The organism is Xenorhabdus stockiae (assembly GCF_002632825.1).
Taxonomy (GTDB): Bacteria; Pseudomonadota; Gammaproteobacteria; order Enterobacterales; family Enterobacteriaceae; genus Xenorhabdus; species Xenorhabdus stockiae.
Window position 1 is genome coordinate 115344 of record NZ_NJAJ01000001.1, and the last position, 57671, is coordinate 173014.

Consider the following 57671-nt stretch of genomic DNA (forward strand, 5'->3'; position numbering starts at 1 on the left):
TTTAGCCAGCCTGTCCAGCAAGTCATAGCTATTTTCAGGAAATGGCAGGTAAAACTCATGATCGGTCAGAGTATTCTGGTTGAGATAGCGAGCAGGAAAACGCGCATAAGGATATCCCTTCAGATGCTGCCGCCAGAAAGCCAAATCTTGCTGACCATGTTGATGATGGGTTTCCCGCTCATAACAGACCCATTCATCAATTTGCATTTGATCAGGTAAATTTAACTGGCTTTTTTTCCCGTGACATCCCTGTTCATAAAGCCGCCAGAGCTGTTGCTCAAACAAGTGGATGGCTCCGCCATCCGCCACAATGTGAGGAAAGCATAAAAACAATACATGTTTTGATTCTGCCAACCGGAAAATCTGTGCCCGCAGATGGGGAGGCGATTTGAGGTTAAATGGCGTATGCAGGAATTTTTGGCTATTTTCAGTCACCTGTTGTTCCTGCTTATCGGCATCATAAGCTGACAGATCCAACAGCGGCAGATCAAACTCCCGCATCTGGCAAAGCCGCTGCATTGGTGCGTAATCCAGTATTTCCGTGCGCAGGGAAATATGCGACTGGATTAGCGTATTGATAGCCTGTTCCAGCACCGCTATCCGCAGTTCTCCTTCAATCAGAATACCAACCTGATTGTTAGCTGTATCCCCCAGTGCAGTAGATACAAACCAGAAACAGTGCTGGGCATATCCCAACGGGAACCAGTTTCCCTGCTTGTTATTCCCGGTGCCGTGCGAGTTCCTGGCGGCCTTGACTCTGTGCATTTTGGCTATCATCGCCTTTCCTCCGAACTGCCTGTCAGGTTGTCCGGCTGCACCTTGTTACGCAGATTGACCTGCTCAGCCAATTGTTCAATCGTGGAGTGCTCGTAAATAAACCCGACAGGAAATACCACCTGTAACCGTTGTTTAATTTTTGCGATGATCTGCACTGCCATCAGTGAGTGACCATTCAGTTCGAAGAAATCATCAAACACCCCTAATGGGCCTATACCCATTTTTTCCTGCCAGATATCAGCAATAATTTCTTCCGTCTGATTGCGGGGAGCCTGATAAGCGACACTTAATATCGGGCGGGGATACAGATTCTGCTCGCCCGTGTTTGCCGTATTTTGGTCCTGTTCCGCTGGGATATTGTTTTCCACCGTGTGGTCAGTATCCGGTAACGGTAAGCCGCGGGTAGAAACAGCATAAACACTGTCCCCATGTGACAGTAATAATTCCAGTAACCGGCAACCCTCTGCCGGCAGAATACCGTGCCTGATACTTTCTTGTTCTTCATTATCCTGATACCACTGACGCAGGCTATCCACAGCCATTCCTACCTCACGCCATGCATCCCAGCCAATAGCAAGATAGCGGGTCGTTTTTTTCCTGCCTGAATGTGACTTACTGAAATTTTTCTCATCTAAAACAAGTTGATGACGTGATAAAGCGTAAGCATCTTCAAAAGCATTGGCTGCACAATAAGCGACCTGCCCGATTGTACCTATGTGGGATGCCAGTGATGAACTTAAAACGAAAAAATCCAGTGGGCGACGTTTAAACCAGTTATCCAGAACCTGTGTTCCCAGTACTTTTGACCGGAATACCTGAAGTGAGTCTTCGAATCTGCGATTCTGGATCAGCCCGCCATCGGCAATACCTGCACAATGAAAGATCCCGTGGATTTGCCCATACTGGAGAACAACATCGGTCAGTGCTTTGTTGACTCTTGAAGCATCCGCCAGATCGGCAGAAATGACTGAAACAGACGCGCCCATCTGCTTTAACTGTTGTAACAAACGGATATGGCGTGAGCGCTTATTGTCTGCATCATGAGTTTCCAGCCAGTCTGACCATTCATTACTGGGCGGTAATTCACTGCGGCTGATGAAAATCAAATGGGATTGATAATGCTTCGCCAGATAGAGTGCTATTGTGGCTCCAATACCGCCAAATCCGCCCGTAATCAGGTAGTTTCCCCCATGTCTTAATAGCGGGGACGCCGTCGCGGGTAAAACTGCGGTTTCAGTCAACGGAACATAACGATGCCTTCCGCGAAGCGCGACGATATTATCCTGATCCTCCTGTTCTTCCGGCTGTCTGAGGATCTCTGTCAGTAATGCTGATATTACGGCATCAGACGGCTTAGGATTCAGTAAAGGCAGTGACCAGCGAGCAGGCAGGGCAATATCAATACTCCTGCACTGCACCTGTTCAAACTCTTTTGGAATGACACGACATGGGCCAAGCAGCAGCGCTTTAGCCGGATCGTTTCTGTCCTGTTCTGTAATCGAATGCAGTCGGTTGGAGAGGATATCTATTTTTAGTGAAACCGTTTTCAGTTGATCCTCATCTATTCCATCTGTTGCTAATCGGTCTACCGCAAATTGCCGGGCGATATGCAACAGAGATTCATAATTGGTAAAGGCCGTGTTCAATGCAATGGAAGCTGAACGCGTTATTGACCAGGCATGAATGATGTGAGCGACCTTCACTTTCCGGCTGTTAAATAAATCCGCCAATGTCTGATAGTCTTCGCTGCTCTGCGGATTGATGATGACCTGACGTGTGTTTGTATCTGCTTTAAAACGTCCGCCCTGTATCACCTGCCAGACTTCACCACCTAATTGTGTCAGTTCAGCCGTTAGCTGTTTGCCTACTCCTGAACCGTCCATAAAAATCAGGAAAACCTGCCCGTTTAACCGGGCATAATCTGCCACCGGTATGGGCATCTGTTTCCAGCGGATCTGGTGACTCCACTGCTCCAGTGGCAACCGCCCGTTATCTGAAGCCGTCTGTCGGGTATGAGAAGCCTTTTTATGCGAGGTATCACTAATCCATGAATCCAGACTGTAACGCTGACGCTGGAATGTATATCCGGGCAGAGGAAGGCGGTGGCGTTTCTGTGGCTGATAAAATGCAGACCAGTCGACAGATACCCCCTGTTGCCATAGCTGCCCTAATAGATTCAGTAAATGTTGTCTGTCCGGGATAGTTTGTTTGATACTTCGGGTACTGTTGAACACCCGCTGATGTGCCGCTGAACCTGTAAGCTGTATTTTTGCCAGTCCGGTCAGAGCACTGCCCGGCCCCATTTCCAGTAAAACTGGCGCTTTTGAAGGTGAGGTTTTTTGTGATTGAGATTGCTGTATATGGGAGACTGAAGTAACTTCCTGTTGAGACAATAAGCACGCCACTCCCTGACTGAACGCAACCGGTTCACGCAATTGACGTACCCAGTAATCCGGCGACATAGCCTGTTCAGCAGTGATCCATGTTCCCGTTACACAAGAAATAAAGGGTAATTCTGGCGCTGATAGTGTTATGCCATCAAATGCCTGTCTGAACGGCTCCAGACACGCATCCATCATCGCACTGTGAAAAGCATGGGAAGTATGCAGCGTACCGGATTCGATATTATCCTCCGACAGACGCGCTTCAAGCATCAGTATGGCTTCTGTTTCGCCGGATACCACACAAAGTTCAGGCGCATTATAAGCAGCCAGTGTAACACCCTCAGTGAGATAGCCCTGTAATGTTCTTTCATTAAGTTCTACCGCCAGCATTTTTCCGGCAGGCATCTGATTCATTAAGTTAGCCCGCCTGATCACAATCTTCACTGCATCTTCCAGAGTGAAAACACCCGCAATACAGGCGGCAACATATTCTCCGATGCTGTGACCGATGCAAGCCGTAGGACGTATCCCCCATGCCATCAGCAACTGACTCAACGCATATTCGACAACAAACAGAGCTGGCTGGGTATAACGTGTCTGATATAACGCCGGGGTTTTATTCGCTTCAGCCGTATCGAAGATTAACGGACGGATATCACGCTCCAGCAAAGGCAGCATTATCTCCGCACATCTATCCACTGCGGCCCTGAATACTGGCTCCTGATCGTAGTACCCCTTCATCATTCCGGGGTATTGTGCGCCCTGCCCGCTGAACATAAAAATGACCGACGAAGCAACGGTACGTAACGTATTTTCCTGTGCTGTCCGGGATAAATAATTATCCAGCGCCGCAATTGCGCTGATGTGATCATGGCATACCAGACTATGCCGATAATCCATTTCATGACGGCCGACATGCAGGGTATAAGCGATATCAGCTAATGGCAGTCGGGGAGATTTTTCCAGCCAATCACGGAAGTTAAGTAACTTTGCCTGTAATGCTTGCGGTGATTTGGCTGAAAAAGAGAGCAACTGTTGCGGGTGAGACGGGCCTGACGGGGAAGTATAAGGTGTTTCCTGCAAAATCATATGGGCATTGGTTCCTCCAATACCAAAGGAACTGACACCCGCCCGGCGTACGCCCTGACACTGCCACGCTTCACCTTTTGTCGGTATATAGAATCTTGAACCGGTCAGATTAATTTCAGGATTGAGGCGGGTAAAGTTGACCGCCGGTGGCAGATAACGGTGCATCATCATCTGTGCAACTTTCATTACGCCCGTCACGCCTGCCGCCGAGTCTACGTGCCCCAGATTCGCTTTGACAGAAGCCACCGCACAGCGCGTCTGCCCTGTTTCCGGCTGCTCATAAGCACTGAGCAGGGCTTTCATTTCCATCGGATCGCCAAGGTGCGTGGCTGTACCATGAGCTTCGATATAACTGATACTTTCTGGTGCCACGTCTGCCACCAGCAATGCGCGCTGAAGAACCGCTGTCTGACCAGTTACCGAAGGCGCAGTGAAACCGATTTTCTCGGCCCCATCGTTATTGACCGCAGAACCTTTAATAATTGCATAAATATGGTCGCCACTATCCAGTGCATCCTGTAACCGTTTCAGCACCACAACACCAACGCCATCACCGCTCAGAGTACCGGATGCCTCAGCATCGAAAGTTCGACAATGCCCGTCATGGGAAAGAATGCCGCTGCCCTCGAAGTGATAGCCACTGTGGGAGGGAAAACCAACGTGAACACCTCCGCCCAGTGCAATGTCACATTCTCCGGCTAATAGAGACTGGCAGGCATAGTGTATCGCCACCATTGAACTGGAGCAGGCCGACCCGATAGTGAAACTCGGCCCCCGCAGATTGAGCTTGTAGGATACCCGTGTCGAAAGCAGATCGTTATTATTGCCAAATAGCAGCATGTCCGATAAATACGGCCCTTCGGCAGTGTGATGATTCAATAGATAATTCATAAAATAGCTGCTGCTGGAGCTGCTGGCATACACGCCGATTGGTCCCTGAAACTTTTCCGCTGCATAACCGGCATTTTCCAATGCCAGCCATGACGTTTCCAGAAACAAGCGCTGCTGTGGATCTATCGCCTGAGCTTCCCGCGGAGAGTAACCAAAAAACTCAGCATCAAAATCTTCAGGATGCTCCAGCACGGAAACATTGCGGATAAAATCGGCCCGCGAACGGGCCTCCACTGATATTCCTTCTGCATCCAGTTCGGCATCAGTCAATGGCCTGACAGACTCAACTCCCGCCGCGATATTTTGCCAGAATTGTTCAACATCACTCGCGCCGGAAAATTGTCCCGCCATACCGATAATGGCGATTTCAAAACCGTGCATTTCCAAATCAGACACTGATTCCACTGCCTGTTCCCTCTGAACGTTATTACCATCGGTGTTATTCATGATCCGTTATTCCTCATTCCCACTATTCATCTTCCGGCTACCTTTTCTGCTGCATTTTTTTCTGCATTTCCGCCAGACGCTGACGACCATCAGTGATGTTGTTCAGACTGGTTTCTTTAGCACCCTGCATCCTCTTCATGGCCGATGAAGTTCCTGCGTTTTCACTCTGTCCGTGCCCTCCGTTGATAAAGCGGGCAAGCTGGTGAATGGTGGAATAATTCAGTAAATCAATAATGGAAAGTCGGGTATAACCCAGCGCATGCAGTTTCAGATGAACACGGGCCAGCAGCAGTGAATCTCCCCCCAGATCGAAGAAGTTTTGATTACAACCGGGAGATTCCATGTCCAGCACTTCGGCCCAGACCTGCTGAATGGCAAGCACGACAGGATCGGTCAGTACATTGGTTTTTTCCTCAGCGACAGCGGGAACCGTCTCCGCTAATGGGGAAACGTTACTCAGTTCATGATAAGCAGCCTGCTGTGGGATATCCTGTGGCAATCGGGCAATATCAAGTTTGCCGTTTGCATTCAGTGGCAGAGAAGAGAGAGCCTGAAAATAGGCCGGTATCATGTAACGTGGCAGCCTTTCCGCCAGATAATTACGCAGCTCCATCGTATTCAGAGCCTGTCCGACATGCAGAACGATATAAGCCGCGATCCGTTTACCCCGGTTTTCCTCAATCACCCGAACCGCTGCACGTTCCACATCCGGATGTTTGCACAGGACGGCTTCAATTTCCCCGGTTTCCACTCGATAACCTCTGATCTTGTTTTGGTCATCAATACGCCCCAAGTATTCAATGTTGCCATCAGGCAGAAAACGCCCGCGATCACCGGTTTTATACAGCCGGTCTGAGAGGGATTTATCAAATGGATTTTCAATAAACAGGGTTTGGTAGATGTTTTCCTGATTAAGATAAGCTATCGCCAGCCCCTCACCTCCAATGTATAGCTCCCCCGCAGTACCAACAGGAACAGGATGGAGGAAGCTATCAAGGATATAAACCTGATTGCCCTCATTCGGTCTGCCGATTGGCACACTATGACCTTCGGTTCCCCGATAACGATAGCTGGTGGTAAACGTGGTATTTTCCGTTGGGCCATAACCGTTGATCAGGATCAGTTCAGGATAACGCTCCTTAATGCGGGCTGCGTGCCATGATGACATCGCCTCACCACCGGAAATCAATTGTTTTACCGGTTGCAATAGCTGGGGGCGTTCATCAACGATGAGATTAAGCAAGGATGCCGTCAGGAACAGGCTTTCTATCTGCGATTCCTTAATGATTTTTTCCAGCAGAAGGACAGAAACCACACCTTGCGGGAAGATCACTATTGAACCGCCATTCAGTAACGGTCCCCAGATTTCCCATGTTGAAGCATCAAAACTGACGGAAGCCAGTTGCAGATAACGCTTAAAGGCGTGGAAATCAATATAGCTGACATTTTTAACCAGACGAATAATACCTTTTTGCCCGATCAATACCCCTTTCGGTTTACCGGTAGAGCCAGAAGTGTACATGATATAAGCAGGCAGACCGCCCTGATGTTCTGCGTGAGAATTCAGGTAATCCGGCAGATCACTCACCGGCATTTGTGCCAGTGCAGACTGTTCTTCATCCAGCCATAAAACAGGCGGAAGATCTGGCATAGTGTCAGGCAGCCACCGGTCTGTTACCCGCCTATCAATGATTAACAAATCACACTGAGCATCTTCTATCTGCTCGATCAACCGGATATCCGGGTCGTCGGTATTAAGTGGCAGGTAAACCGCGCCGAGTTTTACCAGTGCCAGCATCGAAACGATCAATTCAACACTGCGCCCCAGCAATAGCGCCACATACTGTCCTTGTTTCACCCCTTTTTCTGCCAGCAGATGTGCTAACTGGTTGGACTGTTGGTGTAACTCCAGATAACTGAGCTGCCGCTCCCCGAATTCAACCGCGAGCACAGACGGTGTTTGGGCTACCTGTTCAGCAAATAATCCAGCCAGTGTTTCTGGCCCCTGATAGCCAGCATCTCCCTGACTGAAATTTTCCAGTTTCTGTTGCTGTACCATTGGCAGGAAATGATTGGCGCAATGCAATGCCTGTGGATCTGCCACCATCGCCGTAAATACCGCGATATAGCATTCCGCCATCGTTGATACCAATCCACGGCTGATTTTATTTTCGTCGTAATCAAGTTGGATGGAGATTTGATCACTGGCCAGCGCCGAAGAGAGCGTAAGATGCTGAAAATGGACATCCAGTGTAAAATGGGTGCCTTCGTAAACGTCCTGCGTATGCAGCCTGTCCACCACTTCCAGCCCCACTTCCGCTGCCATCTGGCCGTAAACATGGAAATCAATATAGTTAAACAGCACCTCATCCAGTAATGGCTGCTGACCGAACTGGCGCTGAATTTCGGCTAATGGATAACGACGATGCGGAATTGCTTCAATTTCGTTAGCAAAGACCTGCCGGATTAACTCGTTCCAGGAGACAGATGTCAGGATTTGACGGAATGGAAGAATATTCAGGAACAGGCCGTACAGATGCTCTCCTCCCTGCGCTTCAGGGCGTCCGTTTGCGCTGATCCCGGTAAGAATATCATTCTCCCCGCTGAAAATACTGATGACCTTGACGTGCCCTGCCAGCAAAACGCTTTTCAGCGGGACGCCAAGTTGCAGCATCAAATGACGTAATCCCTGATAAACAGTACTATCCAGCGTCAGGGAAACAGATTTCAGTTTCGGGCTGGTTGCAGGGGGATGAGCACTTTGAATACCCTCCGTATGTTGTTTACGTGGCAATTCAAGGATGGTGCAGTCATCCAGTTTCTGGGCCCAGTAATTTTTTTGTTGTTCATCGGCAATGGCAGCCCGCTCCAGTGCAATAAAATCACGATACTCCAGCGATTTTTTATCCGGTGCCTGCCAGCTTGTCTGTCCTGTCAGCGTGGCATAACGATTGAAGACTTCCACAATCATGGTGTTATAACTCCAGCCATCAAAGACCGGATGACATTCGGTCATCGTAAACTGGAAGGAGTTATCAGTGCGCAGTTGAATGAAGAAACGCAGCAGGGTCGGATTCAGCAGATCAAACGGATTCACCCGTTCTGCTTCCAGCAATGCTTTTGCCCGCACATCCTGCTCTTGTTCCGATAAATGACGCAAGTCTTCTACAACAATCGGTAATTCAGCAAAGTCATAGACCAATTGCAACGGCTCACTGTAATTCTCCATATCAAACGCCGTGCGTAGTACATCATGGGCTGCCACGGTCTGAGCGGTTGCTTCCCTGAATGCCTGCTCATTAAACGCCCCGTTAATACGCAGATGAGACGTTCCGGTACAATGATATACGTTGGCATCCGGTGACATATTCATATGGTAGAACATACCCGCCTGCATCCGGCTGAGCGGGTAGGCATCAACGATTTTTTGCGATCTTTCCTGTGCCTGCGCCTGTAAATGCAAGCGATCTTTCTCTGATATCAGGCTGAATGGTGCAATACTTTGCGCTGACAGTTGATGTTCTTTGCGACGTTCATCAATCAGGGTTGCCAGTTCTGCCACTGTCTGGTGCTGGAACAGATCAGCCAGCGTCAGCAGCCAGCCCTGCTCCTGTGCTTTACCCGTCAGTTGGACACCTCGCAGGGAATCGCCTCCCAGCGCAAAGAAGTTATCATGAATGCCAATCCGCGATACCGGCAATGTTTCCCGCCATAACTTCAGCAATTCACGTTCGGTTTCATTGCGAGCTTCCCGATATTCACTGGCGAGTTGCGGACGTACCTGTTGTGGCGCGGGCAGGGCTTTGCGATCAATTTTTCCATTACTGGTCAGTGGCAGGGCATCAAGGAAAATAAAGGCAGATGGCAGCATGTAGTCCGGCAGAGTACGCTTCAGTTCAGCCCTGAGCATATCGACAGACAATGCTTCAGCCGAACCTGTTCCCGCCGGCACAATATACGCCACCAGATGCGAAGTATGCTCAGCTTCGTTCTGGTAAGCCATCACGACCACCTGTTCTATTTCATCAATACGTTTCAGGGCTGTTTCAATCTCGCCCAACTCAATGCGAAAGCCCCGGATTTTCACCTGATGGTCAGCACGTCCGAGATATTCCAGTGCCCCATCCCGCCGCAAACGTGCTAAATCCCCGCTCCGGTATAACCGCTGCCCTGCTTCTGCCTGCGGGAAAAACTGCCGTTTATCGACAAAACGCTGGGCCGTCAGTTCAGGTCGATTCAAATAGCCGCGAGCCACACCGGCACCACCAACGTATATCTCTCCTACAGCTCCCAGCGGTGACAACCTGCCCTGTCCATCCAGTAAAAAAATCTCCAGATCGTCCAGCGCTTCACCAATCGGGCTTTTTCCTCCCTGCAAGGCATCTGCCTGCCTGATCCTGCGATAGGTCACATGTACTGTCGTTTCAGTAATGCCATACATATTGATGATTTCAGTCTGCTCATCGCCATGTTTTTTAAACCAGCCCAACAAATTAGCCGGCTCCAGCGCTTCTCCTCCCAGAATCACATAACGCAGCGACAGAGGTGAATTTATTCCGTTTTTATCCTCTTTATTTAATTGTTCATCAGCCGCCATAAATAGCTGGAAAGCAGAAGGCGTCTGGTTCAGCACGGTCACTTTTTCCTGTTGTACCCACTGATAAAAATGGCCCGGTGTCCGGCTGGTCCAATAAGGCACAATGCTCAGACGTCCGCCGTGCAGTAATGCCCCCCATATTTCCCATACCGAGAAATCAAACGCGCAGGAGTGAAAGAGTGTCCAGACATCATTTTCACTAAAGGTAAAATGACGTTGACTGGCACTGAATAACCGCATGACATTGGCGTGCGGGATTTCCACGCCTTTCGGTACACCGGTAGAGCCGGAGGTATAAATCACATAAGCCAGTGCATCAGGCTGACAGGCCATATCAGGGTTATCCAGCGGCATAGTCTGAATAAAGGTTTTTTCAGTATCGATGCAGAGATAATCCACTTTTTCGTGATCAAACAGAGTGCGGTATACAGGAGTGCCGATAACCAGCTGAATACCCGCATCTTCAACGTAGAAACGAACCCGTTCCGGTGCATGGCTGCCATCGATGGGTACATAAGCCAGCCCTGCTTTTAATACGGCCAGAATAGCAACCAGCATCTCCTCATCACGTTCCAGACAAAGGCCGATCAATGGCGTTGATTCTACCGTTCCCTCCGTTTGCTGCCTGATTTTCAAAATATGGTGTGCCAGTTGATTGGCCCGCTGATTAAGCTGTTCATAAGTGAGCGTCTTGCCATTGTCAGTGCTCAGAGCAATAGCCTGCGGACGACGCATTACCTGTTGCTCAAATGCCTGATGTAAGGTTTGTGTCACCGGATGAGTGTTCAGGCTGCGTGGCCATTCTTGCAGTAGCCACTGTTTTTCCGCTTCATTGATACATTGATACTCAGTCAGCGCAGCATGGGCGTTCCGGGCTATTTCCTGCAACAAAAAGCAGAAATTAGCCTCAACCTGTTTAATCGTTGCTTCATCAAACAGGTCAGTACTGTATTCAAATGTGCCCTGCAATTGTTCTCTGCCATCGGCCTGTAAGATTTTTTCCATCGAGAGCGTCAGATCGAATTTAGCGTAATCCCCCACAACCGTGAATGGCGTGGTTTTGATTCCATCTAACTGCCATCCGGCAGAGTCTGAGCTATCAAAGGCAAACATGACCTGAAACAGCGGAGCATAGCTCAGATCCCGTCTGGGGTTGATAGCTTCCACCAGTTGTTCAAAACTCACCCGCTGGTGGGATAAACCATCAAGTACAGTATTAAAAACCTGCGTCTGTAATTGAGTGAAATTAGCATGAGGATCCAGCTCAATCCGGTAAACCAGTGTATTGACAAAGAATCCGACAATACCTTCCAGCTCCAACTGCCCACGCCCGGAGACCGGCGAACCGATAACCAGATCAGTCTGACCACTGTAGCGATAAAGCAGCAGGTAAAATGCACTTAATAGCGTGGAAAACAGGGTTTTATTTTGCTGACGTGCCTGTCGATCCAGTGCCTGTGTCAGTTCAGGCGATAATGCGAAACAGTGCGTTTTACCGCGCAGGCTCAGACGGCTGGGGCGTGGATAATCAAAAGGCAGTGCGATAGGCTCAATACCGGACAGTTTTTCTTTCCACCATACCAACGATTCAGCTAATGCAGGATTTTCATGCTGCTCGTGCTGCCATTCTGAATAATCAATGTACTGTATGGGTAACTCCGGCAATTCGGGGAATCTGCCCTGTCGCCGTGCGTTATAACATGCTGTCAGTTCACGGCTGATAATACCGGCAGACCAGCCATCTGAAATAATGTGGTGCAGCACCATTACCAGATAATGACGCTCCTCCCCGTGTTCAGTTCCACACTGATACAGAGTAAAACGCAATAACGGAGCCTGCTGTAAATCAAACGGTTGCTGACTGTCGTGCTGTAAACGCTGCTTTTGTTCTTCTTCACTCAGCATAGACAAATCAACCGTGACCAGCGGTAAAGATACGGATTCATGGCAACACTGATAAAGTGAGCCATTCTGATACACAAAACCTGTGCGAAAAGACTCGTGTCTTTCCACCATATCGCTGGTAGCCTGTGTGAGTGCCGGTATATCCAAATGTCCCTCAAGCACCAGCGCAGTTGTGATGTGATAAATGGCGGATTTTTGTTCGAGTTGTTCATGCAACCATAAACGTTTTTGCGCAAGGGATGCTTTAAACTGAAATATATTTTCCTGCATAAAACCTCCGGCTAAATACCCGTAACTTTGCGGGTTTCGGGTATATTCCATTGTTATTGTGTTTTTTATTTCCGTCCGCGTACGACACGTTTTATCGTGTTGTACTGTGTATTCTTGTCGATCACCTTTCCGGTCATACGAGAATCCAGAAAATGAGCAAGTTGCTTAATTGTCTGGTGTTGCAAAAGTTCAGCCAGAGAGAGCCTGACTGCCAGTTGCTGTTCAATACGGGCTGCAATACGTAAGGCATGTAGTGAGTGCCCTCCCAGAGCAAAGAAACTCTGATCACACCCAATCTGTTGTTGTCGTAGCACTTCACACCAGATATCCCGCAGATGGTTTTCCAGTGCCGTTTGCGGAGAATACGACGCGTTTTCTTCTTGCGGTTGACGGGAGAGATGTTTCAATCCGGACAGGTGTTCCGGCAAACGCCCCAGCAAAGCCCGATAATCAATCTTGCCATTGATGGTCTGCGGCATTTCATCCATTGGTACAATGACATGCGGCAACATATGAGTTGGCAGATACCGGCTGAGGAAACCGAGTATTTGTCCTGATATTTCTGATAGAGAGTCGGAAGGTATACCGTCATTTACGGTTGGCTTTAGTGAATCCGGTTTCAGAAACTCAGGTTTAAGAGACACACAAGCCACCAGCTGCATGTCTTCCTGTTTACCAGAATATACTTTATCGGAATAGGTAAGCAGTGCACTTTGCTGTACATATGGATGCTGCATCAGTTGTGCTTCAATCTCCCCCGGTTCTATCCGGTAACCCCGAAGCTTGATTTGCCGATCACGGCGACCAAGATAGAGCAGTTTCCCATCCGGTAGAGCACAAACCCGATCCCCCGTGCGATAAACCCGTATGCTTTCCTGTGTTCCACCTTCCAACGGAACGGACAATGTGATGAATTTTTCTGCTGTTAATTCAGGGCGATCCCAGTAACCGCGCGCCACTCCCAATCCACCGATATACAACTCACCGACCATGCCAAAGGGAGTCGGTGACAAATCATCATTCAGGACAAACAGACGCGTGTTGGCGATAGGTAAACCAATCGGCATCATGCCCTGTAAATCCTGTTGTTTGTCCGCACGATGGACACAGCAGCCGACGACGGTCTCCGTCGGGCCATATTCGTTGAATACACCGATATCTCCTCCGTCCGGCAGCCATCCCTGTACGGTTTCACAACTGAGCGCATCACCTCCGATCACCAATGAATGCACATGGGATCTCGCGGTAGCATCCAGATATTCCGATAACACGCCCAGATGAGCCGGCGTGATTTTCAATAAATGGCGATCTTTGGATGACGGTTGCTGTAATGCCGTTGCTATCGCGGCAATATCCGCGTCATCCTTAATCACGGTGATGGTGCCGCCATGTAACAACGGCAGGTAAAGACTGGTCAGGGTAGCATCAAAGCTGACGGAAGAATGGAACAGGCTCTGAGTTCCGGTCGTCACCTGATAACGCAAAGCGGCATCTGTCAGATAGTTAATCAGGCTGTGATGTTCAATCATGACGCCTTTCGGTGCGCCTGTGGAGCCGGAGGTATAAATCAGATAGGCCAATGCACTGGCGTCATCAATGACCGGAGGTAACGCGCTCGATGGTAACTGCTCTGTCTTCTGATCCAGAGCCAAAACAGCGATATCATATGTAAGATTGGCAGCCAGAGCCTGATAAGTCAGCACCAGACAGCTTTGGCTGTCTGACAATAAATAAGTGACCCGCTCCGTGGGATAAGACGTATCAATCGGCACATAACAAGCGCCGATCCTGCTGACAGCCAGCATCGCAGCGATATAATCCAGACTACGGGGTAAATAAAGCGCAACTCTGTCTCCCGCTTTAACCCGATTGTGGTGCAAACGCAGGCTAATCTGTTCAGCCTGCTGCGCTAATTCGGCATAACTGACCTGCTGATACCCATCAATCACAGCAGTCTGACGGGGAGAATTCTGAACCTGACGGGCAAACAGGCTATACACATTCCCGACAAAAACAGGCAATGCTTCCCCTTGCCATTGTGTCAGTAGCTGCTGCTTTTCCCGTTCGTCCAGCAGGGCAATATCGTCCGGTCTTCCCGTCATATTATTGATTAACTGCTCTAACAGGCGGATAAAATGCCCTGTCAGACGGGCCACGGTAGCGGCATCATACAAACCTGTGTCGTACACCAACGTACCATGCAGGCCGTCAGAAAATGATGCCACCAGCACCAGTGGATAATTCGTGCTTTCCGTTGCCTGAGTAAATTGGAACAGATTTTTCCGGGCATCGCCCTGTTTGGGTTGCGGGTAGTTTTCAAACACCAGTAACGTTTCAAACTCCGGCAGTTCACAGGCTGATTTCAGATCAGCCAGCGAGATATCACTGAATCTTTCATGTTCCCGCTGCTGCTGTTGAATAGCGTTCAGCCAGTCTGTGGTCGTCTGATAATGGTGAGTAACAATATGGATTGGCAGTGTGCTGATTAACAGCCCAACCATTTTATCAATGCCGGCTAATTCTGCTTGTCGGCCGGATACCGTCATACCGAACAGACACTTATCCTGCTGGCTGTAACGCTGTAACAATAAAGCCCATGCGCCCTGTACCAACGTATTGATGGTTAAGCGGTAACGGCGGCCTGTTTCAGCCAGCCGCTCCGAAAGTACGGAGGGCAACCGGAAGGTATGACGTTGTTTTAACTGACTGGCCGCCCTGAGCGGATGAGCAGCGGGCAAGGATGTGGCTGCGCCAACATCAGCTAATTGCGCCTGCCAGTATTCCTGACACGCTCTGCGGTTATTTTGTTGCCAGCGAATAAATGATCGGAATGCCGGCGCGGGTGGCAGGATACTATTCAGAGGCTGAGAAGCCTGCTGGTAAAGAGATTCAACGGCTGTCAGTAACAGCCTGACTGACCAGCCATCAAGAATGGCATGATGATGGCTGAACAGAAGCCGTATCGCCTCATCCGGCAATTGCAGCACGGTGATGCGGAACAGCGTTCCTTGTTCTGGTGTAAATTCTTCTGCCTGATCCGCTGCCAACAGGTTCTGATAATGTTGCTCAGCTTCCGGTCGGCTATAAGACCTTAAATCATGTTGACGCCAGTCCACTTCCTGATTGGGCGTGACAATCTGCAACGGCTGACTGGCAAGTCTCATTTCAAAACGGCTGCGCAGAACAGGATAGTGGTCAGTTACTTGCTGCCATGCTCTCTTTAAGCGGGAAATATCTATTTCATGCTGACTGAGGGTAAAGCAGAGTTGTTCGTGATACAGCCCGTGGCCCTGCTCTGCCATTGAATGGAATAGCATCCCTTCCTGCGTGTAAGTCAGCGGGTAGATATCTTCCATTACGCCATACCGTTGCTGCAACTGGTGCAGGGTTTCCGCATTCAGGCTGGCAAGCGGGAAATCAGATGGCGTATATGTTGTCAGGGTCTGAGCCACGCAGTGATCTGTCAGCAGGAGAAGCTGCTCTTTCATCACCATCGCCAGTTTATTGATAGTTTCATCCCGATAACACTGACGGTTATACGTCCACTCTATCTGTAATTGCCCCTCATCAATGTAGCAATCTACTGCCAACGCATATGAAGCGGTATTATCCGCGGCATAACGATCATCCAGCACCATATCTGCAACACCCTGTAATGGTGTCTGATGGAAGGTACGGGTAAATTGGCCCAGATAATTGAAGCAGATATCAGCCTTCGGAATTGCGGGCAGTTGATGATTGGCATTTGTCTGGGAATAGCGTAATGCACCATATCCGGTGCCGCTATAAGGAACCTGACGCACGGCTTCTTTCACTCGTTGAATCAATTTATCCGGTGAACAGAACGCTGGCAGTTCCAGTAACAGAGGATAAATGGCGGTAAACCAGCCAACTGTACGGCTGACGTCCACATTTTCATGCAGACTTTCCCGCCCGTGCCCTTCCATATCCACATGCAGCAATCCGGAACCACTCCACTGTTGCAGTGTTGCCGCCAGCGCTGCCAGTAATAAATCGCCTACATGGGTGCGATAGGCATGTCCGGTGTGCTGCACCAGATTCGTGGTAACAGAAGGCGCTAATGCCAGCCGGTATTTAGCCGATTCTCTGACTAAGCCGGGGAACGGTTTTTCTCCCTGATCGCAGGGCAGAGCAGGCACGGCCTGATTCAGTTTTTGTTGCCAGAATCGATATTCTTCCTGAGCCTGCTCAGACTGGGCGTAATCGATAAGATGGGATGACCAATTAATCAAAGAGGCCGTTTTTGTCATCAGGGTCGGTTTTCCCCCTGCCAGCATTGCCCGGTAATAGTGGCTTAAATCTTCGGTCAGAATACGCCATGAAACACCATCTATGACCAGATGGTGAACGGTCAGCAACAAATAATCTCCTTCAGTGGTCATGAAATGAGTTGCTGTCAGTAACGGGCCATGCTCTATATTCAGTTGGGCCTGCCGTTCAGCCACGGCTTGCAGCAGGGCTTTTCTCGCCGGAATTGCTGTGATCCGACACCGCTCTATCGGCAATATTGTGACCGCTTCACCTATTCTTCCATAACTCCGGCCCTGCTCACCTGTCAGCGGGAAACGTGAACGCAGTCCATCATGTTGATTAACTACCAGTGCCAATGCCTGCTCCAGCCGCGAAATATCTGTTTCCGGCTCCAGAGCATACAGGTAGGACTGATTATAATGGTGCGGATTAGCATGGTGATGGGCAAAGAACCAGCGCTGAATTGGCAACAGGGCATACTCTCCCTGTACGGATTGAGCATTGTTTTCGGCTTTACCATCAGCATTATTTGCCTGTGCCATTTTACTGTTAGGGTCTTGTGTCACGACAGCGGCTAATCCTGCAATAGTTGGATAATCAAACAGCATTTTTGGCGTGATCCGCAGGCCAATTTCCCGCCCTCTGAACACAATTTGCAGGCTAAGAATAGAATCTCCGCCCAGCACAAAGAAATCATCATCAATGCCCAAGTTTTGCTGATCCAATACTTGTTGCCAGATTTCTGTCAGCTGTTTTTCCAGTGTTGTCATCGGCATCCGACGATGCGGGTAATCAGGTTGTTCGGGTAACGTAATCTGTGCCAGACTTCTGCGGTCAATTTTGCCATTAGCCGTCAGTGGCAGTACTTCCTGTATGATCCATTGAGTCGGGCACATATATGCTGGCAAGCGCTGGCTCAGTTCTTGCCTCACATTTTCTATCTCTGTTACAGTCTGGCCTGCCACCGGTTTGTTCATGACCAGATAAGCAACCAGATGCTGACGACCATGAACGTCTCTCATCCCTACCGCTGCCTGAGCCACACCCTGACAGGCTGAAAGTTGAGCCTCTATTTCTTCCAGTTCAATTCGGTAACCGTGCAGTTTGATTTGTTGATCTTTGCGTCCCAAAAATAACAAATTGCCGTCCGGCAGATAACGGGCCAGATCACCTGTCCGATAGAGTTTTTTCTGTGATGATGAAGAGAAAGGAGAGGTGATAAAGCGGCTTTCAGTCAGCTCCGGACGATTAAAATACCCTAGCCCTACGCCCTCTCCGCCAATATACAGTTCCCCCACGGAGCCAAACGGCACCAACTGCTGGCATTCATCCAGCAGGTAAAGCTGTGTATTGGCTATCGGACGGCCGATCGGCAATGCGCCATCACCTTTTATCTCTCCGGCTAATATGTCGTAGATACAGCAGCCTACAGTGGCTTCCGTCGGGCCATATTCATTGATAATTCTGACTTGTGGTGCATGTTGTCGCCAGAAGCGCAGGGAACTGGCAGACAAACTTTCTCCGCCAATGACCAGCAGAGGTATTCGCCCTGCCTGTTCCGGTGATAACTGCTGGCTCAGCAGTTCCAGATGGGCCGGAGTGATCTTCGCCATTGTTAAATCCGGCAACTGCTGCCACGCCTGAATTAATGCCGGAATATCATCTCTTTCCGGCAGAATAAACAGGGTTTGCCCCTGTAATAACGGCAGGAACAGGCTGGTAATAGTGGCATCAAAAGAGATAGAAGCATGGAGAGTATTTCCCTGTCTGCTCCTGTCTCCATAATATTCGCAGGCATGTTGGAGATAGTTTTGCAGCCCACGATGCGGAATGATCGTACCTTTTGGCCTGCCGGTCGAGCCGGATGTATAGAGAATATAGGCGGGCTGCTCCGGTGAAATCACAATATCAGGATTAGCAATATTCCCCTGATAATCGGTAACGGCTTCTGAAATAAACGGTTCAGGATTCAACAGAATACTTTGCTGCGCTGGCAGAGCTAATCTGGCCGACTGCTCATGGTTGGTGATCACCCGTGCGACCTGTGCATCTTCCAGCATAAACCGGGCTCGCTCTGCCGGATAAGTGCAGTCAACAGGCACATATGCTGCCCCTGTTTTCAGAACAGCAAGGATCGCCACAACCAGCATGGCGGAGCGCGGCAGACAGATCCCCACCAGCGATCCCTGACCAATACCCTGTTTCAGTAAATCATTCGCCAGCCGATTAGCATGTTGGTTGAGCTGTTCATAACTCAACGTAAACTCGGTTTCGTCTTGTTCCCGCAGGGCAATCGCCTGTGGCGTCCGGCTCACCTGTTGTTCAAATTGCTGGTGTACCAGCGGATATAGCAGTGGCTGAGCCGTGGAATTAAGTTCGTTCGCCTGCTGCTGATATTCTTGTGGTGACAACATAGGCAACTGATAAATTGGCTGCTCTGGTGTATCACACAAGCTGTTCAGCAGACGGACATAATGCGTCACCAGTTGTTCCACCATTTCCGGTGCAAAGCACGTCTGACGATATTCCACGGTTAATAACAGGCTATCCGTCATTTCCGGCTCAGGCATCTCCTGAACAAACAACGTTAAATCGAATTTAGCTTCTGGATTATTTATCGACTGACTGTTTATTGTGCCAGTCCGGCATTGCTGATTATGCTGCTGTGCATTGAATACAAACATGACTCTGAACAGCGGAGAAAGAGAGCGTTTTTCCGCGGGTAATACCGCATCCACAACCTGCTCAAACGGTACATCTTTGTTCGCCATTGCCTGATTCAGTGTCTGCACACTGCTATGCAGGAACTCAGTAAATGACAGCCTGATATCCACGTTCTGACGTACGGCCAGCGTATTGAGCAATAATCCAATCACAGATTGCAATTCGGGTTTATCACGCAGCGATACAGGTATCCCAACGACAATATCCCCCATTGCGTCACCTTCCCCGCAGTAGCGCTGTAATAAAATCTGGAACGCCGCCATCATCAGGGTAAACAGTGTTGTATCCTGCTGTTTTGCCAGCCTGCGCAGGGCGGCGGTCTGTTCACAGGAGAGCGGCAGACGGTGATAAGCCGCTTTTACATCGTCAGTCCGTTCAGAATGCTGTTGAGGGAATGTCGCTACCGGTGGCAGGTGATGATAGACCTGACGCCAGTAATCTAACTGGCTATGCCAGATTTTCTGGGCTTCTGTGCTGTGTTCCCATGCGGCAAACTGCATATAATCGGGGGCTGCTGGTTGAATGGCGTTTTCTTCTGCCAGATACTCTTCTGTCAAATACAATGACAGTAACTCATTATCCAGCAGCGCCAGTGACTGCTCATCCACCAGAATATGATGCAGGCAGACAATCAGTGCGCTGCCTTGTCTTGCATCCGTGACCAGCAATAGCCGATATAACGGTTGTCCGATCAGCTGAAAGGGCGTTTCCGCCATATGCATGGCCCGCAGTTGTAACTGCTGCTGCCATTCCTGCTCATTCTGTACTTCGATAATTTCGTGCGGGCAATCAGGTAACTGCTCACTGTAGTATTGCCGTGGTGTGGTTCCTGCCATCCGTAAACGCAGATTGAGCAATGGATTGCGACGAAACAGCAACATGATGCTGTTTTGTATCCGTTCAGCATCTCCGCAGTTTCCGGTTGTGTTGGTCGGTGAATCAGCGCGGGTAAACGTTTTGATACTGGTGATGTGATGACGGCAACTATCAGGGTATAGCTGATCAAGGAACCACATCCGTTGCTGGGCAAAACTCAGCGGAGCTTCATGCACGGCTTCCAGATGCAGAGGATGAACACGGGCTGTTAAATCGGCTTTTTCTGCCAGCCGCATCGGAGTACGGCAGATAAACACATCACTGACTCTGAAATACAGCCGGAACTGCTCAGCCAGCATAGCGACCATTTTAGCGGCCAGCAGTGAGTGTCCGCCTGCGGCAAAAAATGAGGTATTACGTCCAATCCCCTGATGCCCCAGCAAATCCTGCCAGACCTGAATAATAGCCTGTTCTGTGGCGTTCTGAGCGGGTTCTGCAACGATTTCGTTTTCCTGCCTGACGGGTTTGGGAAAACGCTTTCTATCTACTTTATTATTCGGCAGGCGAGGAAATTCGTGCAAAAACACATAGCAGGAAGGGCACATAAATTCCGGCAATAAGCCGTTCAGATACGATTCAATCTGTGCCTGATCAAGTTCAGACCCCGCTTTGGGAAGTATATAGGCGACGATTGCACTGGCATTCAGGTAATCTTCCCGTACCATTGCCACTGCATCAGAAATAGCAGAATACTGGCGCAGGGCACTTTCAATTTCGCCAAGTTCTACGCGATAGCCACGAATTTTTATTTGCTGGTCAATGCGCCCCAAATAATCAATATTGCCGTCAGCTCTGTAACGAGCCAGATCGCCGGTGCGATAAAGGCGGGCCTCCGGTCGGGAGCTGAACGGATCGGGGATAAAATGAGATGCAGTCAGGTCAGGCCGATTCAGATAACCCGCCGTCACACCCACCCCGCCGATGTAGAGTTCGCCCGCAACACCAATCGGCAATGGTGCCTGATATTCGTCCAAAATCCAGACCTGTGAGTTGGCGATTGGGCGGCCGATATGAATCTGATTATCATCTGTCGTCAACTCGGCATTCGTCGTCCCCACTGTGGCTTCCGTCGGGCCATAGGAGTTAATAAAACGCCGGTTTTTCCCCCACTTATGCAGCAAATCCGGCCCGCAGGCTTCTCCGGCGACGATCAGCACCTGCAAATCCGGTAAATCAGCCACAGGCAGTGCAGCCAGTGCCGATGCAGGTAAAGTGACATGAGTCACACGTCGGGTAATAAGTTGCTCCAGCAGATCAGGGCCGGGCATGATAGCAAGGCGGGAAGCCATTAATAATGTGCTGCCGCTACAGAACGCCATCAGGATTTCCCAGACGGAAGTATCGAAGCTAAAAGAAGCGAACTGGAGTATCCGGCTATCCGGCGGTATAGCTAAAAATTCCACTTCCGTTTCTGCCAGATTACAGACTCCGCGATGGCGGACAGGAACGCCTTTCGGTTTGCCGGTCGAGCCGGAGGTATAGATGATATAGGCGGTATTTTCAGCCCGGACATCTACCTGTGGATTATCAGTACTGAACGCAGAAAGCTGAGGCATCAGCGTTTCAAGACAGAACAGAGGAACATTACCGTCCTGATAACGTGACACAAACTGCTCCTGTGTTATCAACAAGCGTAGCCCCGCATCTTCAATCACATGAAGGCTGCGATCCAGCGGGTAGTCAGGATCAATCGGCACATATACCCCACCCGCTTTCAGGATCGCCAGAAAACAGATCACTAATTCCAGTGAACGCTCAACACTCAATCCGACACAAATTTCAGGCCCGACACCTTGTTGAATCAAAAAACGAGCCAATTGGTTGGCGTGCTGATCCAATTCAGCGTAAGTCAGGCATTGCTGACCGAATTCAACGGCAATGGCATCAGGTACTCGTTGTACCTGACGTTCAATAAGCTGATGCAGCGCAATATTATCGCTGAAAGGGCGTTCCGTTCGGTTCCATTCAGTCAGTTGCTGTTGCTGGCCGGGGCTGAGCAGGGCTACACGCCCTACAGCCTGTTGTGGCTGGTTCATTAATTGCGGCAGGAAATAACAGAAGTTTTCCGCCATGCGAGAGATAGTTTCCGGCAGGAAACGGTCGCTGGCATATTGAAATACGCCCTGTAATTCTCCGTCTTCACACCACATTTCCAGTGCCAGCTCATATTTGGCAATTTGCACATCCCAGTGGCGTAACGGAGAAAGTTGTACTGCCCCCAGATGTTTGTGGGTAACGGGTGTGTTTTGGTAGGTAAACAGGGTCTGAAACAGTGGCGAGATCCCCGGATGATGATTATCTTCACCTCCGTTTTTTCCTGAACTGTTTTTTCCTGAATCCTCTTTGAGCAAAAGTAACAACTGGCTGAGGGGCAGATCCTGATGTGCAATCGCATCAATGAAGGTAGATTTAACCTGTTCCAGCAAGTGTTCGAATGAATGACTGAGATCAACCTGATTGCGTATCACTAATAAGCTGAGTAACAGGCCAACCGGCTGCTGCTCCTCACTATAATGACGATTGGAAACCGGTGTTCCCAGCAGAATATCGCTCTGACGTGAATAACGAGCCAGAAATGCAATAAATCCCGCCTGTAAAATCAGATAAGGCGTGACGCCATACTGATAGGCCAGTCTCTCAATCTGTTTATGGGCTGCTGTGGGCAGACTAAAGGACATATGTCGTCCCCGATAACTGCGGACGGCGGGGGTGGGAAAATCATAAGGCAGCTGGAGTAACGGCAGTGTTCCTGCCAGTTGTTGTTGCCAGTATTCACGGGCCGCCATTCCGGTCTTCCCGTTCACCCGCTGATGCTGGATACGTACATGTTCCCGCTGACCATAATGAGATGACCGGATAGTAAGCTCTTTTCTTGCCTGCAACTGCGTGTAATTTTCCAGTAATTCATCCCACAACTGTCTGACTGATTCTTCATCCACAATCAAATGATGAAAAACCAGTACAATCAGATGATTGTGCGGTCTCAGTGTCAACCCTGCCAAGCGTAACAATGGTGACTGAGCTAATTCAAAGGATGAGGAAGCAAACTGGCTGATAATATTTTCTGCCTGCAATGATGCCTGCGCACCGTATCGGGTCAGATCCTGCCAGAGAATATCGGCAGAAACAGTCGCTGCTATCCGGGCGGAAATCTCGCCTTCCTGCATGACAAAACCGGTTCTCAGCACATCATAACGGGCAAATAAAGCATCAAGGGATTGCTGTAAACGATGCTGATCCAGCGCTCCCTGCCATTCGGTAACATAGGCCATATTGAAAATCGGGAGGTCAGGAACCGTTTGTTGGATCAGATAAATGCCCTGCTGTTCATAACTGGCTGTATGTAAATCTGCCGTTATCTCTTCTGGCTGTTCGCTGGCATGCAGCATGGCCGCACATTGGGCCAGTGTCGGCTGCCGGAACAGATCACTGAAATGCAGTTTCAGCCCCGTTTGCTCCCACACCTGAGCAATCATGCGGATTGCCTGTAGAGAATCACCTCCCAGAGCAAAGAAATTATCGTCACGTCCAATCGGGTCAACATGCAGTAGTGACTGCCAGATAGCTGCCAGCTTTATTTCCGGTTCGCCTAGTGGAGGAACCGGATTCTGCCGGTAAATAGAGCTGTGGCGAATAGTCGGTGCCTGTAATGCTTTACGATCAATTTTTCCATTGGATAACAACGGGAATTGTGACAGGAACTGATAATCAGCGGGGCGCATGGCCGCAGCCAGATTGGGTGACAGATAAGTCTCTAATGCCGTCTCTGTCACTGTTGTCTCAGGAACCGGACGGATAAAGGCCACTAGCCTGACACCCTGTGGTTGCTCAAATGCCTGCACAATGGCCTGTTGTACCGCAGGATGCTGTTCAAGCAGGCTCTCAATTTCTGCTGTTTCAAGGCGCTGCCCGTTGATTTTAATCTGAAAATCATTTCGCCCAAGCAGGAGTAAATTCCCCTGTTCATCAATGCGTCCCAGATCACCGGTACGGTAAACCGGCTGACCGGCCAGCTCTCCATGTTCCGGTGTGATAAAACGTGCATTATTTTCAGCTCCCGATGACAAATAACCGGCACTCATATAGGGCGTGCTGATCCAGATCTCCCCTTCCCTACCGGCCGGAACACTTTCTCCCCTCTCATTTACCACGGCGATAACGGTATCATCGATGGGCTTACCGGCAGGGATCAGTGACCGCTGTCTGTCTTTCTCTGTCACCCGATAACAGACTCGTGCCAGTGTGGTTTCCGTCGTTCCATACAGATTGATCAATTGAGCCTGCGGTAACCGGCGCTGATAAAACAGATCCACCAGCGAACCTTTCAACATTTCTCCTGACAACACCGCATAGCGCAGAGACCGGAGGTCATGAGAAGATTGCGGACATTCCAGTAAAACCTGAAACAAGGAAGGAATGAGATGGGTAATGCTGATTTGCTGTTCACGCATCCAGCCAAGCAATTCCTGCGGTGAATAACGGATATCATGAACAGTAGGAATACACAGGGTTGCACCGTTCAACAAAGGCAGCAGCATATCCCGCAGGAAAGGATCGAACATCTGATTGATCAATTGGCTGACTTTGTCAGCAGGCGTCACTCCCAGCTCACGGCTTTCCCAATGGATAAAATGCAGCAGGCTGTCTTCGCGCCCTAAAATGGCTTTGGGCTGTCCGGTCGAGCCAGAGGTAAAATAGACATACGCCAGTCTGTGGTGCTGAATGTCACTGTTATGAATCCGGGTAGGCAATGCGTTTTCAGCTACTCTGACAGGCGGGATGATTGAATGTTGTTCCTGAGTTTCATCCGCTAACATTTCATCTGCCAACACCAGCGAATAATCTTCGGACAAATGTTCCAGCAGTGGCAACCACTGACGACAAGTCACAATCGTTGTGCCACGAAATTGGGCCAGCAATGTGGCAAGACGTTGTTCCGGCAGTTTTGGTGATAATGGCACAAACACTTTGCCTGCTTTCATAATGGCTAATGCTGCGGTTATCAGAGAAATACTCTCTTCCATCAATGTCATGACGAACTGACTGCCAGCCTGATCATGCAACGGTTGGCTGAGTCTAGTTACGTGCTCTGACAGCATGCGATAGGTCAGACTTTCATTTCCCTGTGTCACCGCGATATTTTCCGGGAAACGTGCAGCAATTTGCTCAAACTCGGTTGAAATCACCATTAGCCATCTTCCTTCAATTAAAAACATTCGCTTTGAATTAAAACAGTTGTGTAACCAGACAGCCCTGAAACGTGCCTTACAACGATCCTTTTCACATGATCTTTTTAAGACGCTTCTTTTAAAGCGCGTCTATTAAAACGACGGTGGAAAAACAAAAGGATCAGCATCTTTCAAGAAAGGAAAGCGTTCTCTGGTTTCCCGAACATGGGCAAGAGAGATGGTCATGGTTTTTACTGCTTCGGTTTCTTTTTCGTGCAGCAGGATTTCACCTAACGGATCAACCAGCATGGAATCCCCCGTATAGTCGAGCTGGTTTCCGTCCTGTCCTACACGGTTAACGCCGATGACATAGCTCTGGTTTTCAATTGCCCGTGCCTGCAACAGGGTACGCCAGTGCAGAGAGCGTCTGGCTGGCCAACTGGCGATATAAAGTGCGGCATCATATTGTTCGTTAGTATTGCGTGACCATACCGGGAAGCGCAGGTCATAACAGATAAACGTGGCGATTTTCCACCCTCTGTACTCTACGATCAGTGGGGTATTGCCCGCGGTATATTCGTGATCTTCATGAGCGAAAGTGAAGAGATGTTTTTTGTCATAATAGGCAACGGAGCCATCTGCATTGACCCATAACAGACGGTTATAGAATTGCTGGTTTTCCGTGATGATCATACTGCCGACAATTGCACAGTTTTTCTCAGCAGCCAGTTTTTTCATCCACAGAACACTGGGGCCATCCATTGTTTCTGCGATAGCCTGCGGCTTCATACTGAATCCGGTCGTGAACATCTCCGGCAAAACGATGAGATCACTCTCAACCAGCTGCGTGATGTAGCCTTCTATGTGTTCCCGGTTTTTTTCTGCATCTTCCCAAAACAAATCGGTTTGAATTAATGTCACACAGAGATCTTGTTCAATCATTGTAAACTCCGTTTTAGTTCGTATTTTTATTACAAATCTGCATCAAACAAATTTTCCATATAACCGCTACCCGCTGACAATGAGCGGATTTCGGCCTGTTCACCCTGCTGTTGAGGTGATGGAATAAAGTTATTTTCAATCAGGTAGTTCACATAACAGGAAAGCAGTTTTTTATCTGATGGCGGGCATTGAATACCGCTGCCACTGAGTAAATCTGTCGTTATTTCGGTAGCATATTTGGCCGTTTCATTCATTTCTCCACCACCATGAACCAGCGCCAGCAAATCAGTAAAAACTGAACGATAAGGTTGCCCATTGAGATACAGGCAGCTTTGGGCTAATGCTTCCATGTAAACTTCATTTTTGATGGTTTCAATGCGGTAACCGAATTCCCGCAGGAAAGCGACAATATCGTTGTATTTGATTGGATTAGGCGTCGTCAGGTGAAGGGTTTTGCCGTTAAATTTGTCGATATTCAAAATGGCATACAATGATGCCTGCGCGATGTAATCAACAGGTGTAATATCGAAATCGTCCGTTGCACTAAAAGTCAGCCCGGTTTCGACCAGCGCCCTGACCATTTCATAATAAAGACCTTTGACTCTGGTATTTCTCAGTGGGTAATTGCCATTGGCGCTATCGCCCCAGATGTTACCCGGACGCACAATGACCCACCTGAGTCCTTTTTCCCCCGCACGGTGAACAGCCTGTTCTGCTTCAAATTTCGTGCGCTCATAATCCATGTCATCGAATCTCTGCCCCACATCCAGATCCGTTTCATGCATGACAAAGCCATCACGGTACAGGTTTTCCCCCACGATACTGAAACTGGAGGTATAGAGCATGGGGATATCACCCCGCAGACAAAATTCAATAACATGACCCGTTCCCGTCACGTTGACGGCAGCAAGACGGCTATAAGATGCGACCAGATTTGTCCAGGCAGCACAATGGATCACCCTGTCAATTTTACCGGCCAGCTCAGAGTAAAAGGGTTCTGTCAGCCCAAGATTTGTTTCTGTAATATCACCCAATACAGGAATAATGCGATGTAAACTGTCGCGGCTCCGTTTTTCCGGATCGTAGGTAAATAAAAAATCTTCCAGACGCATCAGTGCCTGCTGATTATTTTCAGCTCTTGTCAGGCAATACACATTCGCATCAGTTGTCATCAGAATTTCAAGTAAAACTCTTCCTCCCATAACACCCGTTGCACCGGTCACCAGAATGTTTTTGATATCCTTTTGAGTATTGTTGAGCATGTTCATCCTCTACACTATCTACGTTAATGGGTTAAACAGGTTTCATATGGTGCCGACGCGCATTCCGCCATCCAGCGGGATCACCGCAGTATTGAGATAATTGGTTTTACAACTCGCCAGAAATCCGACAACTTCCGCCACATCATCGGATGTTCCCCAACGTCCGACAGGTACAATGGAACGTACGATCTTATCTTCCGCTGCTGATTCCATTGGGCTTGAATTGACAAACTGCTCCAGCATGTCAGTTTTGCAGACTCCCGGAGCAATCGCGGTTACGCTGATATTAAGAGGCCCCAGTTCACGCCCCCAGGATTCGGTGGCAGAAATCAGCCCTGCTTTTGATGCACCATAGGCCGCACCACCCGCCGCTCCCCAAATACCGGCAATCGAGGCAATGTTAATAATGCGTCCGTATTTCTGCGCTGCCATGTAACGGACAAAAATCGATGTGCAGTTAAAGGCGCCTGTCAGGTTGACATCTATCATTTTGGCGACTTCCGGTAATCCCTGACCTGACAGGCAGAAAGTCCGGTGAATAATGCCGGCATTATTCACCAGTACCGTGATCGTTTTACCCCATGTTTCAGTGATCTGTTGTGCCGCCTGCTCAACAGAGGCGGGATCAGTAACATCCATTTCAAATATCGCCAGAGATTCCGGCTGCCCGAGACGCTCCTTAAGGAGCGTCAGTTTTTGTATGCTGATATCTGTTGCAGCCACCTGATAACCGATATCCAGCAAAGTTCTGGCAATCGCGGTGCCGAATCCCCCACCAGCCCCGGTTACAACAGCAATCTGCCGACTCATCCGGTGATCCCTTCTTTAAAAGCGATATCAATCACTTTACGGGCATTTTCCATGGCATCGAAAATCCGCTCTTCGAAGAAACGTACGTCATCCTGTGACATCAGCAGATTGGGGTACATACGGGACAATGGAGAGAACTGAATGCCATAGCGTTTGGAAATTTCACGGATGATGATGTCGCAGAATTTGACTTTATCGCTGTAACCTTCAGTAGACATAACCGGTGTATTCTGAGAGTGATACACCAGCGCCGTCGGCATACCCTGTACTACCAGTGGTAAATCGACAGCTTCTGCCGCTTTCACAAAGATATTCGAAATCTGGCGCATGATATCGCCCATCCGGTCATAACAACCGGGGTCCTGTTCAATCAGGCTGAAAGTGGTTTGAATGGCAGCCAGTCCGAGTGGATAACCGTTGAAAGTTCCGGCGTGAATAACTTTGCCGCGGGTATAGAGATTCATAATATCCCGACGCCCGGCAATGGCAGAGATTGGCATGGCTCCGCCTCCCAGCGCTTTACCAAATGTCGCCAGATGAGGTGTCACACCCAGTATTTTCTGTGCTCCACCCAGCCCGATACGAACGCCGGTAATGATTTCGTCGAAAATAAGCACGATATTGTATTTTTCACACAGTGCTTTGGTTTTCTCCAGATAGCCTTCGACTGGGAAAATACCCCCGCCATTAATGCAGATCGGCTCCATCAGAACGGCACCAATTTCATCATGGTAACGCTCTATCGTCGCTGTCAGAATATCAATATCATTCCACGGCAACATAAAAGACTGATCTGTCATCACGTTAGGATCACGTCCCAATGTATCCAGCAGATCACCCTTGAACTGCTCCGGCACCGGATAAGTCAGATCCTGTTTCTTACGCCAACCCATGATATTGTCTGCATTACCATGATAGTGACCGTGGAAGCGGATAAAACGGTTTTTACCACTAAAAGCACGGGCGAGACGCAGCGCATTCTGTACAGCTTCGGTTCCGCTCAGGCAGAAACGCACCATTTCAGCACAAGGAATATGTCTGACCATCGTTTCACAGACAGCAACTTCCAAATCACAGGTATCAACGGAAGTGACTTTATTCATATATTCGATCAATGAGCTGTTGTAAGCCTCATTGTGATGCCCGACCAGTAATGCACCGAATTTACAAAACATATCCAGATGTTCGTTACCATCCAGATCCCATACCCGGGATTTTTCCCCGCGATTAAACGGGATCACTAACGGACGCTCAGGATCACCAAAGTTATAGTGCGATCCTCCGGGCATCAGATCCCAGCATTTCTTATAAAAGCCTTTTGAGTTATCCAGACAGAGTTTTGTTGAAGCATCCATAGATTCTTTACTCCTCACCTTTGATTTTTGATCAGGTTCTGTTTTTTGATTAGATTCTATTTTTTGGTCAGGCATTTGTTTTGTAACTATTTTTTCTGTAACGCTTTGCTCTGTAACATTTTGTTCTGTGACACACTGTTCTGAGCTGTATTGCCCATGATTCAACAACAGATGCTGTTTTATCTGTTCAGGTACAGCAACATTGAGTAATTCGAGTAATGCTATGCGGGTAAGGCAGGCCGCCCCATTCATCAGAAGTCTGGCAATGTCGCTGACGTGCCGGTTTTCAACCGCCTCAAAAGGAGTCCCTTTCAGCCATTCATTCATGGCCCCCATTGCCGCACCGCACCAGATTTGGTAATCCATATTGCGCACAGGATCGCCGGTAATCGCCCAGCGTGACGACTGACCGAGATACCACTGGAATACCAGCGCCATTTTTTTCTTTGGCTGTTTTTCTGCTTTGACGATAATGTCGGGCTGATGAGTTGAGTGGAAATAGTCGATAGTTTCTTGCCAGATGTCTGACAGCGGTTTATGAAATATCTGTTTTTCCAGCAACGTTATTTCTTGCTCTGGTAAATCATCCAGACTGTCATATTGTTTATACAGGCTGTACAGTTTCTGTGCCCGTACGGCATACATACTGCCTTGTTTCAATACCTGTACTTTGGCACCCAGTTCAAACATGTCCGCTGATGGCGCGGTAGCAACGTCACTGATACGAGCCTGCCCCAGCATTTTTTTCACGGCAGAGGATGTTCCCGCTTCCACACAACTCTGGTTGACTGAGCCGGTGACGACATAAGCCGCTCCCAGTGCGAAAGCAGACAGAATGGCATGAGGTGTTCCCAAGCCTCCTGCTGCGCCGATCCGCACCTGATAACCGATTTGGCTTTCATCTGCCGCAATTTCATCCCGTAGTTGTACAACCGAACGGAAAATACAGGCCAGTACGCCCTGATCGGTATGCCCGCCGGAATCACCTTCTACGGTAATATCATCTGCCATTGAAACCTGACGGGCCAACTCAACCTGTTCAGCCGTAATAAGGCTGTCGGCACGCAGTTTTTGCAGCAGATTTTCGGGTGCCGGGCGCAGAAAATGTTGGGCGACTTCCCGACGGGAAACTTTCGCTATCAGGCGATGGCGACGCAACACGGAGCCATCTGGCTGTTGAGCCAGCCCACTGACACGATAATAAACCAGTGCCGGACTGAGATTGATATAAGCTGAAGCCTCAATTACCCGAACCTGATTTTCTATGCACAGACGCACACAGGCCATTTCCCAGTCAGGGTTACCGGGGTTATGCAGCAAATTTACCCCGAACGGCCCTTCCGGTAATGCCTGCCGGATACGGGCAATCGCTGCGGTAATCCGGGGAATAGGCAAACCACCGGAACCAAAGATCCCCAGAATTCGTTGCCGCCCCAATGCAATAACCATCTCTTCAGAATGGATACCGTTTGCCATTGCACCGGCATAGTAGGCGTAGTCCACACCATAATCCGCCATAAAACCGGCATTCCCCAGACTGCCTGCCGTGATTGCAGGCAGACTCCCCAGCACAGTAACCGGGTCTGTTATTGGTTCATCCGTTGATCGCAATTCCGTTGATAGCAATGAAATAGAAGTGCCGGATTTAACTACCCTCAGTTCAGCGCCCAAATCCTGCAAGCGAGGAACACTTTCCATCGATAAGGGGTGTTTTAATAAACTGTTTTTTAACAAGTTTGACGAAATAGCTTTCGGCTGATTCATTTTGCGGCTTCCTGTTCCGGCTCTGCCGTTTGCTGTGGCTGACGACGGATGTACTTCACCCCCATGTTGTCACTGATACCTACAACATTGCCGCGATAAAGGGTTTCTGCGATGAAAAACAAGGTGATTGAATCCAGTGTGCCGTCCTGCTGTTTATCAGCGGTATAGCGGGCATCAATGGATTTACAGGTCAGCCGGAATTGCAGTACATCCCGCGTACATTTCACTTCACCACGGAATTTGGCGCTGGTCGTATGTTCTGTCAGTGTTTGTGCTTCCAGATCCGGCAGAGAATGTAATCCGAGATAAAACAAGTAGAATTTCATCAATTGCTCTGAACCTTCTACCAATAGTGTTCCCGGCATAACCGGATCATTTTTGAAATGTGCCCTGAACGCCCAGTGTTCAGGATCGATATCAAATTCCCCCACTATCTGCCCCAGACCAAATTCCCCCCCCATTTTGTCAACGCTCAGGATCCGGCTTAGCATACGGGTATCCGGCGTACACAGGTTCTCGCTATGAATACGCCCATAGCCGGAACCGAAACAGGCAGACAAATCCCCATTCATAACATGCGTGATATCTTGTTGATTAAATGTGGTTTTATCGCAGTGCAGAAACGCGCTGGGCAGGAATTCAGCATACGATGCCGTTTCTTGTATCTGTCTGTCTGGTAATGGTTTCTCTGAGGAAGGCTGATCAGATAATAAAAGCGTGAAAGGGCTTTCCGTGTTCGCGACTTTAGCTTTAGCGAAATAAGCCTTGCTATCAAAGGCGCCCGCGTTTTCGATTTCCTTACGGCTAAAGAAGCCCGATGTGGCCACCAGCCGGAAAACCAGACGATCCCCCACGTAGCAGAGATATTCGTAACCCGCCAGAAACCGGCTTCCTACCCGTATGACAGAAGTGATATTGACACGTCCGCGTAATATTTCTCCTGTTTTCGGCATGTCGCTGTAAATTGTCGTGCTACAGTCAACCGCGCGGTAACAAAGCTGCCCTTTGAACAACATGTCACAACCAATCACGGTAAACGCGACAATCATCGCATGGGATGATTCCAGCGCGACAAACGAAGGAACGCGACCATTCACGGCATACCATGCATTTTCAGGAATATCGTATTCCCATTCGATGTAACAAGGTTCCAGCTTGTCTTTAACAGCAGAAAGCCCCGTAATACGGGAAACAAACATAAACGGAGGGGATGGCATACGAGTACGGATCGGATAGTTATCGACTTCGGCATAATCCGCTCCCAGTATTTTTGCCACGCTCCCGTCGGTCAGCTCCAGTAGTTGATGCTCATCAAAAATAACAGGGGCAGCTACTGCGGTTTTCTTCGCTATTGGCGACGCCTGGTTGGTTGATTTTATATCCGTGGATTGCGCTAAATTCTGCTTTATCAATTGATAAAATGTCTGTTCCAGTTGCAGATAACACAACTGAGTACGGGCATTGCGTATGAAATGGCTCACTTCCGCTGGTGGAAGGGCTGGTTGAGTAGTTTCCGTTTCTTTTGCTGATACGGCCTGTTGTTGTACAGAAATGGCTCTCAAAGGTGCGAAACGGGCTAATGTCTGCTCATTGAGAATAAATTCTTCTACTGTTTTTTCTCGTGCGGTATAAGTCGTCACTTTCAGACCGGGCTGATTTGATAGCGATGGCTGTGTCAAATGCACTCGTTTGCCGTTTTGTGGTTCACTTAAAATGACATGGCTGTAAGAACGGTCAATCCCTAAGTGGCTGATGGCTGCACGGCGCGGAGCACCCTCTGAAGCAGGCCATTCCTGAGTCCGTACCGGTAAATGGAATTTACCCGCAGCATGCTGGGCCAGTGCTTGTCTCTGAGGATAATCCGGTAATATCGGCAAGTAACACTGTGCTAGTTGCAGGGCGGATTTGATAATGGCGAGCAAACCCGCAGATGCCGATAAATGACCATAATTTGCTTTCAGCGTACCAATAGCGGCGGAGGGTTTTCCGTCTGGTGTGCCATAAACCCGCCCGAGTGCGGACAGTTCCGTCGCAATCTCGCCGGATCTGCCCCCGGCATACAGTTCAATATAGCCAACCTGATCCACACTACAGCCCGCAGCAGTCAGGCTTGACCGGGCAGCAGCAACAATCGCGTCTTCATTGATTCGGAAATCAAGTGAATGGTCAGGCACGTAACTGATGCCAATTCCATCTAACATGGCATAGGCCGATGTCTTCTCCTTGATGACATCCTGTTCACGTTTGAGGACAATCACACCTCCCCCGTCTCCGACTATCTGATTTCCATGCTCGGATTGGTGATCCCATAACACATTTTCCAGACTGCCACCAAAACTGCTACTGGCGATCATAACTGCATCCACATGCTGTCTGCTCAGCATAAACTGCGCCAGCTCCAGAGCTTTAAAGGGGGAGCTTTCTTCATTATAAAGCGTAAAGGCCGGGCCATTCAGTTTCAGATGCGCAGCCAGACGGCTCGCCACAATATTACCAATTCCGCCTGTGATGCCTTCGGGATAAGGTTTCGGGAACAGGCTATCTTTAACAATTTCCTGCAATGCGATGGTATCTTCTGCCGATAGCTGAATGCCGTGGCTCGCTAAACTTTGTTCCAGCTGCCAGCTAATTTCATTACGTATCTGATAACGCAGGCAGCTGTAGTCAATGCCTCCCGCCACAATGACAGCGATATTTCGTTTGCTGCCATCCAGCTGATATCCCGCATCAAGAAAAGCCCGCTCCGCAATAGGTAACAAAAATAGATGGCAGCTTAGATGCGCTCCGATAACATTGGGCGGTAATTTGAATTTCCTGCAATCAACGTCAAAAGTTTCAATATAGGAGCCTAACGGTGGCTGACTGATCCCGCGCATCGCCAGAATATCCGGGCGTTTTTCCATGCCAATCCAACGGGTTTTCGGCAGCGGATAAAAGTGTTGGGTTCCCTGCTGTAACGCCTGATCCAGCGTCTGGTTATCTTCCGTTTTTGCCAGATGAACACCAATACCAACAATCGCCAGACGTTCCGTTTTCTGCATTTTTTGCATCTGGGAGGGTATACAGGCAGATCGCCGTTCAGGACTATCTTCACTGATGACCATATGCCCGTTGACACCGCCGAAACCAAAAGCATTAATACCGGCCCTTTTGGGACGATGACGCTCAGGCCAGGGTCTCGCCTGCCGTACGATATGACTGATATTAAGCTTGCCTTGCGGTGTCGAGACCAGTTGATTGACCCGTGGCGTGGCGGGGATCAGATTATGCTGCATGGCTAACAGCACTTTCAGCAGACTACCCATACCTGATGCCGTCAGCATGTGGCCATTGATGGCTTTATTCGCACCAATTAATGGGATGTTTTCACTTTCATCCGAATTTTTACTACCACTAAAAAAGGCTTCAATCGTTGACAGTTCGATTTGATCGCCGATATTGGTGCCGGTAGCATGACATTCAATGTAATCAATTTCCCGCAGACAGTTCTGATAGGCTCGCTCCAGTGCAATATTCTGTCCCTGTTGATCCGGCACCAACAAATGTTTAGTACCAGCATCATTAGATAACCCAATGGCTTCAATCACCCCATAGATTTTATCGTTATCACGAACTGCATCGGAGTAACGTTTGATAGCTACAACGCCAACACCTTCACCGGCTTTTACCCCTTTGGATGATTTATCAAAAGGAATAGAATCCCCTTTTTCCGGGAAAACCTGCAATATATTAAATCCGTGATCGATATAAATATGATCCACATGACAGATTGAGCCAACCAACATCATGTCAGCCTTATGACTGAGAAGATAATCCGCTCCCAGTTTGATGGCATACAATGCTGATGCACAGGCGGCATCAAGGCAATACCGAGGCCCGGCCAGCCCTAATGCTAATGCAGCAATTGTGGCGTTATAGCCACCGGTTATTAGATTCTGCTCAGAATGATTAGCCTGAGGCCAAAATTGATTAAACTTAAAATTCGGTTGAGCAATTAATTCCTGAATATAAGGCTGTAATATTTTGTGATAAAACGGATTCATTAATTGTTTAGTGGAGTGAGTCGGCATACCGATACTGCCAAGAATTAATCCGGTTTTTTGCAAAATATTTTTATGCTGGCGATAGCCACTATCATTTAATGCCTGATCTGCGGCATAAATTGTCCATTTAAATAGATCATCCAGTGTATTTAATTCTTCTTCCGGCAAATGATAACCTTTGCCATCAAAATGAAAATCACGAACATGACCATTATTAATATAATTAATTGTGTCAGGTTTAGCCGCTTCAGAAGAATAATAACAGGCCGGATCAACACCTAATTCCTGAGCGGATAAAGGGGTGGAACAATCTTTTTCATGTAATAGATTATCCCAATATTTTTCAGGGGAATCCGCGCCGGGAAATAAACATCCGACTCCAACAATAGCAATATGTTCCATAAAGGAGAGACTCCTTAATATGATAGCGTTTCCCTGAGCGGATATTTTCGTTCAGGTCTATTATTTTATTATTTACAAGCCATAATTATTTTTTGCTATACACTTCGTTTTTCAAGGTGCATTTTTGTCGTCGGCGCTAACTTACCACTACGACGCACCTTGAAATCCGTTAAAGTATCATGGTGTCATTTTTTTCGGGGCCATATACATTCTTCCACCAATAGTAATCTGGCGTGTGCGGGAGTCGCAGAACTCACGGACAAAACGCTGTATTCCTTCTTCAAGTGGGATAATCACCATGTTCTGAGCTTTATAGGCCCGCTTAAGCACATCGCTGACCATACCACCATCCCACGGCCCCCAGTTCACCGAACGAATTATCTGTTTGTTTTTGTTCCAAAATGGCAGGTAAGCAAATTTATTCAGTATTTCATTCGCCAGCGAGTAATCCGTCTGCCCAGCATTACCAAAAAATCCGGCAACGGATGAAAACAGGATGATATGGCGCAAAGATGTGCAATCTATTGCGCGACACACATTTTCAAGTCCCCTCACTTTGGCATGAAAAACTGAATGTAGATCGGCCAGCGTTTTCTTTTCGATCCGCTTATCCGCCAGATTACCGGCACCGTGAATCAACCCCGTTATCTGACCGAATTGCTGCTGTGCTTTCTCCAGTGCAGTTTTCACTTGTTCCGGCACAGTAATATCACAATGCAGATATATCACCCGTGCCCCCGCCTGCCTGATCGCCTGTAATGTGGCATTAATCTCATCAATATGGATCAGGCGGCTTAGCATGTTATTCACTTTAACCGGTGTCGGCTGAATACCTTGTTCCTGAAGGTAATCAATGGCTGCGGCTTTACGTTCAGACAGGGTTGTTTTACCTGCTGACCATGCCGGCAGCGGTGCGGTAATATCAGTACGCCCGAGCAGGATAAACGCCGCCTGACTCTGTTTTGCCAGTTCAGTAATACAGTGTGCAGTTATGCCACGGGCACCTCCGGTGACAACCAGAACATCGCGGGTGCTGACCTGCATCTCGGGCGTCACTGATAGTACTTTTTCTTCCTTCAGTGCTAATGTCATGCGTTCATTATTCATGCCACGCCCGATTTCGCCCATCTCAGTCCGGCTATCCTGAAGTTCTTCCATCACTATTTTTGCCACATCACTGTCTTTGATTCTGGTATCAATGTCTACTGTCCGGCAGAAAACATTAGCCCATTCAATGTTCAGCGATTTTGTCAGCCCGGTGATACCCGCAGAAACGACAGGTAAGTACTCACGGCCGGAGGTCATCAGTTCACCATCCCCCCGCATAATCACCATGAAATACCCCGATCTTTTCCCATCACCGGTAAGACTCCCCTGCAGGCGTTTAGCCAGCAGAAAAGTTGTCTCAACTGAACGATAATCCTGCTCACTGAATACATCAGTCAGCCCCTTAACTTGCTGTTTGACCGCCTGCAAATAGATAACGCCGTCAATAGGGCCATGTTGCTGTTCAATATCTGTCAGGGCGGCATCCAGGAGCGATTCATCGTTCATTGACGCCTGATCCCGCCTCAGTGACATAATGACGACCCTCTGGCCCTGCGTTTTCAGTGACTCAGCAATACTATTCATACAAGTATTCGCACAAGTATTCGCACAGGTCGAACCGGCTGTTTCTTCATCGACGATCAGCCAGCATTTCGGGGATGCAAAAACATCCTGCAAACGCTCCGGCATCGGCAATGCCTGTTTCACCACGGCAAAACGCGAAACAGGCGAGGCCGCAAAAGGAGCTTTTTCAGTTTCTTTGTTCGGTGCTTCTTTATTCAATACAGTGTGATGATTCAGTACAGGCTGAACCGCAGAGGTCTCTATCCGTTGCGATTCAGCCAACTGCTTTTTTACATTGGCACTCGCAGATGATGTCGTTGATGTAACGAATCCCAGGGAACGTAATTTATCTGATTTCTCGCCTCTGTCCGTCACCATTTCTTTCATTTCTTTCTGCTGTTTTTCAGCAGGATGGTTTTCTGTCAGTGATGGAGATTGCGCTGATCCCGAACCATTCCCCCTGCTGTATAAGGCATTAATCGCTTCATCGACCATCTCCCTGAAGAAGCTACTCATTCTGGCGATAGTACTCAGTGAATCGACTTCGAAGTTTTCCAAGTCTTTATTTCTTGATGTTTCACCGTACAACTCCAGATTTGCCGAGAAGGCATCAAACATTGCGCCAAAAATTTCCAGCCGTTTGATGGAGTCGATCCCCAAATCAGCTTCCAGATCCATTTCCGGGCTGATCATATCTTGCGGATAACCCGTTCTTTCACTGACGATATTCGCCAGTTGGCTGATAATGTTTTCTTCGGTGATCTGATCAAGACGCTTGACCAGCTTTTCTATTTCCGGAGTGAGTTTCTGTGTTTTTACTTTGATTTCAACCGGCTCCTGCTCTGGTTTAACAGGCTCATTGGCAGGTTCGGAAGCAGCCATCGATATCATCGGCGCAACCGGCATTTCCTCGGTTTCAGGCATTTCCGGCACGACTGGGCGTACAGCTACAATCTCTTCCATTTTTTCTGCTGAATGGATGTTTGTCACTGCTGTCGAAATTGGTTCCACAGGTTTAACCGGAGCAGAGTATTCCACAGCAGGCGTTGTCACATGGCTCACCGATGGTGATGACTTAGGCGAGGATGGCATAGACGATAATGACATAGCAGAAGTTACCTGTCCGGACTGGAACAGACTCTGCTGAGTCATGAAATAACGCTCGTGGTTGGTATGATACAGTTCAAGATTTTTATCCAACAATTGAACACTCTGACTCAGGCTGGAGAGCATCACAGGCAGATTCTGATGATCCCGGCAGGTTTCCATCAAACTGTATTGTTTTTCCAATAACATACTCAGCAACTGAATATATTCTTTCTGATTTGTCTGGAATTGCTGATGTAGTTGGCTCATCACTTGCTGGGCCTGCAACAGTTCATTTAGTGTGTCGGCATTCAGGCTTTCACTTATTTTATTATTCTGTTCCATAGGGTTATCTCGTTTTTGAATAATTGTCAGTACGTTCTGTCGGATAAATTCGGCTGAAACGGGCTGGTTATGCTCTACCATTTTTTCGGTTTCAATCTCGGTTTCAATCTCGCTTTTAAGATCACTTTCAGCGATAACTTCGACTCTACTTTCAACTTCATAAACAGGGGGACTTTCAATTTCTGCCTGTACAGGCAAAGATCCTGCGATAAACCGCTCAACAACAGCATGGTCGCCAACACGTAAGGCGTGCTGACGCCGGGCTTTATTTTTCTCAGACAAGAAGAAACCGCCACTTAATCTGAATGTCAGACGCCTGTTCTTTTCTTCTTCCACAGGCTGAATACGGACATACCGGTTGATATCCCGCAGTTTTACACCTTCTGCCAATAACCGGGCCTGAACACGGGCTAGCTGTAATCTCTCCTCCCCTTTATCGGTGGGGTTAGTTGAAATCACAGTGTGCTCCCGATTTTTCAGAATATCGGATACGAGTTTGCCCAGAACACCTTTTGGCCCAAACTCAACAAATAAACGCCCTCCTTGTTGGTAAATTGCTTCTATGGTCTGGCGGAATTGGACGGGTTTTATCAGCTGCTCTGCCAGTAATTCTTTGATCAACTGAGGTGAGCGGCTATAAGGTTCTGCCGTTGCACTGGAAAATAACTGGCACTCCGGTGACTGAAAGTTAATATCCGCCAGATATTCACGATAAGGCTGATAAGCGGGCTGGATAAACCGGGTATGGAAAGCGGCAGATACCGGCAGAATACGGCAATGAATGCCTTGTTTTTTCAATTCATTATGCAGCTGATTAATCTGAGCAGTATCTCCTCCGAAGACGACCTGCTGTTCAGAGTTATCATTGGCAATAATAACGCCTGTATAACGGTGGAGTATTTCTCCACGCCGGTCATGGGGTAATGATGCCGCCAGCATCGCACCGGCATCAGAACCTGTGCCACAAAGCTGATGCGCTGATGCGGCGGCTCTGCCTCTGGCAAGGGAAACCCGATGAAAATCTTTATCGGAAAGAACGCCCGCTGCCCAAAGTGCCGTTACCTCACCATAGCTGTGACCAGCCACAAAATCAGGCCTGAATCCCATATTTCCCAATATATTGAAATAACCTGCACTGACTGCACCCAATGCAGGCTGAGCATTAGCGGTATCTGTCAGCCGCTGCTGCTGTCCGGCATATTCTTCATCTGAGAAAGCCGGAACAGGGTAAATGATCGGGGATAATTCGTGACCTGATTCACTGACGGCAACATCATCCAGTACTTCCAGTACCTGACGCATTTCAGGGTAATCATTAGCAATATCCCGCGCCATATTGACATATTGCGAACCCTGACCCGGAAACAGGGCAACGATTCTGCCATCCAGCATTTTTCCTTCAGGCTGATAATAGATCCCGTGAGGGTGCTCCCAGCCTTCTGTGCTGTTTTTCTTTAATTGCCTGATCGCAGTAGAAAGCAGTTCCACCGTTTGTTCTAGCGACTGAGAAACGAACAGTATTCTGGCCTGATGCCGCTGTAAATTATCAATATCCTGTTGTTCAAGATGCCGGCGGATGGCATTTTCCGCTGAATCACGGGTAAAGAGGGATAATGTGGCTTCACACTGCGTAAGTAATTCAGCAGGGTTTTCCCCTTTAAGCAGCACAACCCAGGGGGATTCATTCAGCCGATAACGGCCATTTGCCTGTTTCTCATATTCTTCCAGAATGGCATGAAAGTTAGTTCCGCCGAAACCAAATGCGCTCAGTGCCGCCCGGCGGGGCGCATTTCTGACTGAACGTAGCCACGGTCTGGATTCACTGTTGACATAGAACGGACTGCTTTCCGACATTAGCAAATCTGTCGGTTTTTCCACATTAATTGTTGGTGGTAATACCTTATGGTGTAATGCCAGTGCCACTTTGATCATAGAAGCAGCGCCAGCGGCGCAACGGGTATGACCAATTTGGGATTTGATACTGCCGATTGCCACCGATTTCGGCGGAAGCTGAAATTCCCCAAAGACTGCGTGCAAACTCTTGAGTTCAGTATCATCGCCGGAGGCTGTGCCGGTGCCATGTGCTTCAACGAGCTGAATATCAGCCGGCATAATACCTGCACTGGCATAAGCCCGTTTCAGTGCTTTTACCTGCCCTTCCAGACGGGGTGCAAAAATACTCTTTGCACGGCCATCACTAGAGGCTTCAACGGATTTGATGACTGCATAGATTTTGTCGCCATCCAGTTCTGCATCTTCAAGGCGTTTCAGCACCAGCATTCCCACACCATCCCCCAGCATCATGCCATCAGCACTCTGATCGAAGGGGCGGGATACGTTATTTCTCGATAAGGCGGGGGTTTTACTGAAACACAGGAAAGAAAAAATGGAGTTTTCCAGATTGACGCCGCCCGTCAAGACAGCATCACAGCTACCGGAATGTAATTCCCCGATAGCGGCCTTGATTGCGGCAAGACTGCTGGCACAAGCGGCATCCACCATATAGGATGTCCCGCCAAGATCAAAATAACTGGCGATCCTGCCGCAAGCCACATTCCCCAAAAATCCCGGAAAACTGTCTTCGTTCCATTCCAGATACATTCCGTGTGCACGTTCAATAATTTCATCCGCGACTTCTTCGGAAAGACCTGCCTTTGTCATGATTTCACGCAAATAAGGTGCCTGTTGGCGGGCAGCCAGCGAAAATGATGTATTGCCGTTTCCACCACCGCCTAAAATCACACCAATACGATCACGGTCAGTTTTACTGTTTTGCTGATCCAGCAAGCCAGCATCCTGCATTGCCTGTTTAGCCACATACAAGGCAAATAACTGAGCAGTACTGAGTGAATCGAGAATTGCAGGAGGAATTTTGAATTCTACCGGATCAAAATCAATCGCAGGCACAAAGCCAGCTCGATGACCATAAGTTTTATCAGTAGCTGTCGGGTCTGGATGGTAAAAGTCTTCTTTTTTCCAATATTCTTCTTTTGACATCTCCGTGATATCGATCAGAGAATCCTTTTTGCCTATGATGTTTTCCCAGAATTGATATAAATTCGGGGCATCAGGGAAATGAGTTGCCATCCCGACAATCGCAATATCTCCATTAATTTTTCTGTCATGCAAAAAATATGTCCTGGACATACATCCCTCGCGTTCTGAATAAAGCAATCCCGTATCCAGCGCATATTTCATGCACTGTATTGAGTGTTTTCACTGCTATCAGGAACACCATTCTCAATCTATTGAGTATATTTTCGAATATGTATTCAAATACCCGCAGCCAAAATAGATTAGCAAGATATTCTGACAAAAATATTAATTAAACTTTTTAGGATAACGTTTTTGATCTTCCTCTTAATAACCCCGCTAATGAACCCGCTACAGCAGCTGCTGCGCCGGCAATTGTTTCAATAACTATGATTTGTATCAGAGAAAAATGCTCAATCGATAAAAACTTAGACGCAATAAAAATTAATGTTATGACAGCACCACTGAAGATATGAATGAGAAAATACATTGAGTATTCATCAAGCTTATCATCTTTTTCAAAATGTAATAAATTTGCTTTGATATCGAGGATAGCTTGTTTTTGTGTTACATAAGCTATCCATAGAGAAATAATATAAGATGTTCCGCCTGCACTGAAGGCTACCATTGAAACGGTAATTACATCGGTAAAATTACCACTTTCGGCACGAAAATAACCATATGCTAATAAACCTGCAATCGCAGCACCAATAATTGCCCAAGGTAAAAAATAACTAAATATTATATGAGAATCACTGTCTTCTTTTTTTACTTCACCTTTTTTAGCGGAGAATAGTTGGCCATACAGTTCAATAGTGTAATGTTTAAGTCTGGATACAATGAAACAACTTGAAAGTGAAATCAATAAAAAACTACCAATTAATGCTAACCAAATATTTAATTGTGACGAAATAGAAATACTCTGTAATAAAAAACAAAATGGCAGGATCAGTATAATATAAAACATAAAGGCATAGAGGGTAATCAATCCCCATAAACGATAAACACTGCCATTCTTGTTTATCAGGACGCCTGACTTTTTAACATTATTTGATAGAGTCTTATGACTATATTTATCCGGAGCAGATTTGACATTATCAAATATAATCTCAAAAGAAACTGTAACAATCGAAACTAAAGGATAAATGATAAGATAAACACTGGCCGAAGGCGCTTCTCCCTGTAAACCACACAGGAAAAAATAAATTCCGCCAATAATGGTGACATCAATAAAGGTACGCACAATGGCATTGTAAAAATCGGCCATTGTCAGATTTTTTTCGTGATTCAATGAAGCCATAACATTCCCCTAATGAATCCAACCTAAAAGACGAAGCCTATATTAAGTATATTTATTATTTTGTTCATTATAAATTTTATAACGTTTGTCGCTATAAAGATAAACGACTAACGTTTTACGTAACAGGGTATTGGTATACCTTTAATCCATTGTTGTTTCAATTTAAAAAATTACTTTAATCTAAGTAAAATCAAAAGTTATTCTTTAAAAACAAACAAATAACACCATTTCGACACAAAAAAAGATTAATTAATATGTGATAGATAAAAAATATCAGGAGGAGATGGTAAATAAAACATGACTTAATGAATGGAAATAAAAAACATCTGGCTTTCTCGCTAAACTGTTAAAGGAAAGATTAAAAGATATAGATAAAACCTGAGAAAAAACATTATCAGATAAAACCATGAGTTATAATTCAGCATTTAAAATAAGATTTTTTGTTTATCAAATATGATCCTTAGGGCTTTCTGATGATATTGACTTTCTATATAAAAACGGAACAGCTATTCTTCTGTTGTCACATTTCTTGCGGGCAGTATGCCGTTTTGGAATGGTTTTAATATAATTGGTCACTTTGAAGGTTTTGGAAAAGGCACAACAGACGGAGAAAGTGCTGGTACAGAGTTACTGGGAATAATATGTTGCACTCCTGCCGGTATTCAGCGGGAGTTGACATCAGATTTTGCTAACCAGAATGAAGCGTTATGGCTCCATTCTGGTTATAGGCAATGAAAAGGGAATATTTATTGGATCAGGATAGATCTTTATTACGTGACAGCCACAGAGAAAGAGCTTTCAAAGAATCTGGCGTAAATTCATCACATCGGGCGGTAATTTCTTCAGGTGATAACCAGTAAACCGCAGAAACCTCTTCTTCCTGTAATGCGAATGGCCCGCGGCTGACACAACTGAACAAGCCTCCCCATATACGGCAAATGTCTTCTTCGTAATAGAAGATGCCATGTTCAGCAAAAGGAATTCCCGCAATTCCCAGTTCTTCCTCTGCTTCACGACGGGCTGATTCAAGCAGATGCTCTCCCATCGTTACTACTCCACCAGCAGTTGCATCCAGTTTGCCGGGGTAAAAATCTTTTGTTTCTGTACGGTGCTGAACCAGAATTTTCCCCATGCCATCATGTACAACGATATAAGTTGCCCGATGCCTCAGGTTTTGATTACGCATTTGCTCACGGGTTGCCTGCGCGATGACTTCATTTTCTTCATTGACAATATCAACCCACTCAATATCTACTGATTTTTCTTGAGTCATCTTCAAACCTTTACTAAATAATATATATGCCGACTTTTGCTTCGGTGGAATTTTACAGCCAAACAGGAACAATGGTAATGTAATAAATCTAACATTAATCCTAACGTTATTATTACTAGAGGTTATATGATAGACCTATACTATGCTCCTACGCCTAATGGCCATAAAATTGCGCTGTTTCTTGAAGAGGTGGGCCTCCCTTATACGATTTATCCAATCGATATAAGCGCCAATGAACAGTTCACTCCAGAGTTTCTCGCCATTTCACCCAATAATAAAATTCCTGCTATTGTCGACCATCAACCTGCCGACGGAGGAGAACCTTTATCGCTCTTCGAATCAGGTGCTATTTTGCTCTATTTGGCCGAAAAAACCGGAAAACTATTGAGCCAGAATGAACGGGAACGTATCCGGCAGTTGCAATGGCTATTCTGGCAGGTTGGAGGATTCGGCCCGATGCTCGGGCAAAATCATCACTTTAACCGCTATGCGCCTGAAGTTGTTCCCTACGCAATAAATCGCTATGTAACAGAAACTCAACGGCTATACAAAGTACTGAATACCCAGCTGGAAAAAACACCTTTTCTCGGCGGCAATGAATACAGTATCGCGGATATTGCCACTTATCCGTGGGCGCATAGCTATGAATATCAAAAAATTAATTTGCAGGATTATCCCGCTGTAGAAAAATGGTTAGAAAAAATCAGCCAGCGTCCTGCTACGCAGGCCGTCTACAATAAGTAAGCTCTCCAAACTGATTTTTTGCTAGCTGCACTTCCCCCGGTAACATCACTTACGCTATCGGGGGCTAATGAAAGGCAGAAGCCTTTCACCTAAGACCAGCCTTTGGCTGGTCAAATTTGTTCCCAACAAACTTGTCGCTTCTTTGTCGCTGTGAAGTTGCCCGAAATATACCGGGCCTAATTATTTATCCACGTGAATTTTTCATCTGAAAACTTGATGCCGATAGCAGATAACAGCATATCTCGCTGCTGCATACATCATCCCTTGCTATAGTTACTTTACGTTTTTCAGGATACCGCCTAGTTGGTGTGCCTGAGAGATCCCTGATATACCCGATTTTGCTTTGTTCACAAGGAGTGGTTATGCATATTTTAGTTACAGGGGGAACTGGACTGATAGGCCGACGGTTAGTCTATCAATTACTTTCACTCTCCCACTCCATCACTGTTCTGAGCCGGTCTCCACAAAAAGTTTATTCTTTATTCAGTGATCAGGTGGAATGCTGGACAACATTGAATGACCGAAACACTCTGGATGGCTTTGATGCAGTTATCAATCTTGCCGGTGAGCCTATCGTAGATAAGCGATGGACACCAAAACAAAAAGATAAACTCTGCCAGAGCCGCTGGGAACTGACCGAAAAATTAAGTGCACTGATAAAAGCAGGTGAGTCTCCTCCTTCTGTTTTTATTTCCGGTTCAGCCGTCGGCTATTATGGCGATCAAGGGCAGTCCGTTGTATCAGAAGATGAGCCTCCCCATGATGAGTTTTCCCACCAACTCTGTGAACGCTGGGAAAAATTGGCCTTACAGGCTAACAGTGAAAAAACCCGGGTATGTTTGCTGAGGACAGGTATTGTGCTGGCAAGTCAGGGAGGTGCTCTTAGTAAAATGCTGCCTATGTTCCGTTTAGGGCTTGGGGGAGCTATAGGGGATGGTAGGCAATATATGCCGTGGATCCATATTGATGATATGGTCAATGGCATTTACTATCTGCTGATCTCTCCTGAGTTGGAGGGCCCTTTCAATATGACCGCGCCCTATCCTGTTCATAATGATCAGTTCAGCGCAATACTGGCAAAAGTACTGCATCGCCCTGCCGTATTCCGAATCCCTGCTTTTGTATTAAAAATAGTTATGGGAGAAGCCGCAGCATTGGTATTAGGCGGACAACAGGCGATACCGAAGCGGCTGGAAGAAGCCGGATTCGGCTTCCGCTATTTTGAATTAGAAGAAGCCCTAAAACATTTACTGACGGAAAACGTCAGGCAGTACTGAACGCTGACGTTTTAAATACTGATACGTTAAATATTGACAGGTTTTGCTCCCTGCCAGCGATTAAATAGATCTTCTGGCAGGTCGATATCAAACTGATCAAGCACACGGTTGACTGTCTGGTCGACAATATCCTGAACAGATTCAGGCCGATGATAAAATGCGGGTACTGGCGGCATAATTACTGCCCCTATTTCAGCGGCCTGAGTCATTAACCTTAAATGCCCCAAATGTAATGGTGTTTCTCTGACCCCCAGCACCAGTTTACGCCCCTCTTTCAAAACAACATCAGCAGCACGGGTGATTAGGCCATCCGTATAGCTATGCACAATGCCCGATAATGTTTTGATGGAACAAGGTAAGATCACCATCCCTGATGTCTTAAATGATCCCGAAGAGATAGAGGCGGCAATGTCACGGTTATCGTGTACCACATCAGCAAGGGACTGCACTTCACGCAAGGTGTAGTCTGTCTCCAGTGCCAGTGTTTGCCGGGCTGACTGGCTGATTATCAGATGTGTTTCAATGCCCTCTACAGGTTGTAAGACCTGTAGTAGCCGAATGCCATAAATCGCACCACTTGCCCCTGTCAGACCGACGATCAGTTTTTTCATGCGCTCCTCAGTAATACCGGAAATAACTCAATGATAGGAATGTTATTATCCTTCATTATAGATTTCCAGGCTCTCGATTTCGCTCTGTCCCTGTAATTTCATGGCATCATCTTTACGCAGGTTTTCCAGATAATCGAGATAAGTCTGATCAATATCTTTCGTGACATAGATACCGTCAAAAACTGAACATTCAAATTTTTCAATATCCGGGTTTTCTTCATGCATCGCCGTGATTAAATCAGAAAGATCCTGATATATCAGAGCATCAGCACCAATCAATTGGCGAATTTCATTAACTTCACGACCATGCGCTATCAATTCATTAGCATTTGGCATGTCTATCCCGTAGACATTCGGGAAGCGGACTTCAGGAGCAGCCGAAGCAAAATAGACTTTCTTAGCGCCAGCTTCCCGGGCCAGTTCCACAATTTGCTCCGAAGTTGTACCACGGACAATAGAATCATCCACCAGTAAAACGTTTTTGCCACGGAATTCAGCACGGTTGGCGTTCAGTTTACGCCGGACTGATTTTCGGCGTTCATGCTGGCCGGGCATAATGAAGGTACGCCCGACATAACGGTTTTTAACAAACCCCTGACGATAAGGTTTATCCAGAATATGGGCGATTTCCAGTGCTATATCACAGGAAGTTTCAGGAATAGGGATAACAACGTCTATTTGTAAATCTTCCCATTCACGAGCTATTTTTTCCCCTAATTTTCTTCCCATCCGTAACCGGGCGTTATAAACGGAAATTTTATCTATAAAGGAATCTGGTCGGGCAAGGTAAACAAATTCGAACAGACAGGGAGTTAATGAGGGGGTTTCTGCACACTGGCGAGTAAATAATTGCCCCTGTTCAGTAATATAAATAGCCTCACCTGAAGCGACATCCCGCAGGAACTCAAACCCTAAGGTATCCAGTGCCACACTTTCCGATGCCACCATATATTCACTGCGGCCATCTGCCAGTGTACGTTTCCCTAATACCAGAGGCCGAATCCCGTTCGGATCACGGAAAGCCACTAAACCATGCCCGATAATCATCGCGACACAGGCATAAGCTCCCCGGATTTTCCGGTGCATTGCCGCAATTGCCGCAAAAATATCATCAGGCTCTAATGGGAAATGCGGAAATTGAGTTAACTCATCAGCAAAAATATTCAGCAGGATTTCAGAATCAGACGTTGTGTTGACATGGCGACGGGCATTTTCAAACAGACTTTTTTTCAGTTCCGGTGCGTTTGTCAGATTGCCGTTATGTGCCAATGTGATACCAAAAGGTGAGTTCACATAAAAAGGCTGGGCTTCAGAAGCGCTGGAACTGCCCGCTGTCGGGTAACGGACATGCCCAATTCCGATTGTTCCTTGTAAACGTAACATGTGTTTTGTTTCAAACACATCTTTAACCAAACCATTGGCCTTACGTAAACGGAATTCATTGTTACCATCAATAGTCGCAATACCTGCTGCATCCTGTCCACGGTGCTGAAGCACCGTCAATGCATCATAAATCGACTGGTTAACCGATGTAAAACCAACGATACCAACAATACCGCACATGTAGTCTTTCCTCATCAGTCAGGCGGAGAAGGCTATTTCTCCGGTAGGAAACTCGACGCGTTTTGCAGGTAGTCAAAAAACCACCTGATAATTTGACTGAACTGAGGGATCAACTGCGACTGTTTCCAGTCCGCACTTTGGGGAAGCGGAGTAAATGAGTCTGCAATAAACAAAATGGCAGAAACGATTAATACACCACGCAACGCCCCGAAACAGATCCCCAGAACCCGATCAGTACCTGATAAGCCTGTTCGCTGAACAAGTGAACCAATCACATAATTTACTACTGCACCAACAATCAGTGTTGCAATGAATAAAATAGCAATCGCTACCCCATTGCGCACCAGCTCATCTCCAAGACGGGTAAAATAAACCGCCAGGTAAGTATAGAAGTGGCTTGCAACAAAGAAAGCACATCCCCAAGTGATCAGTGAAAGTGCCTCACGAACAAAGCCTCTAATCAGGCTGACCAGTGCAGAGAAACCAATAATGGCAATAATTGTATAATCTATCCAGACCATATTTTAATCCAAAACAGGCTCCCGACTTTCAGGTCGGGCGCATTCTAACAGAAAACGAAAACGTTTGCGTAGCAGATTTATCACTCTGCTATTAAAAATAATTTAAGGAACCGTTCATATCTGCCTGTACAAGCTATGTGCATTATGAAGGGTTCCAGATCTTTCACGGCGGGTTTTAGCCCAGCATGTAACAGCATGATGTTATGGCGTGTAATTTTTAATTTGCCCCTGTAAGCCGGTTAATTCTCTCAGTTCAGGCAAAATAGACCCCAAAGCCTGTTTTGATGCATTCGGCCCGACATAAATACGGGTTAACTGGCCTTGTACTGCTGAAGAAGGAACCGTATAGACCTGATGCCCTGAAAGACGTAGCCTAGCCACAATTTCATTCACTTTATCCGCATTTTTTAATGCCCCAAGCTGCACAACATAAGCAACGGCCTGCGGTGCCTGTTCAGCAGCACGGGGTTTCACTTCCGGCTGGCTTTCAGTGCGATTCTCTACCTTAACCTGCGGTTTGGTTTCTGTTTTAGGAACAACAGAAAGATCAGGTTTTACCTGTTCTCCGGTGTCTCTTGCCGTTGCTGCCGGTGGCTCAGATACTGATTCCGGGGCTGAAGAGTCGAAAAATGTATCCGTATCTTGCTGCGGCTCCTGAACTTGTGTCTGCATCGCCTCTGCAGCCCCTTCCGGAGGTGCAGACGGCATACTTTGTGTCAGTGGCGGAATCGAATCAATATTCTCTTCATCACCCGGCTTAGGCACTAATGGTATAGAAGCGAATTTTTCCTCATTGTATTTCTTATCGCCGTCCAGCAGCATCGGCAGCACGATGACACTCAGTGCCACAAGAACGATGGTTCCGACTAAGCGATTTTGAAATTTACTTGCCACGTCCCTTCATCTCCTCCAATGACTCCATAACATGAGCGACCGTATGGAAAGAACCACAGACCACGATAATATCCTGCTCTGATGCCTCTTCTATAGCCTGATGCCATGCCTGTTCAACGTCCGGGAATATCCGGGCATCAGGTAGGTGTTCAGCCAGCACAGCCGCTTCTGCACCACGAAATTCATGTAGTGATGCACAATACCATTCGTCAATTTGCCCGCTAAGACAGGCCAGCGTTCCCGCGATATCTTTATCCTGCAACATGCCGACAACACCCCGTACCTTACTGCCCGGTAAACGGGATAACTCCGCCAGTTTTTGTGCCAGATATCCGGCTGCATGGGGATTATGCGCCACATCCAGAATGATACGCAGCTTTTCTCCTATGATTTGAAAACGCCCCGGTAACTGGGCACGCTTCAAGCCATCATGAATAGCCTGTTCATTAATCACCTGACTGACTTTATCATTCTGCTGTAACAGACAATGAATGACGCCCAGTGCAGTTGCAGCATTAGCTAATGGCAGGTTAGGGAGCGGCAACGAGTTAAATTGTCGATCGACTGTGCGCCAGTGCCAGCTTGCTTTTTCTTGGGCAAAATCCCAGTCTTTACCTCGGCAGAATAATTTTGCTCCCAGTTCATCGGCAACATCAGCAATGGAATGAGGCATATCCGGCTCGCCAACGACAGCAAAGTGCCCATGACGGAAAATACCCGCTTTTTCGCGCCCGATATGTTCACGATCCGCGCCAAGCCAATCCGTATGATCCAGTGCAATGCTGGTAACAGCGGCAATATCTGCATCGACAATATTAGTGGCATCCAGACGACCACCCAGCCCTACTTCGAGGATCACAACGTCAAGATCAGCTTCTTTGAAGAGCTGCAATGCCGCCAGTGTTCCATATTCAAAATAGGTTAAGGAGATATCACCACGCTGAGATTCAATACCGGCAAATACACGGCAAAAATCCTGCTCTGTCGGTTCATTACCCTGAATACGTACCCGCTCGGTATAGCGCACCAGATGCGGGGAGCTGTAAACGCCGACTTTCAGGCCCGCAGCCAGAAAAATAGATTCAAGGGTATGACAGGTTGTGCCCTTACCATTGGTACCGGATACTGTAATGACTTTAGGGGCCGGATGTAATAAATCCAGTTTATCGGCAAGCGTACCGATACGCTCAAGCCCCATATCAATCGCTTTCGAGTGCAGGTTTCCAAGGTAGGAAAGCCACATCGTCAGTGACGATGTGGCTTGAGGAATTTGTAAAGTATCAGACATCTTCTTTATTAGGGTTGATGTTTATGTCAACTTCGACGTCAGCAGGTTCGGCAACAATTTCTGTTACTTCTTTTTTCGCGTCGGGATGTGGCTGATTAGTCAGCATGGCAAGCATACTGGCAATTCTTTCTCTCATTTCCGGACGGCGCATGATCATATCAATCGCACCTTTTTCCAACAGGAATTCACTGCGCTGGAAACCTTCCGGTAATTTCTCACGTACGGTCTGCTCGATAACCCGTGGGCCAGCAAAACCGATCAATGCCTTAGGCTCCGCAATATTGATGTCACCCAGCATACCCATACTTGCAGTCACACCACCAAACGTCGGGTTAGTCAGAACACAAATATAAGGTAAGCCACGATCCTGCATTTTCGCTAATGCAGCACTGGTTTTTGCCATCTGCATCAGTGACATCAGTGATTCCTGCATACGTGCTCCACCGCTGGAGACAAAACAGATAAACGGGCAGTTATCTTCCAGTGCCTGTTCAACGCCACGCACAAAACGAGCGCCGACAACCGAACCCATTGAACCGCCCATAAAGTTAAACTCAGATGCGCCCGCTACAACCGGCATATCATGTAACAAGCCTTTCATAACGACTAGGGCATCTTTTTCCTGAGTCTGCTTCTGAGCTGCTGCCAGGCGATCTTTATATTTTTTGATATCGCGGAATTTCAGGATATCTTTAGGCTCTAATTCGCTGCCTAACTCTGTTGTACTTCCCTCATCCAAAAATGACTGCAAACGCTGACGGGCAGAAATTTTCATATGGTGGTCACATCTTGGACACACTTCGAGGTTACGCTCTAATTCAGCGCGATAAAGCACCTGACTGCAACTGTCGCATTTAGTCCAAACTCCTTCAGGGATATTTGCCTTGCGAGTTTGCATGATTTTGCTTTTGTTTAGAATCTTTTCAATCCAGCTCATTAATGAACCTTTCCGTCTGATTCTGGCCTATAACGTGGGCTGCATTTCCTCGGTATAAGCCAGCTTTTGTTTTACGTGCCATTAAACCACAATGCTATAACAGAGTGGATAAAAAACTGCTCAAACCTGTTTGTCGCTATCTATCATTTAGTGACATCTAATTATTATCTGCCGCTTTTTTAGATGTCGCCCGGCGATGACGCCAGATTTCAATCACACCCGGCAGAATAGAAATAAATATGATTGCAACAATCAATAATTTCAGATTCTGTTGGATAATCGGCATGTCACCGAATAAATAACCGGCATAAGTGAACAATAATACCCATATCAATGCCCCAATAACATTATATGCAGCAAAATGTCGGTAAGACATTTTTCCCATCCCGGCAACGAATGGAGCAAATGTTCGGATGATTGGCACAAACCGCGCCAGAATTATCGCTTTTCCGCCATGTTTCTCATAAAACTGATGAGTTTTATCCAGATAGCTGCGACGGAAAATCCGGGAATTTGGATTATTGAACAGTTTCTCACCGAAGACACGACCAATAGTATAGTTTATAGCATCCCCGATAATTGCCGCGGCAATTATCAATGCAGCCATAATATGTACGTTAAGATCGTTAGAATCCAATGCCGACAGCGCTCCTGCTACAAATAACAGTGAGTCTCCCGGCAGGAACGGTGTAACCACCAGCCCCGTTTCACAAAATACGATTAAAAATAAGATCCCATATACCCAGTCACCATAATTGGCAACTAATTCAGCCAAGTGGGCATCAATATGTAAAATAAAATCAACAATGAACTTCGCGAAATCAATAAAATGAGTAAAAAACTCCATAATATTCCTCGTAGTATTCAAACATCCCTGCCGTCATTCGAAAAAATCAGCATTTATCAGTCAAAAACCAGTTCATCAGTCATAAACTAACTCATCAGCCAAAAACAAAGGCCCCATCACCGGCTCAGGCAACCCAAAATGAGCAGGATAATCCACCGCAACTAAATATAGCCCTTCAGCTTTAGCAGTTGCTGCTGCTTTTGTCCGATCTTTCAGTGCTAACAGCTCAGCCATCCATTGTACGCCCTGATTGCCACAGCCAATTTCAAGCAAGCTGCCGACAATATTACGTACCATATGATGGACAAACGCATTCGCCTTGATATCCACGACAACATAATGCCCGTGACGACTGACATTAATGTGCATCAGATTGCGCCAAGGCGAATTGGACTGGCACTGCACTGCCCTGAAAGACGTAAAATCATTCTCTCCTAACAGACATTGTGCTGCTTCATGCATCTTTCTCTCATCCAACGGATAATGAAAATGCGTGACTCCTTTCGCCAATACCGCAGGACGGTAACGATGGTTAAAGATAACGTACCGATACCGGCGTGCTGTTGCGCTGAAACGGGCATGAAACTCATCATCTACCGCTTTCACCCAACGCACCGCGATATCCGCAGGTAAATGGGTATTAACGCCCATTGTCCATGCAGCATCTTTACGCTGTGCCGAAGTTTCAAAATGCACAACCTGCCCCGTTGCATGGACACCCGCATCCGTTCTGCCTGCACAGAAAACAGCAATTGGCTCATTTGCAACTTTTGACAGCGCTTTTTCCAGACATGCCTGAACACTTCTGACTTCCTGCTGACGCTGCCAGCCATAATAGCGGCTGCCGTCGTATTCAATCCCCAGTGCAATTTTCACTTTTTTTGCTTCTGGCACAGACTGATTCAGTTCTGTATCAGACATCAGTAAAATTGCTCCTGCATCAGTTTTTCTGCGATTTCAACCGCCATCAATGCACCACCGAAGCGGATGTTATCGGCAACAGACCAGAACTGTAACATCTCCGGCATTCCGTAATCATTCCGCAGACAACCGATACTCAGCCCATCAGCACCTGATGCATCAGTGACCTGAGTCGGGTAATCACCCTCTTCTGAGACCTGAATTTCTTCAAGACGTTCAAATTCGTCACGCGCTTCTTCTACGCCAACCGGACGCAGTGTTTCTACACTGACCATCTGGGCAATACCGTAGAAAACAGAAGACTGAACACAGCTGACTGAAACAGGTAAACCTTCATCCTGTAATATTCTGCGAACCTGATCGACAATCCGACGCTCTTCACGCACTGTTCCTTCCACATCAGGCAGCAAAGGCAGTAAGTTGAATGCCAATTGTTTATTGAAACGCCCTTCATCTGGTGGAATACCATTCAATAAACGGGCACTTTGCCCCGCCAATTCGTCAATAGCGGCTTTACCATGAACAGAAACCGGCAGGATATTGGTCAGCTGTAAACGCGCGATACCCGCAGTATCAATTAAAGGTTTGATAGCCGTTAACACCTGACTGGTTGCACTATCTGCAACCGCAACAATATTACGGTTACGATACTCAGCCAGCGCATGCGGGTTTACTGTCGGCACAACCAATGGAACATCCGGTTCAGCGGCAAACAACCCGCTGCTATCAATCACCAGACAGCCCGCTTCTGTTGCCTGTGCAATATGTTGTGCTGTGACTTCCATACCCACAGCAAAAAATGCTAGCTGTACCTGTGACCAGTCAAATTCGGCAACATCGCGAACAGTAACGTTCTTACCGTTAAACCGCTTAATGCTACCGGCACTTTGTTCACTGGCAAGAAGATGCAGTTCACCAACCGGAAACTGGCGCTCCTGTAATAACGCCAATATCGCCTCACCTACTGCGCCCGTTGCACCCAACAGCGCAATATTCCAACCTTCTGACATGTTGGTTCTCTCCACTTCTCTTTTATTTTGCTGGCAGGCAGAGAATTCTGCCTGTTGTTAACTCAATACAGTTAATTCAATACGGTTAATTGAATTCCGCTAATCAAATGTTTTTAAATGACTTTAGCGTCAAATCCAATCTGGGATAGTAATTGAGCACTGCTTTCAGAATCACAATGCACTGTCAGGGAAGACCACTCACGGCGTTCCGGATAATTTTTCCGCAGCTGGTCAAAAGCACCGTTCTGCCCGGCTACCTGACGCAATGGTGCATCATCACGGCGCACATCATACACTAAATGCATCAGACGCTTCAGGATGCTTTGTGTCACTTCACCACGAACAGTGATATGGCTGAAATCAGACTCAGGCAGTAAGTCAGACAATGCGGTTTTTTGTGGCTTCCCTAAAAATTCACAATACGCTTCAAAAACCTGAGTTGTACCACGCGCCTTGCCTTCCAGAGTGTATCCCGCAATATGAGGTGTACCGATATCCACCCGCTCCAGCAAAGGTAATGAAAGGTTAGGTTCTGGTTCCCAGACATCAAGTACGACGCGCAATTTTTTTCCGTTTTGTAAAGCTGATAACAGTGCCTGATTATCAACCACTTCGCCACGGCTGGCATTAATTAAGATGCGATTATCCGGCAAGGCAGAAAGCAGTTCTGCATCGGCCAGATGATAAGTCTGATAAGGGCCTGATGTATTGAGCGGGGTATGGAATGTCAGAATATCTGCCTCTTTGACCAGTTTTTCCAAAGGCCAGAATTCACCTTCATCTCCCCGATCTGCCCGTGGCGGGTCGCACAACAGGGTTTTCACGCCCAGAGCGGCCAGTCGTGCTGCCAGACGCCCCCCGACATTACCAACACCGACAATACCGACAGTTTTATCTTTCAGCTGAAATTGATCCTGCTCTGCCAATATCATCAGCGCGGAGAAAACATACTCAACGACAGCAATTGCGTTACATCCGGGGGCAGCAGAAAAGCCGATCCCCGCCTGCTCTAACCACGGCTGATCAACATGATCCATGCCCGCAGTCGCTGTACCGACAAATTTTACAGCACTGCCTTTTAACAGGGACTCACTAACTTTAGTGACAGAACGCACCATAAAGGCATCTGCATGTTCCAAAACACCCTCAGGCACAGGGCGCCCCGGAATTGCCTGAACTTCTCCTAATTGTTTAAAGAGTTGTTCAGCATAAGGCATATTTTCATCGACTAAAATTTTCACTTTTCTTATCCAACGACTTAAGTGGGCGTGATCCGCTATTCTGCCATTTAATCGACGTAATGACTAATCTCCCTTTCTCTTTCTGATTGGCTCTTTATTAGAAATTTCCGCAGCCTCATGCACTCTGATTGGTGTTAATTTCAACTCACCCTTTCCTGAAACGCTCTGGTGTTGTTCCGGCAATTTGTTGAAACATGGCAATAAAAGCCGACGATGAGCTATAGCCAACATCAAATGCAACTTCATGAACGCTTTTTCCCTGTCCCAGTAAAGAAATTGCATGCAGAAAACGCAGACGCTGTCGCCACTCACTAAAAGACATTCCTAACTCTTGCTGACAGCGACGTGATAAGGTTCTTTCCGAGGTATAACGTTTCTTTGCCCATTCTACCAATGGCGTGTTATCAGCGGGATTATGCTCTAGTGCCTGTAAAATCGGCGCGAGAAGTTTATCTTTTGATGAAGGCAGGTAAGTATTCTGGCTTGGTGAAAGTTCCAACTGATCGATAAGGATCTGTGCCAGACGCTGATCTTTATTGGTCTGTGGCCGAATAACCTTACGGCTAAAGAAATCCTGCATAATGGCATTAAAAATAGAACTTAACCGGATAATACATGGATGAGAGGGCAAAGATTTGCTCAATTGCGGTGAAATATCGATTATCCAAAACCGCATTGTTTTCCGGTTATAACTCGAATGAACCCTATTTTTCGGGATCCAGATACAAAACTCCGGTGGAGCCAGAAAACGTTGTCCTTCCACAGTCATCTCCATAACGCCGCAGACAACATAAATCAATTGCCCGAATGGGTGGGAATGCAACATAAATTCAGTATCAGCATTCAGGGTTTCATCACGAAAAATGAGAGTGTTGGGCATATCCCAGTCCGGTAACTGAAACATCATTTGGTTAACTCCCTTTCAAAAAATTCATTTTTACTTCCAAAAACGGAGAAGAATTTATAAATTGTCCTGATTGCCTCATCAGTTGGCGGATTATCGATATATATAATAAATCGGTCACTGCTACACTAAGTGCACGATGTTCTACACACAATTAAATTCAATGAAAAATTTATTATTTCCCCTTATTGCTGTCCTGATTTGGTCAGCTAATGCGGTAGTCAGTAAATCCGCAGCAACCTCAATTGAACCCGGCGCTATCGCTTTCTATCGCTGGTTTGTCGCGT

27 protein-coding genes (2 of these 27 cut by a window edge) are annotated in these 57671 nt (G+C 47.4%); 4 read left to right on the top strand and 23 right to left on the bottom strand.

Annotated features, from left to right (window positions below; all coding sequences use genetic code 11):
• From Xsto_RS00445 to Xsto_RS00495, 11 genes are all read right to left on the bottom strand, one after another.
• Nucleotides 1–777: the start of a condensation domain-containing protein gene (locus Xsto_RS00445; RefSeq protein WP_099123754.1), read on the bottom strand. It extends 795 nt beyond the left edge of the window; the window shows 777 of its 1572 coding nt (coding positions 1–777); its start codon is at nucleotides 775–777; the stop codon falls past the left edge of the window.
• Complete coding sequence (locus tag Xsto_RS00450) at nucleotides 774–5588, bottom strand: type I polyketide synthase (RefSeq protein WP_244590306.1); 4815 nt, start codon at nucleotides 5586–5588, stop codon at nucleotides 774–776. Before Xsto_RS00450 ends, Xsto_RS00445 begins: the two co-directional genes overlap by 4 nt.
• Nucleotides 5589–5625: 37 nt before the next feature.
• A complete protein-coding gene (locus Xsto_RS00455; protein WP_099123755.1) occupies nucleotides 5626–12360 on the bottom strand; it encodes a non-ribosomal peptide synthetase in 6735 nt (2244 codons plus the stop codon).
• Nucleotides 12361–12425: 65 nt separating this feature from the next.
• Complete coding sequence (locus Xsto_RS00460) at nucleotides 12426–25421, bottom strand: non-ribosomal peptide synthetase (RefSeq protein ID WP_169926563.1); 12996 nt, start codon at nucleotides 25419–25421, stop codon at nucleotides 12426–12428.
• Between the two features lie 132 nt (nucleotides 25422–25553).
• Entirely contained in the window at nucleotides 25554–26342 is a 789-nt protein-coding gene (locus Xsto_RS00465) for an amidohydrolase (protein ID WP_099123757.1), read from the bottom strand.
• 29 nt (nucleotides 26343–26371) lie between these two features.
• Nucleotides 26372–27604, bottom strand: coding sequence for an SDR family oxidoreductase (locus Xsto_RS00470; protein WP_099108417.1), 1233 nt, complete (start codon nucleotides 27602–27604; stop codon nucleotides 26372–26374).
• A 42-nt stretch (nucleotides 27605–27646) separates the two neighbouring features.
• The gene (locus Xsto_RS00475; RefSeq protein WP_099108418.1) at nucleotides 27647–28414 is read right to left on the bottom strand and encodes an SDR family NAD(P)-dependent oxidoreductase; all 768 of its coding nucleotides are present in this window, start codon (nucleotides 28412–28414) and stop codon (nucleotides 27647–27649) included.
• Entirely contained in the window at nucleotides 28411–31467 is a 3057-nt protein-coding gene (locus Xsto_RS00480) for a PfaD family polyunsaturated fatty acid/polyketide biosynthesis protein (RefSeq protein ID WP_099123789.1), read from the bottom strand. The genes Xsto_RS00475 and Xsto_RS00480 overlap by 4 nt, the downstream gene beginning before the upstream one ends.
• A 62-nt stretch (nucleotides 31468–31529) precedes the next feature.
• The gene (locus Xsto_RS00485; protein ID WP_099123758.1) at nucleotides 31530–35978 is read right to left on the bottom strand and encodes a hotdog fold thioesterase; all 4449 of its coding nucleotides are present in this window, start codon (nucleotides 35976–35978) and stop codon (nucleotides 31530–31532) included.
• Nucleotides 35979–36155: 177 nt separating this feature from the next.
• Nucleotides 36156–42167: a type I polyketide synthase gene (locus Xsto_RS00490; RefSeq protein ID WP_099123790.1), complete on the bottom strand. Its 6012-nt coding sequence runs from the start codon at nucleotides 42165–42167 to the stop codon at nucleotides 36156–36158.
• Nucleotides 42168–42354: 187 nt separating this feature from the next.
• Entirely contained in the window at nucleotides 42355–43353 is a 999-nt protein-coding gene (locus Xsto_RS00495) for a DUF6347 domain-containing protein (RefSeq protein WP_099123759.1), read from the bottom strand.
• Nucleotides 43354–43893: 540 nt separating this feature from the next.
• On the opposite strand from Xsto_RS00495, the gene Xsto_RS00500 reads away from it, so the two are divergent.
• Complete coding sequence (locus tag Xsto_RS00500) at nucleotides 43894–44088, top strand: hypothetical protein (RefSeq protein ID WP_099123760.1); 195 nt, start codon at nucleotides 43894–43896, stop codon at nucleotides 44086–44088.
• A gap of 19 nt (nucleotides 44089–44107) precedes the next feature.
• On the opposite strand, the gene yfcD is transcribed toward Xsto_RS00500, so the two are convergent.
• The gene (gene yfcD, locus Xsto_RS00505) at nucleotides 44108–44626 is read right to left on the bottom strand and encodes an NUDIX hydrolase YfcD (protein WP_099108422.1); all 519 of its coding nucleotides are present in this window, start codon (nucleotides 44624–44626) and stop codon (nucleotides 44108–44110) included.
• A gap of 126 nt (nucleotides 44627–44752) precedes the next feature.
• Between yfcD and Xsto_RS00510 the strand changes: the two genes are divergently transcribed.
• Nucleotides 44753–45370, top strand: a complete 618-nt coding sequence (locus Xsto_RS00510; RefSeq protein ID WP_099108423.1) for a glutathione binding-like protein — start codon at nucleotides 44753–44755, stop codon at nucleotides 45368–45370.
• Between the two features lie 362 nt (nucleotides 45371–45732).
• Complete coding sequence (locus Xsto_RS00515; protein WP_099108424.1) at nucleotides 45733–46647, top strand: TIGR01777 family oxidoreductase; 915 nt, start codon at nucleotides 45733–45735, stop codon at nucleotides 46645–46647.
• A 26-nt stretch (nucleotides 46648–46673) separates the two neighbouring features.
• On the opposite strand, the gene Xsto_RS00520 is transcribed toward Xsto_RS00515, so the two are convergent.
• From Xsto_RS00520 to Xsto_RS00570, 11 genes are all read right to left on the bottom strand, one after another.
• Nucleotides 46674–47258 (bottom strand): UbiX family flavin prenyltransferase, encoded by a 585-nt coding sequence (locus Xsto_RS00520; protein ID WP_099108425.1) that lies wholly within the window; start codon nucleotides 47256–47258, stop codon nucleotides 46674–46676.
• 45 nt (nucleotides 47259–47303) lie between these two features.
• Complete coding sequence (gene purF, locus Xsto_RS00525) at nucleotides 47304–48821, bottom strand: amidophosphoribosyltransferase (RefSeq protein ID WP_099108426.1); 1518 nt, start codon at nucleotides 48819–48821, stop codon at nucleotides 47304–47306.
• Nucleotides 48822–48853: 32 nt separating this feature from the next.
• Nucleotides 48854–49342 carry a colicin V production protein gene (gene cvpA, locus Xsto_RS00530; RefSeq protein WP_099108427.1) on the bottom strand — a complete coding sequence of 163 codons (489 nt, stop codon included), beginning with the start codon at nucleotides 49340–49342 and terminating at the stop codon, nucleotides 48854–48856.
• A 201-nt stretch (nucleotides 49343–49543) separates the two neighbouring features.
• Entirely contained in the window at nucleotides 49544–50236 is a 693-nt protein-coding gene (gene dedD, locus Xsto_RS00535; protein ID WP_099108428.1) for a cell division protein DedD, read from the bottom strand.
• The gene (folC, locus tag Xsto_RS00540) at nucleotides 50226–51524 is read right to left on the bottom strand and encodes a bifunctional tetrahydrofolate synthase/dihydrofolate synthase (RefSeq protein WP_099123761.1); all 1299 of its coding nucleotides are present in this window, start codon (nucleotides 51522–51524) and stop codon (nucleotides 50226–50228) included. The genes dedD and folC overlap by 11 nt, the downstream gene beginning before the upstream one ends.
• Entirely contained in the window at nucleotides 51517–52461 is a 945-nt protein-coding gene (accD, locus tag Xsto_RS00545) for an acetyl-CoA carboxylase, carboxyltransferase subunit beta (protein ID WP_099108430.1), read from the bottom strand. Before accD ends, folC begins: the two co-directional genes overlap by 8 nt.
• A 157-nt stretch (nucleotides 52462–52618) precedes the next feature.
• Nucleotides 52619–53308, bottom strand: a complete 690-nt coding sequence (locus tag Xsto_RS00550; RefSeq protein ID WP_422646185.1) for a DedA family protein — start codon at nucleotides 53306–53308, stop codon at nucleotides 52619–52621.
• 75 nt (nucleotides 53309–53383) lie between these two features.
• Nucleotides 53384–54229, bottom strand: a complete 846-nt coding sequence (truA, locus tag Xsto_RS00555; RefSeq protein WP_099123762.1) for a tRNA pseudouridine(38-40) synthase TruA — start codon at nucleotides 54227–54229, stop codon at nucleotides 53384–53386.
• A complete protein-coding gene (locus Xsto_RS00560) occupies nucleotides 54229–55239 on the bottom strand; it encodes an aspartate-semialdehyde dehydrogenase (protein WP_099108432.1) in 1011 nt (336 codons plus the stop codon). The genes truA and Xsto_RS00560 overlap by 1 nt, the downstream gene beginning before the upstream one ends.
• 113 nt (nucleotides 55240–55352) lie before the next feature.
• Nucleotides 55353–56480 (bottom strand): 4-phosphoerythronate dehydrogenase PdxB, encoded by a 1128-nt coding sequence (gene pdxB / locus Xsto_RS00565; RefSeq protein WP_099123763.1) that lies wholly within the window; start codon nucleotides 56478–56480, stop codon nucleotides 55353–55355.
• 145 nt (nucleotides 56481–56625) lie between these two features.
• On the bottom strand, nucleotides 56626–57387 hold the full coding sequence (locus Xsto_RS00570) for an AraC family transcriptional regulator (RefSeq protein ID WP_099108434.1): 762 nt from the start codon (nucleotides 57385–57387) through the stop codon (nucleotides 56626–56628).
• A 160-nt stretch (nucleotides 57388–57547) separates the two neighbouring features.
• Between Xsto_RS00570 and Xsto_RS00575 the strand changes: the two genes are divergently transcribed.
• Nucleotides 57548–57671 carry the start of a DMT family transporter gene (locus tag Xsto_RS00575; protein ID WP_099108476.1) on the top strand. Its footprint extends 785 nt past the window's final position, so the window shows 124 of its 909 coding nt (coding positions 1–124); it begins with the start codon at nucleotides 57548–57550; the stop codon falls past the right edge of the window.

What these genes read in the sequence shown, in the direction of transcription:
- Xsto_RS00450 (WP_244590306.1), bottom strand. Translation starts at nt 5,588, where the DNA reads ATGAATAACACCGATGGTAATAACGTTCAGAGGGAACAGGCAGTGGAA.
- Xsto_RS00455 (WP_099123755.1), bottom strand. Translation starts at nt 12,360, where the DNA reads ATGCAGGAAAATATATTTCAGTTTAAAGCATCCCTTGCGCAAAAACGT.
- Xsto_RS00460 (WP_169926563.1), bottom strand. Translation starts at nt 25,421, where the DNA reads ATGGTGATTTCAACCGAGTTTGAGCAAATTGCTGCACGTTTCCCGGAA.
- Xsto_RS00465 (WP_099123757.1), bottom strand. Translation starts at nt 26,342, where the DNA reads ATGATTGAACAAGATCTCTGTGTGACATTAATTCAAACCGATTTGTTT.
- Xsto_RS00470 (WP_099108417.1), bottom strand. Translation starts at nt 27,604, where the DNA reads ATGCTCAACAATACTCAAAAGGATATCAAAAACATTCTGGTGACCGGT.
- Xsto_RS00475 (WP_099108418.1), bottom strand. Translation starts at nt 28,414, where the DNA reads ATGAGTCGGCAGATTGCTGTTGTAACCGGGGCTGGTGGGGGATTCGGC.
- Xsto_RS00480 (WP_099123789.1), bottom strand. Translation starts at nt 31,467, where the DNA reads ATGGAAAGTGTTCCTCGCTTGCAGGATTTGGGCGCTGAACTGAGGGTA.
- Xsto_RS00485 (WP_099123758.1), bottom strand. Translation starts at nt 35,978, where the DNA reads ATGGAACATATTGCTATTGTTGGAGTCGGATGTTTATTTCCCGGCGCG.
- Xsto_RS00490 (WP_099123790.1), bottom strand. Translation starts at nt 42,167, where the DNA reads ATGTCCAGGACATATTTTTTGCATGACAGAAAAATTAATGGAGATATT.
- Xsto_RS00495 (WP_099123759.1), bottom strand. Translation starts at nt 43,353, where the DNA reads ATGGCTTCATTGAATCACGAAAAAAATCTGACAATGGCCGATTTTTAC.
- Xsto_RS00500 (WP_099123760.1), top strand. Translation starts at nt 43,894, where the DNA reads ATGCCGTTTTGGAATGGTTTTAATATAATTGGTCACTTTGAAGGTTTT.
- yfcD (WP_099108422.1), bottom strand. Translation starts at nt 44,626, where the DNA reads ATGACTCAAGAAAAATCAGTAGATATTGAGTGGGTTGATATTGTCAAT.
- Xsto_RS00510 (WP_099108423.1), top strand. Translation starts at nt 44,753, where the DNA reads ATGATAGACCTATACTATGCTCCTACGCCTAATGGCCATAAAATTGCG.
- Xsto_RS00515 (WP_099108424.1), top strand. Translation starts at nt 45,733, where the DNA reads ATGCATATTTTAGTTACAGGGGGAACTGGACTGATAGGCCGACGGTTA.
- Xsto_RS00520 (WP_099108425.1), bottom strand. Translation starts at nt 47,258, where the DNA reads ATGAAAAAACTGATCGTCGGTCTGACAGGGGCAAGTGGTGCGATTTAT.
- purF (WP_099108426.1), bottom strand. Translation starts at nt 48,821, where the DNA reads ATGTGCGGTATTGTTGGTATCGTTGGTTTTACATCGGTTAACCAGTCG.
- cvpA (WP_099108427.1), bottom strand. Translation starts at nt 49,342, where the DNA reads ATGGTCTGGATAGATTATACAATTATTGCCATTATTGGTTTCTCTGCA.
- folC (WP_099123761.1), bottom strand. Translation starts at nt 51,524, where the DNA reads ATGTCTGATACTTTACAAATTCCTCAAGCCACATCGTCACTGACGATG.
- accD (WP_099108430.1), bottom strand. Translation starts at nt 52,461, where the DNA reads ATGAGCTGGATTGAAAAGATTCTAAACAAAAGCAAAATCATGCAAACT.
- Xsto_RS00550 (WP_422646185.1), bottom strand. Translation starts at nt 53,308, where the DNA reads ATGGAGTTTTTTACTCATTTTATTGATTTCGCGAAGTTCATTGTTGAT.
- truA (WP_099123762.1), bottom strand. Translation starts at nt 54,229, where the DNA reads ATGTCTGATACAGAACTGAATCAGTCTGTGCCAGAAGCAAAAAAAGTG.
- Xsto_RS00560 (WP_099108432.1), bottom strand. Translation starts at nt 55,239, where the DNA reads ATGTCAGAAGGTTGGAATATTGCGCTGTTGGGTGCAACGGGCGCAGTA.
- Xsto_RS00570 (WP_099108434.1), bottom strand. Translation starts at nt 57,387, where the DNA reads ATGATGTTTCAGTTACCGGACTGGGATATGCCCAACACTCTCATTTTT.